General features: G+C 45.8%; 43 protein-coding genes (1 of these 43 running past the window's edge). 31 read left to right on the forward strand and 12 right to left on the reverse strand.

What is annotated here, in order from left to right:
• Positions 1-164 precede the first annotated feature (164 nt).
• From DWX43_RS23860 to DWX43_RS23870, 3 genes are all read right to left on the reverse strand, one after another.
• On the reverse strand, positions 165-1,439 hold the full coding sequence (locus DWX43_RS23860; RefSeq protein WP_118622353.1) for an ATP-binding protein: 1,275 nt from the start codon (positions 1,437-1,439) through the stop codon (positions 165-167).
• Between the two features lie 123 nt (positions 1,440-1,562).
• Positions 1,563-3,119: a response regulator gene (locus DWX43_RS23865; protein WP_118622355.1), complete on the reverse strand. Its 1,557-nt coding sequence runs from the start codon at positions 3,117-3,119 to the stop codon at positions 1,563-1,565.
• Complete coding sequence (locus tag DWX43_RS23870) at positions 3,116-4,903, reverse strand: histidine kinase (protein ID WP_182440808.1); 1,788 nt, start codon at positions 4,901-4,903, stop codon at positions 3,116-3,118. Before DWX43_RS23870 ends, DWX43_RS23865 begins: the two co-directional genes overlap by 4 nt.
• Positions 4,904-5,379: 476 nt before the next feature.
• Here DWX43_RS23870 and iolC point away from each other — a divergent pair, with 476 nt between their 5' ends.
• From iolC to DWX43_RS23915, 9 genes are all read left to right on the forward strand, one after another.
• Positions 5,380-6,414 (forward strand): 5-dehydro-2-deoxygluconokinase, encoded by a 1,035-nt coding sequence (gene iolC, locus DWX43_RS23875; protein WP_109730775.1) that lies wholly within the window; start codon positions 5,380-5,382, stop codon positions 6,412-6,414.
• A 76-nt stretch (positions 6,415-6,490) separates the two neighbouring features.
• Positions 6,491-8,422, forward strand: coding sequence for a 3D-(3,5/4)-trihydroxycyclohexane-1,2-dione acylhydrolase (decyclizing) (gene iolD / locus DWX43_RS23880; protein WP_118622359.1), 1,932 nt, complete (start codon positions 6,491-6,493; stop codon positions 8,420-8,422).
• 197 nt (positions 8,423-8,619) lie between these two features.
• A complete protein-coding gene (locus DWX43_RS23885) occupies positions 8,620-9,417 on the forward strand; it encodes a 5-deoxy-glucuronate isomerase (protein ID WP_118622361.1) in 798 nt (265 codons plus the stop codon).
• A 68-nt stretch (positions 9,418-9,485) separates the two neighbouring features.
• Positions 9,486-10,640 carry an iron-containing alcohol dehydrogenase gene (locus tag DWX43_RS23890; RefSeq protein WP_118622363.1) on the forward strand — a complete coding sequence of 385 codons (1,155 nt, stop codon included), beginning with the start codon at positions 9,486-9,488 and terminating at the stop codon, positions 10,638-10,640.
• Between the two features lie 283 nt (positions 10,641-10,923).
• Positions 10,924-11,889, forward strand: a complete 966-nt coding sequence (locus DWX43_RS23895; protein ID WP_118622365.1) for a CPBP family intramembrane glutamic endopeptidase — start codon at positions 10,924-10,926, stop codon at positions 11,887-11,889.
• A 98-nt stretch (positions 11,890-11,987) separates the two neighbouring features.
• On the forward strand, positions 11,988-12,272 hold the full coding sequence (yabP, locus tag DWX43_RS23900) for a sporulation protein YabP (protein ID WP_109730770.1): 285 nt from the start codon (positions 11,988-11,990) through the stop codon (positions 12,270-12,272).
• An 8-nt stretch (positions 12,273-12,280) separates the two neighbouring features.
• A complete protein-coding gene (yabQ, locus tag DWX43_RS23905; RefSeq protein WP_109730769.1) occupies positions 12,281-12,613 on the forward strand; it encodes a spore cortex biosynthesis protein YabQ in 333 nt (110 codons plus the stop codon).
• 99 nt (positions 12,614-12,712) lie between these two features.
• Entirely contained in the window at positions 12,713-13,051 is a 339-nt protein-coding gene (locus DWX43_RS23910; RefSeq protein WP_109730768.1) for a septum formation initiator family protein, read from the forward strand.
• Positions 13,052-13,210: 159 nt separating this feature from the next.
• Positions 13,211-14,608, forward strand: a complete 1,398-nt coding sequence (locus tag DWX43_RS23915; RefSeq protein WP_109730767.1) for a SpoIIE family protein phosphatase — start codon at positions 13,211-13,213, stop codon at positions 14,606-14,608.
• 63 nt (positions 14,609-14,671) lie between these two features.
• On the opposite strand, the gene DWX43_RS23920 is transcribed toward DWX43_RS23915, so the two are convergent.
• Entirely contained in the window at positions 14,672-15,781 is a 1,110-nt protein-coding gene (locus tag DWX43_RS23920; RefSeq protein ID WP_109730766.1) for an ROK family transcriptional regulator, read from the reverse strand.
• A 274-nt stretch (positions 15,782-16,055) separates the two neighbouring features.
• Here DWX43_RS23920 and DWX43_RS23925 point away from each other — a divergent pair, with 274 nt between their 5' ends.
• From DWX43_RS23925 to DWX43_RS23960, 8 genes are all read left to right on the forward strand, one after another.
• Entirely contained in the window at positions 16,056-17,600 is a 1,545-nt protein-coding gene (locus tag DWX43_RS23925) for a sugar ABC transporter ATP-binding protein (protein WP_330405311.1), read from the forward strand.
• Complete coding sequence (locus DWX43_RS23930) at positions 17,590-18,570, forward strand: ABC transporter permease (protein ID WP_118622367.1); 981 nt, start codon at positions 17,590-17,592, stop codon at positions 18,568-18,570. Before DWX43_RS23925 ends, DWX43_RS23930 begins: the two co-directional genes overlap by 11 nt.
• A gap of 79 nt (positions 18,571-18,649) precedes the next feature.
• Positions 18,650-19,729: a sugar ABC transporter substrate-binding protein gene (locus tag DWX43_RS23935; protein ID WP_109730764.1), complete on the forward strand. Its 1,080-nt coding sequence runs from the start codon at positions 18,650-18,652 to the stop codon at positions 19,727-19,729.
• Positions 19,730-19,745: 16 nt separating this feature from the next.
• A complete protein-coding gene (locus DWX43_RS23940) occupies positions 19,746-20,795 on the forward strand; it encodes an NAD(P)-dependent alcohol dehydrogenase (protein ID WP_118622369.1) in 1,050 nt (349 codons plus the stop codon).
• Positions 20,796-20,942: 147 nt separating this feature from the next.
• On the forward strand, positions 20,943-22,313 hold the full coding sequence (gene tilS / locus DWX43_RS23945; protein WP_243099459.1) for a tRNA lysidine(34) synthetase TilS: 1,371 nt from the start codon (positions 20,943-20,945) through the stop codon (positions 22,311-22,313).
• Entirely contained in the window at positions 22,297-22,824 is a 528-nt protein-coding gene (hpt, locus tag DWX43_RS23950) for a hypoxanthine phosphoribosyltransferase (RefSeq protein WP_109730762.1), read from the forward strand. Before tilS ends, hpt begins: the two co-directional genes overlap by 17 nt.
• A gap of 16 nt (positions 22,825-22,840) precedes the next feature.
• The gene (gene ftsH / locus DWX43_RS23955) at positions 22,841-24,688 is read left to right on the forward strand and encodes an ATP-dependent zinc metalloprotease FtsH (RefSeq protein ID WP_109730761.1); all 1,848 of its coding nucleotides are present in this window, start codon (positions 22,841-22,843) and stop codon (positions 24,686-24,688) included.
• 30 nt (positions 24,689-24,718) lie between these two features.
• The gene (locus tag DWX43_RS23960; RefSeq protein WP_118622371.1) at positions 24,719-26,770 is read left to right on the forward strand and encodes a glycoside hydrolase family 13 protein; all 2,052 of its coding nucleotides are present in this window, start codon (positions 24,719-24,721) and stop codon (positions 26,768-26,770) included.
• Positions 26,771-26,826: 56 nt separating this feature from the next.
• Here the strand turns inward: DWX43_RS23960 and DWX43_RS23965 are convergent, their stop codons facing one another.
• Positions 26,827-30,123, reverse strand: a complete 3,297-nt coding sequence (locus tag DWX43_RS23965) for a M64 family metallopeptidase (RefSeq protein WP_118622373.1) — start codon at positions 30,121-30,123, stop codon at positions 26,827-26,829.
• A gap of 191 nt (positions 30,124-30,314) precedes the next feature.
• Between DWX43_RS23965 and DWX43_RS23970 the strand changes: the two genes are divergently transcribed.
• The 10 genes from DWX43_RS23970 (at position 30,315) to DWX43_RS24015 (ending at position 41,151) form a co-directional block, all read left to right on the forward strand.
• Complete coding sequence (locus DWX43_RS23970; RefSeq protein WP_118622402.1) at positions 30,315-32,093, forward strand: sugar-binding domain-containing protein; 1,779 nt, start codon at positions 30,315-30,317, stop codon at positions 32,091-32,093.
• A gap of 156 nt (positions 32,094-32,249) precedes the next feature.
• Positions 32,250-34,298 (forward strand): BglG family transcription antiterminator, encoded by a 2,049-nt coding sequence (locus DWX43_RS23975; protein ID WP_118622375.1) that lies wholly within the window; start codon positions 32,250-32,252, stop codon positions 34,296-34,298.
• A 194-nt stretch (positions 34,299-34,492) separates the two neighbouring features.
• Positions 34,493-34,954: a PTS sugar transporter subunit IIA gene (locus DWX43_RS23980; RefSeq protein ID WP_109730756.1), complete on the forward strand. Its 462-nt coding sequence runs from the start codon at positions 34,493-34,495 to the stop codon at positions 34,952-34,954.
• Positions 34,955-34,965: 11 nt separating this feature from the next.
• Entirely contained in the window at positions 34,966-35,223 is a 258-nt protein-coding gene (locus tag DWX43_RS23985; protein WP_109730755.1) for an HPr family phosphocarrier protein, read from the forward strand.
• An 18-nt stretch (positions 35,224-35,241) separates the two neighbouring features.
• Positions 35,242-35,532 (forward strand): PTS sugar transporter subunit IIB, encoded by a 291-nt coding sequence (locus DWX43_RS23990; RefSeq protein ID WP_109730754.1) that lies wholly within the window; start codon positions 35,242-35,244, stop codon positions 35,530-35,532.
• A 33-nt stretch (positions 35,533-35,565) separates the two neighbouring features.
• Positions 35,566-36,858, forward strand: coding sequence for a PTS ascorbate transporter subunit IIC (locus DWX43_RS23995; RefSeq protein ID WP_118622377.1), 1,293 nt, complete (start codon positions 35,566-35,568; stop codon positions 36,856-36,858).
• 31 nt (positions 36,859-36,889) lie between these two features.
• Positions 36,890-37,273: a tetratricopeptide repeat protein gene (locus tag DWX43_RS24000; protein WP_109730752.1), complete on the forward strand. Its 384-nt coding sequence runs from the start codon at positions 36,890-36,892 to the stop codon at positions 37,271-37,273.
• Positions 37,274-37,330: 57 nt separating this feature from the next.
• Positions 37,331-38,179, forward strand: coding sequence for a class II fructose-bisphosphate aldolase (locus tag DWX43_RS24005; RefSeq protein ID WP_109730751.1), 849 nt, complete (start codon positions 37,331-37,333; stop codon positions 38,177-38,179).
• Positions 38,180-38,194: 15 nt separating this feature from the next.
• A complete protein-coding gene (locus tag DWX43_RS24010) occupies positions 38,195-38,803 on the forward strand; it encodes an AAA family ATPase (RefSeq protein WP_109730750.1) in 609 nt (202 codons plus the stop codon).
• A gap of 215 nt (positions 38,804-39,018) precedes the next feature.
• Positions 39,019-41,151 (forward strand): ATP-binding protein, encoded by a 2,133-nt coding sequence (locus DWX43_RS24015; protein WP_118622379.1) that lies wholly within the window; start codon positions 39,019-39,021, stop codon positions 41,149-41,151.
• Between the two features lie 17 nt (positions 41,152-41,168).
• Here the strand turns inward: DWX43_RS24015 and DWX43_RS24020 are convergent, their stop codons facing one another.
• From DWX43_RS24020 to DWX43_RS24050, 7 genes are all read right to left on the reverse strand, one after another.
• Entirely contained in the window at positions 41,169-41,840 is a 672-nt protein-coding gene (locus DWX43_RS24020; protein WP_182440809.1) for an HAD family phosphatase, read from the reverse strand.
• Positions 41,841-41,898: 58 nt separating this feature from the next.
• Positions 41,899-43,164 (reverse strand): zinc-binding dehydrogenase, encoded by a 1,266-nt coding sequence (locus tag DWX43_RS24025; RefSeq protein WP_118622404.1) that lies wholly within the window; start codon positions 43,162-43,164, stop codon positions 41,899-41,901.
• A 5-nt stretch (positions 43,165-43,169) separates the two neighbouring features.
• A complete protein-coding gene (gene pfkB / locus DWX43_RS24030; protein WP_109730747.1) occupies positions 43,170-44,105 on the reverse strand; it encodes a 1-phosphofructokinase in 936 nt (311 codons plus the stop codon).
• A complete protein-coding gene (locus DWX43_RS24035; protein ID WP_109730746.1) occupies positions 44,102-44,578 on the reverse strand; it encodes a PTS sugar transporter subunit IIA in 477 nt (158 codons plus the stop codon). Before DWX43_RS24035 ends, pfkB begins: the two co-directional genes overlap by 4 nt.
• A gap of 301 nt (positions 44,579-44,879) precedes the next feature.
• Positions 44,880-46,970: a BglG family transcription antiterminator gene (locus DWX43_RS24040; protein WP_118622382.1), complete on the reverse strand. Its 2,091-nt coding sequence runs from the start codon at positions 46,968-46,970 to the stop codon at positions 44,880-44,882.
• A 4-nt stretch (positions 46,971-46,974) separates the two neighbouring features.
• Positions 46,975-48,354 carry a PTS mannitol transporter subunit IICB gene (locus tag DWX43_RS24045; RefSeq protein ID WP_118622384.1) on the reverse strand — a complete coding sequence of 460 codons (1,380 nt, stop codon included), beginning with the start codon at positions 48,352-48,354 and terminating at the stop codon, positions 46,975-46,977.
• A 77-nt stretch (positions 48,355-48,431) separates the two neighbouring features.
• Positions 48,432-49,853 (reverse strand): PTS mannitol transporter subunit IICBA, encoded by a 1,422-nt coding sequence (locus DWX43_RS24050; protein WP_118622386.1) that lies wholly within the window; start codon positions 49,851-49,853, stop codon positions 48,432-48,434.
• 988 nt (positions 49,854-50,841) lie between these two features.
• Between DWX43_RS24050 and DWX43_RS24060 the strand changes: the two genes are divergently transcribed.
• The 4 genes from DWX43_RS24060 to DWX43_RS24075 all read left to right on the forward strand — a co-directional run.
• Entirely contained in the window at positions 50,842-53,322 is a 2,481-nt protein-coding gene (locus tag DWX43_RS24060; protein ID WP_118622388.1) for a N,N'-diacetylchitobiose phosphorylase, read from the forward strand.
• Entirely contained in the window at positions 53,319-54,743 is a 1,425-nt protein-coding gene (locus DWX43_RS24065; protein WP_118622390.1) for a phosphoglucomutase/phosphomannomutase family protein, read from the forward strand. Before DWX43_RS24060 ends, DWX43_RS24065 begins: the two co-directional genes overlap by 4 nt.
• Positions 54,744-54,769: 26 nt before the next feature.
• Positions 54,770-56,539, forward strand: coding sequence for a histidine kinase (locus DWX43_RS24070; protein ID WP_118622392.1), 1,770 nt, complete (start codon positions 54,770-54,772; stop codon positions 56,537-56,539).
• A gap of 78 nt (positions 56,540-56,617) precedes the next feature.
• Positions 56,618-57,671: the 5' portion of an extracellular solute-binding protein gene (locus DWX43_RS24075; protein ID WP_118622394.1), read on the forward strand. It continues 287 nt past the right edge of the window; the window shows 1,054 of its 1,341 coding nt (coding positions 1-1,054); the start codon lies at positions 56,618-56,620; its stop codon lies beyond the right edge, outside the window.

Here is a 57,671-nt window from a genome sequence, read left to right on the forward strand (position 1 = left end):
ATACCTTTCGAAGTTTCTGATGAGAGTATAGCATGGGATAATGGAAAGAGCAATTAGGAAATTTGACGAAATTAAATACCAGAAATTAAGACAGGGAGCGGGGAATAAAAGTGACTGCCGGATAATTTATTATAAAGCCCGCTGGTTATGGCGGGCTTTACAGGTTAGAACAGTTCTGCATCACCAAGCAGGAAGTCAATCAGATTGCAATGAAAAAATCCGTTATCGTCATAAAAGTTATGAGGTATATCCATGCGAATAACGGCTTTCTTGAAGAAATCACCTGTGAGTTTCAGGGACTGAAGCTCTGTGTTCTCCTTCAGCTCCGTGTCCATCTGATATGCAGACTGGATATAAATGCGCCGGTCGCCATCATTCACAACGAAGTCGATTTCACGCTGGATGCGCTTGTCTTTCTTTCGCTCTGTTACTACACCAACATCTACAGAATAGCCACGCTTTACAAGCTCGTTGTAAATGACGTTCTCCATAATGCGACCGGGATCGTACTGCCTGAAATTCAAACGAGCATTACGCAGCCCCAGGTCGGTGTAATAATACTTGTTCGGATAGTTGAAATAAGTCTTGCCCTTCACATCGTATCTCTTGGCGCGTTCAATCAGGAAAGAGTCCATAGTATGTGTAAGATAAGCGGAAACAAGCGTATTGTTGATCGGCTCATGACGCATGGAGGTCAAGGCATTGGCGATATTGGTTGGGTTGGTAAGAGAGCCAATCTGTGAGGCAATAAAGTCCAAAATCGCGTTGAGAATATCTTCCCTCTCAAGTTTATTACGCTCTACGATGTCTTTCACATAGAGTTCTTCATATAAGTTGGAGAGATAAGTTTTCTTTTCTTTCTCATCCGTAAGGGCGACAATGCGCGGCATACCGCCATAAAGCATATACTGTTCCAGTGCATTACGTTTTTCGCCGCCAATATGAGAATAGAACTCGTCAAAGGACAACGGATATACGTGAATTTGTGTTGCTCTGCCACGAAACTCTGTGGCAATATCTTTGGAAAGCATTTTAGAGTTACTGCCTGTTACATAGACATCCAGGTTTTTGTAGGCTTTCAGTTCGTTGAGCATATCGTAAATGGTTACCTCAATGCCGCCATTTTCTTCATCTTTGACTTTGATTGTGAACTGAACTTCATCTACAAACAAATAGAATTTTTGTTTCTTTTTGCTGTTTACGATGGAGTCTACATAGTCACAAAGAGTAATCGGGTTGCGGTACTTATAATACTTTCTCTGGTCAAGCTCCAGACGAATAATTTGTTCTTCCTTTATATCTTGGGAAAGCAGATACTCATAGAACAAGTCAAACAGAAGAACGGATTTTCCACAGCGGCGGATACCGGTAATCACCTTTATTTCGCCATTCCACATATTGTGAATTAGGCGGTTTAGATAATAATCTCGTTTAATCATAACATCACCTCTAACTTTTGCCGCATGCGGCATAACTTTAGTATATGAAGAACTTTGAAAGATTATGCAAAAACAAGTGCATCCTCCGCGGCTTCTGCAAGCCCGATTTTCGCAAACAAACGTCTATTTTTTCTCTCCCTCCAGTTTCTGATAAGCTTTCGGCGACATTCCCTCACTATTTTTAAACACCCTGCTGAAATACAGCTGGTCATCGTATCCAACCGCTTCCGCCACATCTTTAAGGAGCATATCAGGATGCTGACGCATCAGGTTTTTGGCAGCAGTCATTCTTAGTTTCAGGATGTATTTGCTCGGGGAAATAGAAAATTCCTCTTTGAAGATATAACTGATATATTTCTCGTTGTATCCGAATATTTCTGTAAAATTTTTATATGTGACTGTACAGGTATAATTCTGATCCAGATAATCGCGGACCTTCCATGCAAGGGCCTGCGTGTGCGGCACCTTATCTGCTGCCTTGCTGTGTCCTGTACAGAGCTTGGTGAACTCTAGTTTGAGGTTCTGGCAGAGTTCTTCGTAGGAGGATGAGGACGCGAGCAGTTCGGCCGGGTCCGTGCTTATTTCATGTCCGGAATCAGATTTTCTTGCGGCTGTATTGAGTGCATACCGCAGGTCAGTCTGGATCTGAAGCTGGGTGGCATCCTTTTCTGACCAGATGCCGGTGAGCCCCTGGCAGAGCGTTTCAATGTCAGCCGGCGTCATGGCAGGTTTCAGCATTTTGAGAAGTTCCTTTGTCTCCTCCGTAACCGTCATATTTTCTATATATACGGATTCAACCGGTGCCTTTTCATTTTGGCAGAAGAAACGGCTCTGGCCAAATATAATATGCGATGCAGCGCAGAGGTAACAGCTGCGCACATGGGATGGGATATCCAGTCCTTCATATATGGGATTTGAGAGAATACAGCTGACGAATACCTCTTCCGAAAAAAGCTGTTTATGTATTCTGCGTGCAGCTTCCTCTACTTCTTTTGCAGATACCGGGGAATCGGAGTCTGTCAGTATGGCAAAAACAGTTTCGTTCAGATAGTTTCCCCTAAGAGCCATGATGCGCATCCTGCAGGATTCGGATATGCCATCCAGAAAGCTGTAGTCACTGTCCCGCGCAATCAGGCTTCCGGTTGCAAGCTCGATATACATGCCGCTGGCAACGGTGCCGTAAAATACAAAGAGAAAGTAAAGGGTACTGCCTTCCAGAGGGTTATAGTCAACTGTATGTTCCGAGTCGCGGGAAAGATTCTGTGTAAGGTAATTGCGGATATCCTTTTCTGAATTTTGCAGGAGCTTCTCTTCGAGCCTGCCGAGCAGTTCTTCCAGAGCATCCGGATCTACGGGCTTCAGCAGATAGTCGACGACCTGGAGTTTCATGGCGCGTTTGGCATATTCGAATTCTGCATAACCGGTCAGAATGACAAAATAAGTGTCCGGGCAGAATTCCCGGGCGGCTTCGATCAGGTCAAGGCCGTCCATCATAGGCATGCGGATATCCGTAATTACGATATCCGGTTTTTGCGTGCGGATTGCCTCGAGGGCGTCGATTCCGTTGTAAGCGGTTCCGATAATTTCATAATCTTTCGAGCACTGCGTAATATTGGCGGACAGGCCTCTCAAAATAGCAGGCTCGTCTTCTACAAGCATGATCTGGATCTTGTGACTCATTTTAATGGACCTCCAATTTCAACTGTCGTTTCTTTTCCTTCTGTTTCATAAATCTGGAATGTTTCTCTGCCCTGATAGTAAATATACAGGCGGAGCACTGTATTCTCGAGGCCGAATCCCATCTTTTCTTTGCTGAACTCGGTGTCGGAGGATTCTTCTACATGTTCTTTAAAGTACTGCAGACGTTCCTTTAACTGCTTTATTTTTGTTTCTGCAAACGGTGTCCCGTTGTTGGTAACCGCGGCATACCAGTTTCCGTCCTTCTGCCCGAGTCTGATATGGATACGCCATACCGGAGGGGTGTCAGCGAATCCATGCTGGAAGCAGTTCTCGATAATAGGCTGCAGGATCAGCTTGGGTACCTGGATATCCAGGACTGACTCATCAATATCCCAGGAGTAATCCAGCATGTGTTCGTATCGGATTTTCATAATAAACAGATAACTTTTGACGTTTTCGAGTTCATTTTTCAGGAAAACATTTTTGTGTGTATAACTGATGGAATAGCGCAGTAAATTAGAAAGTTCGGTGCACATTTTAGGTACGGTGCGGCTGCCGGTCTCCATGCCGCAGGCTCCGATTACGGACAGGGTATTGTAAAGGAAATGGGGATTGAGCTGGGCTTCCATCGCCTCAAAATGTGCCTGCAGCGCCCGCTTCCGCGTGTTGATCAACTGGCTGTTCTGCAGTCTGAGTTTATTTAGTGTTTCTTCAATGGCCACGGTAAGGATTGTCACTTCGTCATTTCCGGATGACTTGGGAAGCTGAATATCCTGATCCATTTCCAGTGCAGAAAGATCGTCTTTCAGTGCACGCAGCGGCCGTGTCAGGTTGCGTGTCATGATATATAAAAACAAAAGGAGCAGGCAAAGGGCCATAAAATATGAGATAAATATGATGAATGCAAACTGTCTGATATTAGATAAAAGGGGGTCAATGTCACACTCAATAGCGAGTATCCAGCCTGTCAGCGGGGAGCGGACGAAACACAGCAGGGTGGTGTCATCCAGGTAATACATTCCCTTATCGCTGGAAGTGATTTTCTGCATCAGGCCCGGTACGGAGGTGTAATAATCCGAGGAGGAATCATACTGGTAATAGGTATAAGTATTTTCACCGATAATAGAAAATTGGCGGATATCCGTAATTGCGGCATTTTCCACCAGCTTATCTAAGTCGGAAACACTTTTCTGATACTCCAGAATCCCATATGTATGGAAGGTATCCCGGATTGGACGGACTACGGAATACACATAATCCTGTGTAGACCAGGCATCTATGTGGGGCGGGTAATACAGCTGGTATTGAGAAGTGGTAAGACCCTCTTTTACCTGGGGGAGCGCAGAAATACTTTCCTTTGACAGAATGTTTGTCCGGTAGCTGGAATTACTGATGCGTAAGGCGTCATAATACTGGCTTACATATACGAAAGTTGAATACTTGTCCCGGGTTGTCAGGTAAGAGACGAGGATGGAGTGTGCCGTATCGGTCTCAAAGGCATGCTGGGAAAAATAATTTAGCGGGGATTCCGGTATGGAGAATGCAAGGTCCTTAAAATCAGACGAAGCATGAGCAGCTTTGAGCATCTGGTCCATTCCCATGAGGTCGTCATCCAGTTGGTTCTGTATGGAAATCAGGGAATCCATGCTGGAAGTCTCCACATTTTCTTTGAGCAGGGATGTATTGTAGTTCACAAAAATATATGCGCTGGAGAACAGTATAAGCAAAATGATGAGTGAAAAGCTGATAAATATTTTTTTCTGAAAATCTAATTTTTTAAACATATTCTGAAAGCTCCTGTCCGGGAAATTCAAAAGGTTTCCTGCTCCTTGATGCCTGTGGATTTCGCCGCATTTCGTGCTCCCGAAATCCTGACATCTTTTAATTATATTATAGTACATTTTGCGTACAAAGTGTGCAGAAAAGAATAATGCACTCATAAAATGTGCATGATATTACAAAGAAAAATAAAGCACACAAAAGCACACACCTAATATGTGTGTTGAAAGAATGGTGAAATTGCTAAAAATACGACGGTGAATTTTGGTAAATATGTAGAAAAGCAGGAAAAACAACAAAAGTGCTTGCACGCATAGTGCGTGCGTGATATTATAAAAGCACAAAGAAAAGAAAATAAAGCACGCATTGAGACGGAGCATATGCATTACAGACACACGGCAAGCTGCACGGAAACATTTAGCAAAGAGGACAACGAATATCCGCTTTGACGATTCAAGAAAATTATGATGAGGTGAAAGTTATGAAGTATGTAACATTTGATGAAACAAGACCGTTAGACCTGATTCTTCTGGGAAGAGTTGCAATTGATTTTAACCCTGCATATAACGAACAGGTGAAAGAAGAATTCAAACCGCTGAAGGATGTACATATGTTTGAAAAGTACGTGGGCGGTTCTCCTGCGAATATTGCTGTGGGTGTTACAAGACACGGTATGAAAGCCGGATTTATCGGAAAAGTTTCTGACGACCAGTTCGGCGATTTTGTTACAGAGTATTTTGACAAAGCGGGGATCGATACCTCACATATTACAAGATGTGTAAACGGCGAAAAGCTTGGGCTTACATTTACCGAAATGCTTTCACCAAAGGAAAGCAGCATTCTGATGTACCGCAACTGCATAGCAGACCTTCAGCTTTCTGTAGATGATATCGACGAAGATTACATAAAGAGTGCAAAGGCCATCCTGATCTCAGGAACGGCACTGGCAGAAAGCCCGTCCAGAGAAGCAGCGATTAAAGCGGTAATGCTGGCTAAGAAAAATGATACAAAGATTATCTTTGATATTGATTACAGGGAATATAACTGGAAAAATGCTGACGAGATTTCAATCTACTATTCCATCGTAGCAAAAGAGTCTGACATCATCATGGGATCAAGAGAAGAATTCGACCTGACAGAAGCACTGATCCAGCCGGGACGCAGTGACGAGGAATCCGCTGCAGCATGGCAGTCATACAATGCAAAGATCGTAGTAATCAAGCATGGAATGAAGGGCTCCACCGCATATACCTGTGACGGAGAAAAGTACAGCATCAAGCCATTCCCTGTAGAAGCAAGGAAAGGTTTTGGCGGCGGCGACGGATACGGCTCAGGCTTCTTATATGGATTGTACCAGGGCTGGGAAGTCATCGACTGTCTGGAATTCGGATCAGCAGAAGCATCCATGATGGTACGCAGTAACAACTGTTCCGATTCCCTTCCGGGACCGGATGCAGTACACGCATTCATCAAAGAAGAAAAAGAAAAATTCGGCGAAATGATCGCACGTGTGTAGATAGAATTTTGAGAATATTCAGAAAACGGAGCGCAAAAGGGTCTGACCCCTTTGAAAATGAAAGGAGATTAGGATAATGGCAAGTACAACAAGAATGACAGTTGCACAGGCACTGGTGAAGTTTTTAGATAATCAGTATGTAGAGTTTGACGGAGTGGAGACGAAGTTTGTAGAGGGATTCTTTACGATATTCGGACATGGTATTGCGGTAGGTCTTGGGGAGGCGCTGGATACGAATCCGGGACAGCTGAATGTATACCAGGGGAGAAATGAGCAGGGGATGTGCCATGTGGCTACAGCATTTGCGAAGCAGAATAACAGGAGAAGAATTATTCCCTGTGCTTCGTCTGTAGGACCTGGAGCTGCAAATATGGTAACGGCCTGTGCTACGGCGACAGTAAATAATATCCCGTTGCTTGTGTTCCCGGCGGATACGTTTGCATCACGCCAGCCGGACCCTGTGCTTCAGCAGTTAGAGCAGAGTTCAAGCCTTGCAGTTACAACGAATGATGCATTTAAGCCGGTCTGCAAGTACTGGGACAGAATTGTTCGTCCGGAACAGCTCATGTCAGCAATGATTAATGCAATGCGTGTCCTGACGGACCCGGCAGAGACAGGGGCAGTGTGCATTGGGCTTTGCCAGGATGTTGAGGGTGAGTCTTACGATTACCCGGATTATTTCTTTAAAAAGAGGGTGCACAGAATTACAAGACAGGCAGCGGCTGAGGAAGAGATTAATGATATCGCCGAGATTATCGCAGAAGCGAAGAAGCCTTTGATCGTTGTAGGCGGCGGTGTGAAATACTCAGAGGCAGGCGAGACGGTTGAGAAATTCTGTGAAGAATTTAAGATTCCGTTTGGCGAGAGTCAGGCCGGAAAGAGTGCCTGCAGGTCAAGCCACCCATACTGCCTTGGCGGTATCGGGGTGACAGGGACTCTGGCGGCAAATGATATTGCAGAGGACGCAGATGTTGTCATTGCAATCGGAAGCAGGATGTCTGACTTTACGACAGGCTCAAAGAGACAGTATAAGAATGAAGATGTCAAATTTGTTACGATTAATAATTCCAGATTCCATGCATATAAGATGGATGCCGTAAAAGCAGTAGGCGATGCAAAAGCAACTGTAGAAGCGCTTGCAGAAAAGCTGCGTGCAAAAGGCTACCAGTCATCTTATAACGGAGAAATCGAAGTAGAAAAAGCAAAATGGGATGCGGAGATGGAGCGTCTTGCAAATTACAGATATCAGGAAGAAAATTTCGAACCAATGATTCAGGCAAGAGACCCACGTACGATTCCTGAATTTGTAAAACTGACAGACGGACGCATCACACAGACAGCGGCATTGTGTGCGATCCGCAGAGTGATCGATGAGGATGCGACGATCATCACAGCAGGCGGAAGTCTTCCTAGCTGTATGCAGAGAATCTGGACCACTGACAAGAGAGGCGGATATCATGCAGAGTACGGATATTCCTGCATGGGTTATGAAGTGGCGGCAGCGCTCGGTGTAAAAATCGCTGAGCCTGATAATGAAGTATATACGGTAGTAGGAGATTCTTCTTTCCAGATGCTGCACAGTGAGATTATGACAGCAATGCAGCAGAGAAAGAAAATCAATATTCTTGTATTTGACAACTGTGGATTCGGATGTATTAATAATCTGGAAATGAACCACGGTATCGGAAGCATTGCAACAGAGTTCCGCTATCAGGAAGGCAATAAGCCAACCGGTGACCTGATTCCTGTAGACTACGCTAAGATTGCAGAAGGATATGGACTGAAATCTTATACGGTCAGGACCATCGAAGAGCTGGAAGCAGCTCTGAGAGATGCGAAGAACCAGGATAATGCAGTGCTGATCGACCTGAAGGTAATTCCGAAGACGATGACAGACGGATACAATTCATGGTGGAATGTAGGAATTGCTACTACATCTGAAAAGGAAAGTGTCAGAGAAGCATGCGAGGGTGTAATGGAAGGCAGACGAGAAGCAAGAGCGTACTAGTGCTCCATCCGGCAAGTAATTATACTCCTGCCGTGCCTGCTTCGCGCCATTGCGTCGTTAAAATTCCTAGACGATGGCACCCCATCGCCGTCGGAATTTTGCCTAGCACTGGCACGAACCATGCACAGCAAAAGTATAATTACTCACTGGACGGAACACTAGAATATATTGCAATGCTAAAAGGAGGCAGTATTGTCATGGAAGAAAAAGTATTTGGTTATCCGGAATATAATGAGTCCGGTGAAAAGATTTTAACAACCTATGAAAATGAATACAGGGCAATGTTGATGGATATCCGTGTATATCGTATGAAAGCAGGAGAAACACGCAGTTTTGTGAAGGCGGCAGAAGAGATGGCCGTGCTTCTTCTAAAGGGGTCTTTGGTATACCGCTGGGAAGGACACGAAGCGCGTGCAGGGAGAAAAAATGTCTTTACAGAAGGCCCCTGGTGCCTGCATGTAAGCAGGGGAACAGAAGTCAGTGTTCAGTCTGATATGGACGATACAGAAATTCTTGTACAGTGTACAAAGAATGAAAATACATTTGCGGCAAAATTATATGAGCCAAAGGATGCACCGTGGGCATATGCAGGATCAAGCAAGGGAAAATTCGGCAACGTGGCAAACAGGCGTGTCAATACGATTTTTGACCATGATATCCAGCCTGCATCCAACATGGTGCTCGGCGAAGTGCTCAATGATGTAGGAAACTGGTCGGGCTACCTGCCCCACAGACATCCGCAGCCGGAGACCTATTACTTCCTGTTCGACAGACCGGAAGGTTTCGGGGCAAGCTTCGTAGGAGACAGGGTGTTTAAGAGCACAGACGGAAGCTTTTCCGCAATCCTGGGAGGAGAACTGCATCCGCAGGCAGTCGCACCGGGATATCAGATGTACACATGCTGGATGATCCGCCACCTCGAAGGCAATCCGTGGCTGCAGACGGACAGATGTGAAGATGAAAGATATACATGGCTGCATGATGCAGAATTTTAGATAACTGTTCGGAATACTGATTTGAACAGATATCATTAAAAAATAATTCGTACAGGAGGATATAAAAGATGGCAAGAGAATTTATCGTTCCCGGACAGATCGTTACGGGAGAAGGCGCATTAACGCTGGCAGAAAGCCAGTTAAAAGGATTAGGAACAAAAGCTCTGCTTGTGACAGACCAGGTTATGATCCAGCTCGGCAATGCGGCAAAAGTAGAAGAAGCCCTGAAGAATCAGGGGATTGATTATGCAATTTACGCTGATATTGCAGGAGAGCCTACAGACACAATGATCGAAAATGGTTTGAAAGTATATCAGGAAGAAGGCTGTGATTTCCTTGTAGCGTTAGGCGGGGGAAGCCCGATTGATTCCATGAAGGCGATTGCTGCACTTGCTGCAAACGGCGGAAATATTTCTGATTACATGGGAAAAGTTATCGACGGAAATATCCCCGGCATGGCAGCGATCCCGACAACGGCGGGAACCGGCTCAGAGGCAACACAGTTTACGATCATCACAGATACAAAAAATGATATCAAAATGCTGCTCAAGGGAAAAGTACTGATGCCTGCACTGGCAATCATCGACCCGCAGTTTACAATGACAGCACCGCCCAAAATTACGGCTGCTACAGGTCTGGATGCACTGACACACGCGATTGAAGCATATACTTCAAGAAAAGCACAGTCTTTGTCAGACAGCTTTGCATTATCAGCAGTAAAGAAGATTTTCAAATTCCTTCCAATCGCATTCAGCGAAGGAAGCAACGTGGAAGCAAGAGAGCAGATGGCTGTTGCAGCTTTAGAAGCAGGAATCGCATTTAACAACGCATCTGTAACTGTCGTTCATGGCATGAGCCGCCCGATCGGTGCGCTGTTCCATGTACCTCACGGCATCTCTAATGCAATGCTTTTGAAGGAATGCCTGACATTCGCACTGGACGGGGCAGAGGCTAAGTTTGCTGACCTTGGCAGGGCAATCAACGTTGCAGGTGAGACCTGTTCAGATACACTGGCAAGTCAGAAATTCTTAAGCGCTGTAGAAAATATCTGCAGAGAACTGGAGATCCCTTCATTAGAGGGTTACGGAATTGAAAAAGAAAAGTTCTTCAGCGTAATCGATAAAATGGCGAAAGATGCTATGGACAGCGGAAGTCCGCAGAACACACAGAAAGACATTACCGAGGAAGACGTAAAACAGATTTACAGAAACCTCTGGGACTAAGACAAACTTTAGATACAACATTTTCTTCATAAACTTCTCAAAAAGGAAAAGGCTGGTGGACACTTGACATGTGATATGCTCAATGTGTCCGTCGGCCTTTTTCGTTATCTTTTTCTGGGAAAGTATGGAATTAAAGCAGGAAATCACTGCATTCACGCAACATATATTGTATTACCTGAAAGTGGGGGGTACTATACAATTAACTTGAGCTCCGTTTCGAAACAACTTGTTTGTATTTTTAAAAGAGTTCAGAGAAACTGAAATGGGAAAGTGAGGGAGAACTATGGAGACGCAGAGGAAACGAGATACAAGGGAGCTGATGATTTATGTTTTTATCACGTATGGTCTTACATATCTGGTTGGTTTTATATTCCTTTTTGATAGAGCGAAGGACACAAACATGCAGATTTACCTGTCAACGATGTTCCCTGCGATGGGGGCGGCTATAGCTATGCATGACAGGGGCGGGAATAAGAAGAATACAAGATATTTGAATGATATTATATTCGTATATTTTGGTATAAACGTACTCGTGTTTATCTTGATGATGGCAGGCTTCTTTAAAAATGTGGGGGCAGATAATATTATGCTTGTGCCGACAATACTTGCCAGTATGGGTGTCTTTTTCTATACATGGATATCATGCCCCAGATTGAGCCCGTCCCGGAATTTTAAAATGGCATCGCTGCCGGTCGCTCTGGCGCTGCTGTTGGAGCTGGTTAAAAATATCGCAGTATCCTGGGAAAATTTTAGTTTTATAGCAACATTTTTTGCAATAGTATCGATATTTCCGGCCATCTTTTTGAGCAGTATCGCTTACCTCGGAGAAGAGTACGGATGGCGGGGGTTTTTGCAGGAAAAGCTCCAGACAAGATTTGGACTTTGCAAAGGTGTGATCATTCTGGGTGTCCTGTGGGAATTGTGGCATATTCCATTTTATCCCGGATGGTTTGGAACTTATACACCATCACAGCTTGCTGCCGTTGTCCTTGTTCGAATAACTTCAGTAGTGAGTATGGCAATTTTCATTGGCTGGGCTTACTTGAGGACGAATAATATATGGGTATGCATTATTATCCATATGATTCACAACAGTATGGCCGGAGTTTCCAGAGGGAAAATGAACCCGCGTACGGTGATCCTGATGGTTCTGTTTGGCCTTCTGCCTGCACTGGCGATTTTTACAAAAGAATTCAAAAAGAAACCTGAACTTCCCGGTGGTTATAAAAACACGGCCTGCGGCGAATAGCCGTTTCCGGCCGAATTGTTTTTACTGTCCAGATTCCGTACATATTTTGAAACAACCTCTCATATATATAGAAAAGCACAGTTGAAGGGGGAAAGTGTATGGAAGAACGACAAATGCCCAAAGCGCATAAACTGGTTGTGAATAATAGAAAGACAAGTATGGTCACCGGAGTCCTGGATGTTCTTTCTTTCGATTTAAATGAGATCCTGTTGGAAACGGAGCAGGGAATGCTGATGGTGAAAGGGACGGATCTGCATGTAAACCGGCTCAGTGTGGAAAAGGGTGAGGTGGACTTGTCGGGAAATATAGACAGTATTGCCTATTCCAATGTCAACCAGGCGGCGAGGTCGAATGAAAACTTCTTTGCAAAATTATTTAAGTAGGCACGCCTATGATGCTGGGAATCGGAAAAGAGGCAATTATTTTTCTTTATGCCGGACTGTCCGGGATTGTGGTGTTATTCAGCTATCAGATACTCCGGCTCTTCAGAAGGCTGATCAGACACCATATTGTTGTGGTCAATTTGGAAGATCTCATCTATTGGCTGGGGGTAAGTGTATATCTGTTCCGGCAGATGTATATGACGACATATGGTAGTATACGATGGTTCTTTGTACTAGGTGTAGTGTGCGGGATAATTGCTGCGAATTTTGTCATTTCTTTGGCGAAAAAAATGTATGAAAAAATGAAGAAAAGCCTTGAAAGAAAAGGTAAAAACCGATAGAATAAATTCATATAGCAGAAAGGGGACCTGCTGTATCATTCCGGAACGATAACGGGACTGGAATGTGGATTGCAATGATGATGAATTGGGTGAGTATGAATGACGAATAGGAAAAGAACGGCGGCAGGCCGGCGCAGAAGCCGGAGACGTAGTTCTGCTTTTGGCTACCATCGCAGGAGCGTTGCAGTGATTACTTTTGTGTTAGTCCTGCTGATATGTGTGCTGACGGTGAATGCAGTGACACTGCAGGCGAAGAACAAGGACTACAAGCAGCAGGAGGCGGAACTGAAGGCTCAGATCAGCGAGCAGAAGGAGCGCGCAAAGGAAGTAAAAGAATACGAAGAATATGTCAAGACTGACGAATACATAAAAGAAGTTGCCGAGGAGAAGCTGGGACTTGTAGACCCTGACGAGATCATTTTTAAGGCGGCAAAATAGAGAATATTACGAAAGATAAGCTCCGGGAGAAATTCCCGGAGCTTTTGTTGTTCTATAGAAAGTTCTTTTTTATATCATTCGCCAGGAAATGACAGGTATTGCACGCTGAATGCTGTATGGTTGCTATAAAGGAATATACAAAGAATAGGAGGGGTAAACATGGACGATGGACAAGTTCTGCACGCCAGTCCTTATGTGGCCCAGATTGAGAAGTTTGCTGACTCGTTAAAGCAGTTATCACATACATTTTTAGCACTCGAAGAAAAGAAGAAATCCTTCAGCAATGAAGAGATCGAGGAAATGTTTGAAAGGGTAAAAGGCAAGGTATGCACAAATTGTGAGAAATGCCCGTGGTGCTGGGGGGAGAATTTTGTACATACATATCAGATGGGGTACGAGATTTTGTCCGCGGTGGATAACTATGGAAATGAGCTCAATACGGAGACGAAGAGGAAACTGCAGCAGCGGTGTATCATGGCACCGAGGTTTTTGCGTGAGATGCTGGAGGCGTTTCATGATGCGAGGCAGAATATGATGTGGATCAACAGGATTGCACAGAGCCGGGAAGGGTGCGCCGTGCAGATGGATACATTTGCCGATATGATCCGCAGCACTGCCAAGGAACTGGAAGACAGTATGTTTACGGATGAGCGGCTGGAAAAAAAGATCAGCGCTCACTTGAAGCGAAGAGGAATCCGGATTCTGTATACGAATTTTTTTATGAACAGGGAAGGAAAATATGAAGTCCACATTACAGCAAGGGCGATGCAGAATGAGTGCGTGACAACAAAAGAACTGGTGCGCGGTGTTTCGGAAATCATGGGGCGCAGATTTGTACTGGACGGGGCGCACTGCCAGATGCTTGGGAAAGAGTATACGACGGTAGTGTGCATGGAAGGCCCTTCATATTATACGCTGCAGGGGGTTGCCAGAATCGGGAAGGGATGCAGCCAGATATCCGGGGATAACTTCATGATGCTGGAACTTCCGGGCGGCAGGCAGGGCGTTGCACTGTCCGACGGGATGGGGTCGGGCGAGAAGGCATGCAAAGAGAGCACGCTCGTTATAGAATTGCTGGAAGAACTGCTGGAGGCCGGATTCCCGGAGAAGACTGCGATTCAGATGATTAATACGACACTTGTCATGGGGAGGGAAGAGATACATTTCTCCACCATTGACATGAGCGTATTCGACCTGTACTCAGGAATATGCGAGATCATCAAGGCAGGAGCCTCCTCTACATTTATAAAAAAGAAGGACAAGGTAGAACACTTAAGTTCAACAAGTCTTCCGATCGGGGTCCTGCACACGATAGAAATAGACTCCGTAAAACGCCAGCTTGAGGACGGGGACTTTGTAATCATGGTAACCGACGGCATCATGGATGCACTTCCGGTAGGGGAACAGGATATCGTCCTTGAGACAATAATACAGGGGACGGTAATGAATAATCCGAAAGAAATGGCGCATCACATCCTCGAACAGGTACTGAACTGGAACGATACACCACCATTAGATGATATGACCGTGCTGGTAGTCGGGATCTGGGAATGTTGAATTTTAAGAATATTCTGAAAACGGACCGCAAAGGGGTCAGACCCCTTTACGGCTTTTGTTGCATTAAAAATCTTGTATAAACTGGTTGATATAGTGAATGGCTGCCCCGACGGCGGATGCTTCGGTGCGGTAATGGCAGACCCGGATGAAGGAGCCGTCCTGTTCAAACGGGTTGAGGTCCACGGCCTTTTTCCTGAAGGTGTCGATATATTCGGCCATGTAGGCCCCTACGTAACCGCCAAGGACGATGTTACAGTCGTAGCACATTCTGAGGTTATTGACGGCGATGGCGAGATGGTCCATGTACTGATTGAATACGTTCTGCAGTCCTTTGTTCGTTTCCAGTTCTGTAAAGAATCTTTTTAAGTCCCCACCCGTGAAATCGGACAGTACGTTGGAAGAACAGTATGCGTCGAGGCATCCGTATCTTCCGCAGTAACAGCGCTTTCCGTGGGGGACGATTGTCATGTGCCCGAATTCGCATCCGCGCCAGTTGTCTCCAGTGTAGATATTCTGGTTGTTCATGTTGGCGCCGCCGACACTGCTGCTCAGTGAAAGGTAGACCATCGGCTGTGTGTAGTGGGCACGCCAGCTTTCGGCAAGACCGGCGGAGTTGGAATCGTTGAACATTAGGATCGGGACATCAATATAGGATGCGAGTTTTTCGTAAATGTTGGGCGATGCATTGATCACGGTGGCGTAAGTGACAGATTTCTGGTCAGAGCCAATGATAACGGGCATGGAAAGTCCGGCTCCGAGCAGTCTGGAGCGGTCAGGTACGTTATTTCGTATCATTTCCTCTGTCTCCCGGCTGATTGTGTTGAAATATTCGGTTGTTTCCTCGTAAGGCACCCGGATTCTTTTGCCTGCAATAATATTCAAATCTAAATCAATTAATACAATAGAAAGATGGTTTCTTGTAATATCGATTCCCATTGCACATCTTGCATCAGGAACACAGCGCAGGATCGTAGGTTTGCGTCCGCCTGTAGATTGAAAATTCCCTGCATTATATATATAGCCCAGACTGCGCAGTTTGTTCAGGTTCTGCGTAACAGTCGGAAGGCTGATTCCCAGCTGGTTCGCTATCTCTTGTCTGGAACATTCTTTATACTGGTAGATCATCCGGTAAATATCACCTAAACTTCTGGAATTCACATTGTTTTCATCCATAATATGCCCCCTTGCGTAGATAAATTGGAGTGACTGAGTCTGTACTTATGATAACCTATTTTTAAAAGTTGGTCAAGAAATTAACGAGATAAAGAAAGAAGTTTACTTTAGATATTGTGAAATAATTATCTAAACACAATATAAAACGTCTATTTTAGTGTAATATGCACAAAATAAGCTGATTAAATTAATACACTAATTACAAACTTAAGAAAAAAGATTGACAAAAGTAAAGCGCGGGATTATACTTTAGAAAACAAAGGAAAGAAGTTTTATGAAAGTGGGTGAAGTGATGGACGAAATCAAGATGCGCGTCAGCGGAGTTGAAAAATCATTCCCTGGAGTAAAGGCGCTGAGCGGGATTGATTTTGCGGTGCGCAAGGGAACTGTGCATGCACTCTGTGGGGAAAACGGAGCAGGTAAGTCAACGCTGATGAAGATTATTATGGGCCTTTATCAGGCCGATAAAGGTCAGATATTTCTGGATGAAAAGCCTGTGGAAGTGAAGAACCCAATACAGGCAAGAGAGCTGGGGATTTCTATGATTGCACAGGAACTGAATTATGTCCCGGAGCTGTCCGTAGAAGAGAATCTCTTTTTAGGACGTCTTCCAATCAGCAGGTTTGGGAAGGTTGACTGGAAAAAGGTGAGGAGCGACGCAAAGAAGTTTCTGGAAGAGGAACATCTTCCGTATTCTCCGGAACAGAAGTTAAAGACACTGACCGTTTCAGATATACAGATGCTGGAGATCATAAAGGCAATTACGAATAATGCACAGGTAATTATCATGGACGAACCCACTTCATCTATCACACAGAAAGAAGTAGAACAGCTGTTTGAAAAGATTGGGCAGCTGAAAGCGCAGGGCGTTTCTATTATATATATATCACATAAGATGGAAGAAGTATTCCGGATTGCGGATGACATCACGGTCCTCAGGGATGGGGCGGTCGTATCGACAGACCGGGCAGAGGATCTGGATCTGGATACCGTGATTGCACGCATGGTCGGACGTAAGCTGGATAATGTATATCCGAAGGAAGAAGTGTCAATCGGTGAAAAAGCGCTGGAAGTCGAACACTTTACACAGAAAGACATTTTTGAAGATATCAGTTTTTATGTAAGAAAGGGCGAGATCGTAGGGTTTGCAGGGCTTGTCGGAGCCGGGAGGACAGAGACCATGAGGTCCGTGTTCGGGCTGGACCCGCATGATTCCGGTAACGTCAGGATTGATGGAAAAGAAGTGAAGATCAAAAGTCCCAGCGACAGCATTTCCCATAAGCTCGTCATGCTTTCCGAAAGCAGGCGTGACGACGGAATCGTTCCGGTCAGGAGCGTAGCCGAAAATGCCAGTCTGGCCAGCCTGAAAAAATTTATTTACAGCGGCTATACGCACAGGTCGAAAGAACGTGATGAGGTGAAAAAGAGTTTTGCAAAGATGAATGTAAAAACTCCTTCTCTGGACACAGCTATCTCTGCCCTGTCGGGCGGAAACCAGCAGAAGGTCCTATTATCAAGATGGATGCTCTGCGACCCTGATGTCATGATACTCGATGAGCCAACCCGCGGAATAGACGTCGGAGCCAAGTTTGAGATCTATAAACTTATCACAGACATTGTAAAGGATAACAGGGCAGTTGTCATGGTTTCCTCAGAACTGCCGGAGCTGATCGGCATGTGTGACAGGATCTATATTATGTGCCAGGGAAGGATCAGTGGCTGTATATCAAGGGATGCGTTTACGCAGGAGACCATTATGAAACATGCGGCTGGGTTAGTGAATGAGGAATCGCAGGGAGGAGCTAAAAATGAAGTCTAAAACATCGCACTATATGCAAAAGTTAAGTATTTTTATTGTACTGATCGTGTTATTTATTATCTGCAGTATTATCAGTCCTTATTTTCTTCAGTACAGCAACCTGATCAATGTAACAAGACAGCTTTGTGTCGGCATTCTGATTGCCTATGGTGAAATGCTGCTGATTATCAGTGGTTTTCTGGATCTGTCAGTTGGTTCGGTACTGGCGCTGGCAGGCGTTTTCTCAGTTTCCGTATATAAATCAACCGGGTCTATGGCGATGGCACTGATTGCGGCACTTTTGACAGGCATTGTCTGTAACCTGATCAATGCCGTGTTTGTCGGACATTTTAATGTCCCTGCTTTTATCGCAACACTCGGAATGCAGCAGGCTGCCAGAGGTCTTGCTCTTTATTTTACAGGCGGCCAGAACATACTGCAGCTTGGTAAATTCGTGAAGATCGGTCAGGGAATGGTTGGACCAGTCCCGGTTCCCGTCATTATTATTATCGGTGTCACCGTTGTCGTGTGGTATCTGGTCAATAACACGAGGTACGGACGAAGCCTGTATGCGATCGGTGGAAGCAGGCCGGCGGCAGAGGCAAGCGGAATCAATGCAAAGAAGAGTATTTACATATCTTATATTTTAAATGGAATCATGGTCGGCCTCGCAGGAATGATCTTCATGGCACGTAATAACGCCGGTCTTCCGAATGGTGCAGTCGGATACGAGATGACCGGGCTTACGGCGGCTATCGTCGGAGGAACATCCTTTACAGGCGGTATCGGTACAGTAAGCGGTACTATTGCCGGTGCGTTTATCATCGGGTTCCTTGAAAATGTTATGAACCTGCTCGGAGTCAACTCTTATATCCAGCAGATCATAGAAGGAGCAATCATTGTTCTTGCAGTTGCATTTGATGTTGTAAGCAAATCAAAAAAATCACGCAAAGTGATTATAGTGAAGGAAACCACAGAAAATAAGAAATAATGCAGTTATTCAAACGGATTGTAACTGTTCAAGGAGTGAACAGACACAATAAATTCATATTTCAAGGAGGAAATATATTATGAAAGCAAAGAAAATCGGAGCATTGTTGTTGGCAGCAGTTATGACATTCTCACTTGCGGCATGTGGGGGCGGCGGAAAAGATGATTCAAAGGGAGATTCATCCTCAGCAGGATCTTCCTCAGACAAGAAACGCGTATGTTTTGTGGCGCGTGCCAGCGCAGATACATTTGCGGCATGGCTGACAACGGAAATGAAAAAAGAAGCGAAAAACTACGATAATATTGAACTCACCTGTGTCAGCGGTGAAGGCGATGATAATAAGGAAAATGGCCTGTTAGAGGACTGTGTGACAAAGGCTTACGATCTTGTTATCGTTCAGTCCAATAATAATGGAGCACAGGCACCTTATGTACAGCAGCTGGTCGATGCAGGCATTCCGGTTATCACGACAAACCCGACGACCCACCAGAGTGATCTGGACGGCAGCGATGACGATTCTGTTATGGAAGGAACAGGAACCGTGGATGCGGACCCGGTTGCACAGGCAAAAGTGAGTGCAGACAGGGCGGTAGAGGAAGTTCCTAAAGATGCAAATGTCGTTGTTTTAAACGGACCTTCAGGAAACTTCCACGCAGATAAGAGAAGAGAAGCCTGGACAGAGTATTTCTTCGACAAACGCCCTGACGTTAAGATTCTCTATGAAGATTATGCAAACTGGAACAGTGACGAGGCTCTGACATTAATGGAATCCTGGGTACAGTCAGGTACACACATCGACGCGATCATCTCCATGAACGATAACATGGCAGCAGGCGCGATTGAGGCAATCAGGGATGACAAAGAATATGTCGGCGCAGACGGAACACCGAGCTTCCTTGCATACGGCGTTGACGGTACTGCACAGGGATGCCTGCTCATCAAAGAAGGAATGCTTACATCTACAGCACTGCAGTCCGCAGCGGATCTTGCAAAGAAAAATATGGAATATGCCGATAAAGTGGTAAATGGAGAAATGAAGGTTACAGAGGTTAACGATTATGTTGATGCGCCGGAAATCAATAAGGATAACGTCCAGGAATATATCCAGATGTATATTGATAATGGTGAAATTACGGATGATGGTTCACTCAGCGAATAAATAGGAGATTATGACAATGAAAATGCAAAAAGGTGCTTTTATGAGAGGGACGGACAATATGATTTTAAAAGAAATCCCGGTCCCGGAAGTCGGCGAAAAGGAGGTGCTCGTCTCTCTTGAATACGTAGGAATCTGCGGGTCAGACGTTCATTATTTCCACAGCGGCTGCTGTGGGGCATATAAAGTAGATCTGGCCGAGGATTTTATGCTGGGACATGAGTGTGCCGGTACGGTCGTAAAAGTCGGCGCAGGCGTGGAGGACTTAAAAATTGGAGACAGGGTAGCGCTGGAGCCGGGCATCACCTGTGGAAAGTGTGAGGCATGCAAGTCCGGCCATTACAACCTCTGCCCGGATGTGGTTTTTCTGGCAACGCCTCCTGTGCAGGGATGCAATGAAGAATATATTGCGTTCCCGGCGGATATGTGTTTCAAACTTCCGGAAAATGTCTCTACGAAAGAGGGGGCCCTGATTGAACCTCTGTCGGTTGGTTTTTATGCGGCGGAGCAGGGAACTGTGAATACCGGCGATACAGTGATTATCCTTGGCGCGGGATGCATTGGACTTGTAACACTTTTAGCATGCAAGGCACATGGTGCGGGCCAGATCATTGTGGCGGACCTTGTGGAGGCGCGTCTGAATAAGGCTCTTGATCTCGGAGCGACAGCTGTCGTGAACAGTGGAAAAGAAGACATTTTTGAAAAAGTAAAGGAACTGACGGGCGGGCGCGGCTTTGATGTTGTATTCGAAACAGCAGGTTCAGCAGTAACAATCGCGCAGACACCGTTTTTGGTAAGGCGGGGCGGTACCATCACACTGGTAGGCATTTCCGCACAGGAAGAAATTTCCTATAATTTTGCCCAGATCATGGATAAAGAAGCTACGATTAAATCTGTCTTCCGTTATAAAAACATTTATCCGAAAGCCATCGCAGCCGTTTCCAGCGGGGCGATAGAGGTAAAGGATATTGTAACCCATGAATTTGATCTGGAGCATATTCAGGAGGCATACGAAGAGGCTGTGAATAACAAGACAGATCTTGTGAAGGCAGTCATTAAGGTGAAATGATAATTTTGAGAATATTCTGAAAACGGACCGCAAAAGGGTCTGACCCCTTTGCGGTCCCCTTTACGAAACCCCCTTGCAATATAGGGGGTTTTTGTTTATAGTTTATTTATGATGGAAAAAGTATGCAAGTTTATTGAAAAGTATCATATGATAGTAAATGGGGACAAGGTTATCGCAGGTATATCGGGCGGGGCGGATTCGGTATGCCTGCTTTTTGTGCTTCTGGAATTGAGGAAGTCGCTTGATATTGATATTGTTGCCGTCCATGTAAACCACGGGATCCGGGGGGATTCTGCCCGGGCGGATGAAGAGTTTACTGTTAAGCTGTGCCGCGGGCACGGGATAAAATGTGTAGTTTATCATGAAAATGTAGAATCAATTGCCAAAAAACGGAAACAATCTGTTGAGGAGGCCGGACGCAATGTCCGCAGGGAGGCTTTTGAAAAGACTTTTCGGGAAGAGCAGGGCACTAAAATTGCGATGGCGCACCACCAGAATGATAATGCTGAGACGCTCCTTATGAATCTTGCGAGAGGCGCAGGATTGAAGGGACTGGGGGGCATCCGCCCTGTCAATGGGAATGTCATCCGTCCTCTGTTGTGCCTGACCCGCGGGGAGATTGAGAACTATATGGAAAAAAATGGATATGGCTGGTGTCATGATGAGACGAATGATGAGGATGACTATACGAGGAACCGGCTCCGTCATCTTGTGATTCCGGTACTGGAACAGCAGGTAAATGCAGGTGCTGTGCAGCATATGAATGAGGCAATGGAACAGATCCGCATGGCATGGGAATATATGGAGGAACAGACAACGCGCGTCTGGAACCGCTGTGTGGCAGAGATGCCTGACAAAGTGATCCAGATCCGGAAGGAAGGGTATGCCGGACAGCCGGAAGCCATCCAGAAGATTCTGGTCAGGAAGTGTCTGATAAAAGCAGCGGGAGCGGAAAAGAATCTCTCTATCGTACACGTGGAAGCTGTCATGGACCTTATGGAAAAACAAAGTGGCAGAAGCCGCAATCTTCCTTATTCGGTGAAAGCGGTGCGCAACTATGACGGCGTGATGCTGAAGAGAGAGGCAGAAAAGTCAGATTCCGGACAGTATATTCTGAAAGTTCCCGGAATTACAGAAATTAAGGAACTGAATCTGACGATTTGCAGTAGGATTCTGGAAAAATCTAAGGATTTTTCGGTAAATCAGATACCGCAAAAGAGCTACACGAAATGGTTTGATTATGATATAATAAAAGGTAACCTGACCGTCAGAACGAGACGGCCCGGAGATTTCCTTGTGATTGATTCAGCCGGAAACCGGCAGAAACTGAAGTCCTATTTTATAAATGAAAAAATACCGGCTGATAAGCGGGACATTTGCCCGCTGGTCACAGATGAGGAACAGATATTGTGGGTATTGGGGTATCGTATAAGCAGTGCCTGTATGGTCTCGGATAAGACGAACAGAGTACTGGAGATAAAAGTAACGGAGGAAAAAAGAGATGTCAGAGAAGATTAGAGTTTTAGTATCAGAAAAAGAAGTCGATGAAAGAATTGAAGCACTGGGGAAACAGATCAGTAAGGATTATGAAGGAAAACAGGTGCATTTGATCTGTGTATTAAAAGGCGGTGCATTTTTCATGTGCGAACTGGCAAAGAGAATTACCGTACCGGTTTCTTTGGATTTCATGAGCGTATCAAGCTATGGGGATGGAACAGCCTCCAGCGGTGTTGTGCGTATCGCAAAGGATCTGGACGAATCAATAGAGGGCAAGGATGTCCTGATTGTGGAGGATATCATTGATTCCGGAAGAACATTATATTATCTGATGGATATCTTAAGGAAACGCAATCCTGAAAGCCTGCACCTGTGCACGCTTCTGGATAAGCCCGAGAGAAGGGAAAAGGACGTGACCGTGGATTACGTCGGATTTGAAATACCGGATGAGTTCGTAGTAGGCTATGGCCTTGACTATGCTCAAAAATATAGGAATCTGCCATATATCGGTGTGGTGGAAGGAGTAGAATAGGAAGGAGTACACACCATTGAACAACAAAAAGTATAGAAGCGCGGGCGGTGCGACATTTCTTACATTTATAGTAATTGTTTTCCTCGCACTCTGGCTGACGAACCGCATGCAGGTCAGAGAACAGGATATGACATACACAAGTTTTGTGCAGGAAGTAAAGGATAAGAATGTACAGGATGTCACGATCAAACAGAACAAGACAGTACCGACAGGGGTTGTGACGGTGACACTGAAGGACAGTGATACAACGAAGCAGGTCAATGTATCGGATGTAAATTCGGTTCAGGCACTTCTGGAAAAGTATAATATAGACTACCAGATGCCGAATGTGCAGGAGGATTCCTGGCTGACGACCATATTGATGCCGCTCTTATTTACATTCTTAGGAATCACGCTGATCTTTATGTTTATGAACCGTCAGGGGGGCGGTGCCAATGCAAAGGCAATGAATTTCGGCAAGAGCCGTGCGAAGATGTCGACAGATACAGATAAGAAGGTGACCTTCGCAGATGTTGCCGGTCTGAAGGAAGAAAAAGAAGCGCTTGAGGAGATCGTAGATTTTCTCAAATCGCCTAAGAAATATATCCAGGTAGGGGCGAGGATTCCGAAGGGTGTGCTGCTCGAGGGACCTCCGGGAACCGGTAAGACACTGCTTGCCAAGGCTGTTGCAGGCGAAGCAGGAGTGCCCTTCTTCAGTATTTCAGGTTCAGACTTTGTGGAGATGTTCGTCGGAGTCGGCGCATCACGTGTTCGCGATCTGTTTCAGGATGCGAAGAAGAATGCCCCGTGTATCGTGTTTATCGATGAGATCGATGCAGTTGCAAGACGCAGGGGAAGCGGTCTTGGCGGCGGCCATGATGAGAGGGAGCAGACACTGAACCAGCTGCTTGTGGAGATGGATGGTTTCGGAGTGAACGAGGGCATCATCGTTATGGCAGCCACGAACAGAAAAGATATACTCGATCCGGCTATCTTAAGGCCAGGACGTTTTGACCGGAATGTCATTGTCGGCAGGCCGGATGTTGGCGGAAGAGAAGAGATTCTAAAAGTTCACGCAAAGAATAAGCCACTGGGTGACGACGTGGACTTAAAACAGATTGCACAGACTACATCAGGCTTTACAGGGGCGGATCTTGAGAACCTCCTGAATGAAGCGGCAATTCTGTCGGCAAAAGAGGGCAGGGTATACCTTCAGCAGTCTGACATACGCCATGCATTTATAAAAGTCGGGATCGGGCCGGAGAAGAAGAGCCGCATTGTTTCTGAAAAAGACCGCCGGATTACGGCTTATCATGAGGCAGGCCATGCAATCCTGTTCCATGTACTTCCAGATGTGGGACCTGTTTACAGCGTATCTATTATACCGACAGGAGGAGCAGGCGGATATACGATGCCGCTTCCTGAGAATGATGACATGTTCAATACAAAAGGAAAGATGCTTCAGGAGATTACCGTTTCCCTCGGGGGACGTGTCGCCGAGGAAGAGATATTTGATGATATCACAACAGGGGCATCCCAGGATATCAAACAGGCTACTGCAATCGCTAAATCTATGATCACAAAGTTTGGTATGTCTGAGCGTCTTGGACTGATCAACTATGATAATGACAGTGACGAAGTATTCATCGGGCGTGATTTCGGCCATACATCAAGGGGATATGGTGAAAAAGTGGCAAGTACGATCGATGAAGAAGTAAAGAGAATTATTGATGAATGCTACCTGAAGGCAAGATCTATTTTAAAAGAATATGATTCTGTCCTTCAGAACTGTGCTGAATTACTTCTCAAAAAAGAAAAAATCACGAGGAGTGAGTTCGAAGCACTGTTCGAGGAGTATGAGAAATGGGGCAAGAGCTTCCAGTAATGGAGGCCCTTGCCCTTAAGGAGGTTTTTTATGAATAAGGACGCACTATTTAGTGATGGAACGTCCAGCTATGTGTTTCCCGCTGAGCCAAAGGAAAATGAAAGGGTAAAGATCCGGTTCCGCACAGCTAAGGATGACGTGGAAGAAGTGCGGATTTCCACGAAGATCGGCGGATATAAAATGAAAAAAGTATTATCCGGGGATGTTTTTGATTATTATGAGATAGAGTGGCAGCTGAGTGATGAGCCGTTTTCCTACTGCTTCGAGATCAGGAACGGCGATGAAGTCTGTTACTACAACCGCTGCGGAGTGGCAAGAGAGATCGTGGATTTTTACGCATTTGTCATTGTTCCGGGATTTTCAACACCCGAGTGGGCAAAAGGCGCCGTGATGTACCAGATTTTTGTAGACCGTTTTTATAACGGGGACCCGTCCAATGATGTGGAGGACTGGGAATACATTTACATCGGTGAACCATGCCAGAAGGTGAAGGACTGGAACCAGCTTCCACAGGCAATGGATATCCGCAGGTTTTACGGCGGAGACTTGCAGGGAGTGATGGAAAAACTGGATTATCTGGAAGAACTGGGAGTGGAGGTCATTTACTTTAATCCTCTGTTTGTATCTCCGTCTAATCATAAGTATGATATTCAGGATTACGATTACATTGACCCACATTACGGGAAGATCGCAGAAGACGGGGGGCTGGTGCTTCCGGAATGGGCCGCAGATAATATTGAAGCGACCAAATATCAGAAGCGTACAGGCAGCCTTGCCAATCTGGAAGCAAGTAATGAATTATTTGCCCGTCTTGTGGAGGAGATGCATAAGCGGGGGATGCGTGTGATACTGGACGGCGTATTCAACCACTGTGGTTCCTTTAATAAATGGATGGACAGAGAACGGATTTATGAGCAGCAGGAGAATTATGCGAGAGGTGCATTCGTCAGCAGCCGCAGCCCATACCGGTCTTTCTTCCATTTCTTTAACGAGAGTGATTCTGCATGGCCGTATAATTATGAATATGATGGATGGTGGGGACACGATACACTGCCGAAATTAAATTATGAAGATTCACCGGTACTTGAACAGTACATTATGAATGTCGGCAGAAAATGGGTTTCACCGCCGTACAATGTGGACGGCTGGCGTCTGGATGTTGCGGCCGATTTAGGCTACAGCAACGAATACAATCACATGTTCTGGAAACGCTTCCGCAGGGAAGTGAAAAACGCAAGACCCGATGCACTGATTCTTGCAGAGCATTACGGTGACCCGGCAGAATGGCTGCAGGGGGATGAGTGGGACAGTGTGATGAACTATGATGCCTTTATGGAACCAGTTACATGGTTTTTGACAGGGATGGAAAAACACAGTGACGAGCGCCGCACAGACCTGTGGGGAAATGCAGACAACTTTGTGAATACAATGAATCACTTTATGTCCACGATGCTGACGCCATCGCTTCAGGTTGCAATGAACGAGTTATCGAACCATGACCACTCCCGTTTCCTGACGAGGACGAACCACATCACAGGACGCGTGGAACAGCTGGGCTCCAAGGCTGCAGAAGAGGGTGTAAATCCGGCGGTCATGAGAGAAGCGGTTGTGATGCAGATGACATGGGTGGGAGCACCGACCGTTTATTATGGAGATGAAGTCGGGGTATGCGGATTTACAGACCCCGATAACCGCAGGACGTTCCCGTGGGGAAACGAAGACCGGCTGATGCTCGAATTCCACAAGGAGATTATCCGTATCCATAAGAATGAAAAACCATTGAGACAGGGCTCACTGCGTATGCTGTCGTGGGAAGATAATGTTCTAGCCTATGCGAGATTCCAGGATGGGGAGCAGATTGTCGTAGTACTTAATAACAGTAAAGACCTGAAGGAGGTCACCGTTCCTGTATGGATGGCAGAAGTCCCGCTGAAGGGGCGGATGCAGAGACTGATATATACTTATGAAGAGGGATATACGACAGAACCGGATGAATTTATTGTTGAGGGCGGGGAAGTTGTTCTTAATATGGGGCGGCATTCTGCTGTTGTAATGAAGACCAAAAAAGAAGAATGTAAATAAAGAAAAGCCCCTTCTGGCCTGATGCCAAAAGGGGCTTTTATTAAGTCATTCAATTTTTAAGACCATTTCTTTTTCTTAACTGTAAATACAACAGCTCCTCCGGCCAGTATGCAGACTAACAGCATAGGGATAACCGGGGCATGATCGCCCGTCTTTGCAGCGGTCTTTGCTGTACCGGACTTCTCTGAAACGGTAACCATAAACGGAGACAGTGAATCAACCGTAATGACAACCTTACCATCTTTTACAACGGTTTCTTTGGATTCAATCTCACCGTTATCCAGCATATGATATACAATGGCTTTTCTTCCGTTATAATCTTTTCCTACATCGAAAGTGATCGTAAACGGCCCTTTCGCCTCACCGGATATGGTCAGATCATATGCCCCCAGTATCTTCATGCCGCTTGCGACTTTTGCTTTCAACTTCTTATAAGTATCATCCGAAGCCGGAATCTTCTTGACATTTAAAGCAGCATTGTCGCTGAAAATACCTTCAACTGTAATATGCGGCACATTCTTGTCACCATTACTTGTAATCGTAGAAGTTGCTTTATCGGGTGTTTTTTCTTTTAGTCCCTGAATTGCTTTTTTCAGGTTGCTAAGTGCATTATCAACTTCTTCCTGTGTGGCATCATCCTGTGCGGATACTTTCTCGGCGGCAGCTAAAGCTTTCTTCAATGCATCTGCCGTATCCTGTGTATACTTACTTTCATCAGCCAGTTTTGTCTTGGCATTTGTAATCTCATTATTCAAAGCAGTTTTATCAACAGCCTTAGTCTGGATCGTGTATGGGGTAATACCTCTGGCAATCGGGAGTGTATGTGTCTGCCCGTCTAAGGTGACTTTTTTCGTCTTCTTTCCTTCATCCGGTACCAGATCTGCCTTGGCGAAATAGCTGCCCGCTTTGGAAGGCGCGCCTGTCAGTTCTTCTCCTAAATTACCATCCTTATTTTCAAAATAGGTCATATTGTAGGAAACATCTTTTACCTCAATTCCATTTATATATGTATGGAAATATGGTGCAAGGTCAATCGGGCTGCCATTCTCAATAAAGGTTTCGTTATAGGCACGACTCATGACCGGTGCGTAGGAATATCCGGACCAGAAATAATAAACTTTCTTTAACATCTGTGTTCTTGCAGCATCTTTTGAAGCGTCGTCCTTCATCCAGTCTGTTCCTTCCGGGCTGCCTGCGTAATAGTTCATGAATTCTGTCGCAGCATATTTCATGCCCTCTTCATTTGGGCCGGCATAAAGTGTGACACGTTTGTTATCGACTCTCGCACCGCCTTTGACCGAATCGTCGTTGACGATTACGATTGCGCCTTTATAATAGGAGGTAATCTGGTTATTCCCGAGATACATTGCTGCACCCGTGCTTAAGTCTGTAGGCTGGATCTTTCCATTTGCATTCACGGAAAGCCCGAAGTAGGTATCCTTTGTGGCTCCTGGTTTGGATATGCCGGAGTCATTGGATATTACCTCTACAGTGTGATAATTAAAGTAAAGATTTGCTTCTTTATAAGGCTCTGTATTCCTGAAGTAATCATAATACTTTTTCGCAATGGCTTCGAATTTATCCTGTTCTGCTGCTGTAAAGCCTTCACCGACAAACACGATATTCTGGTTATTATAATAGGACTGTGCCCCCAGATAGTTTCCTGTGTTGTTGTCTGCCAGGGCCGTTGTCTTAAACTTGATTGTATACTCTACCGAAGCCTGTCCTATTATTTCATTTGATGATTTATCGTAAGCCGTTACCGCTGCCGTGTAGGTTCCGGGAGTAATCGGTGCAGTGTCGCTGTCATATGTATTCGTCTGTTCCGGTGTTGTTGAATAAGGAATCTGACCGGTATAATGTATTTTGGTCAGGTACTCCTTGGCGTAATCTACGGTACATTTGATATCAACCGGTTTTCCGTCATAGACTTTCGAATCGGCCTGTAGGGAAATGATATCCGGATAATCCAGTGTATATGAGGTGGTAAGCTCACAACTGTCATATGTATTATTTCCGGCAAAGGAGGCCTTCACCTGATAGGAACCTCTTTTGGTCGGGGTATCGGAAGTTGAATTATTTCCATCCGCATCGTAAAATGTCAAAGTCAGATCATTCGCTACGTCCGGATCACTTCCTATGGTTTCTGCACTGCCTTTCCGCAGGATGAAGTATTGCTTCATATCAAGGGGATCTTCTGATTCCCGCAGTACTTCGGCATATGTCTGGAACTGCATGTGTGTCACGTTGGAGTTCTTGCAGAATGCGCGTCTTAAGGAGTCCTTGCACACTTCACAGAATTCGTACCGTTTACCAAGAAAACGCATTTTGCAGTTCTCGTGAGGTCTGTACCAGCCGTCTCCGCCATTGTCATACTCATACACGCCCACGCCGTTCTTACCGATATATTTTGCCCATTTTACTTTGGCGGGGTCTGACTCTGCTGTCATGTTGTCGAATTCTCCTGCATAGCTGTCTCCGGCATAATACTCGTCTGAAAGACCTGCGATGGTGTGGCCAAGCTCATGCAGCATCATCTCCAGTGATTCGTTATTCAGGGAAGCCACACAGACAGAACCGCCGCTTCCGCCGTATGTTGTTGCGTTTACAATGATAACGTTGAAGTCGGCTGCCGGCAGATATTTGTTTTTTAAAGTATTAGCCTTTTCCCTGCCTTCGTTTCCGATACTGAGCAGTCTCTGCATCCCACTGGTATAATAGCTGCTGCTGAAATAAGTATCCCTTTTATCAGCCTGTGCCTCCTCATAAGTCAGTGCAGAGTCCCCTTTTGCACCGGATTCATTGGAAACAACGCTCAGTGCGTAGATCTTGACGGTATCCTGGAATTCGTCATAAGGTGATGTGGCCATCACATACTCAGAAGTATTTTTGGATTCCGTAAAGAACTTCTCCTGTTCGTCAGCCTTGAAACCATCTCCCATTATGAGAAGAATAAAGGCATCCTCATCGGCGAGTGCAGAATCTCCGTATACCAGCCTCAATTCATGCTGTTCATTCTGCGCAGATACAGCAGCAGGGGCTGCATTTCTCTGGGCTGCTGCGGGCTGTTCTTCCTGATTCTGAACCTCATCAGAAGAAGGCTGTTCTTCCTGGCCTTCAATGTCATTAGAAGGCAGGTTTTCCGGAATTTCGGCATCATCTGTAGAAGAAGTATCCGCATCCGGCGTTGGAGTCTGGGTTTCTTCCTGTACAGGTGCCTGTGTGCTGTTTTCCGTTCCGTCAGCTTCCTCTGCCAGGACTGTAAACCCCGTGCTTGACAGTGCCAGAGAAGCGGCAAGGATAGTTGTAAATACGGCTCTGGCACATCTGTGTTTTAAGTTTCTTTCTCTCATTTCATTCCCTCCTTGCGTTGATAAAATCAGAATATCACTTTCGATTTAAAAATTCAATGAAAAGAAATAAAATCGGGAATTTGACGGTTAAAAAGTTGGATTTGAATATATTGTATTTACAATGAAGAAGGATTATACTAATAGCATGCCTTAATTTCGGTATGGCAGGAGTACAGAAGGGAGTATTTTTTATGAAGCAACTTTTAACCAGATGGGGAAAAACACTTGACGAGGAACATGTACTTGAGGAATATCCGAGGCCTCTGCTTGTCAGGAAAAGTTATATAAATCTGAACGGGGCCTGGGAATATGGTTTTACTAAAGAATTCAAAAGGCCCGCTCAGTTCGAGGGAAAAATCGTGGTGCCTTTTTCTCCGGAAAGCACATTGTCAGGTGTGGAAAGACAATTGAAGCCGGATGAATATCTGTGGTACCGGAAGACTTTTTTAGTTTCTTTTGATATGTTTCAAAAAGAAAAGCTGAGGAGGCTGCTTCACTTCGGGGCTGTGGACCAATCCTGTGTCGTTTATATCAATGGCAGGGAGGCCGTCCGGCATACAGGAGGATACCTTCCTTTTGAGACGGATATTACAGATTATCTCACGGAGGGGGAAAATGAGATACTGGTTTCGGTTAAGGATTTGAGTGACACATCCTACCATTCCAGAGGCAAACAGAAACTGAAACGCGGCGGAATGTTCTATACGGCTCAGAGCGGCATCTGGCAGACGGTATGGATGGAAGACGTCCCGGGGGAATACATTCAGAAAATCACGGCCCGGCCGGACTTGGATGCGGGAAAAGTACGGATTACCGTAACGTCAGAGAAAAGCTGTGCAGTGGAGATCGAGGTCAGAAAGCCGGGGATTTATGAGGAACCCTTAAGAAAACCGGAGGATGTCTTTGGAGAGGTGGAGACACTGGAAGACTGGGGGCATGGAACGGGAAGGACGAATGAGGAGATTGTGATTCATCTTCCTTATATTTACCCGTGGACCTGTGAAACCCCGTATTTATACTATTTTACGGTGAAGATGGGGGATGACACCGCAGACAGTTACTTTGCTATGAGGACATTCACAATTGAGGCTGACAAGGCCGGCCTCCCGAGAATATGTCTGAATCATAAAGTGCAGTATCAAAAAGGGGTGCTGGACCAGGGATACTGGCCGGACGGGCTTTATACAGCGCCGAGTGATGAGGCACTGATCTTCGATATACAGTCTATGAAGAACATGGGCTTTAACATGCTTAGAAAACATCTTAAAATTGAACCCCAGCGGTGGTATTATCATTGTGACAGACTTGGCATGGTTGTATGGCAGGACATGGTAAACGGAGGCAGGATGTATAAACACTGGTTTGTGACTTACGGGGCAACCGCGCTGTCATGGAGGAACCTGAAGATAAAGGACGGTTATACAAGGCTTTTATCCCGTGAGGATAAGGCAGGCCGTCTGGAATTTGTAAAAGAAATGAAGGAGACGATTGCACTATTAAAAGGACACCCGAGCATCGCGGCATGGGTAATCTTTAATGAAGGATGGGGGCAGTTCCAGACTGCAGATATGACGGATATTGCAAGGAAGGAGGATCCGGACCGGCTGATTGATCAGGCAAGCGGGTGGTTTGATCAGGAAGGGGGCGACTTCCAGAGCATCCATAATTATTTTTTCCGGTTAAGAATCAGGCCCGAGGAGCGCAGGGCAACTGTGCTCTCTGAATTCGGCGGATATTCGATGCGGTCGGAGGGTCACAGTGCATGCCTGACCCAGTACGGATATGGAATATATACAGATGTGAGCCAGTTAAACCGGGCTTACGTGAAGCTTCAGGAGGACGTGGAAAAACTGATTCCAGAAGGACTCTGTGCGAGTGTCTATACACAGCTTTCCGATGTGGAAGAGGAAGTGAACGGAATATTTACCTACGACCGGGAGGTGCTAAAGATCAGAGGGACCTGCATATGAAAAGCTATCCATTTTGCTTTCAGAATGATATAATAATTTATATCATTCAAAAGTGCTAATATTAATTGTGGTTTCTAAAATCTTGCAAAGTTTTTTGCAAAATTTTATACTCCGCCATTATCACAATCAAAAGTGGACTGTAGAAGGAGATGTGAAATGAATACAACGTATTTAAACGCAAGATGTCAGTCAATGCTGCAGTTGCTTTTAGACACGGGTTCTTATTTATCTATGCAGCAGATTGCAGCAGATTTGCAGGTCTCCCAGCGCAGCATTTATTATGACCTTTGCCGGATTAATGAATGGCTTGCAGACAATGGGATACAGGAATTGGAAGTAGTAAGGGGCAAGGGACTGCTTTTAACCGATGAGATGCGGGAGCAGATAGAGGCCTGTACGGAAACGGTGGAACAGGAGGATTCCTATATTTACTCACCTACTGAGCGTGCGCAGATTATTATTTGTGCCATTATCTATTCTGCGGCACCGGTTCATATTGATAAGCTTACCGAATATTGCAGAGTCAGCCGGAATACTATTTTTAATGATTTGCAGGTTGTAATCAACCAGCTGCAAAAAGATGATTTGACTTTGGAATACCGCTCCAAGAAGGGATATATTATTACCGGGGATGCGATTAAGATCAGGACTGTTTTTTTATTGAATTTTCAGGGCCTTGAGAACCTATTTGCCAGCCGCGGGTTAAGCTTTATCGATCAGGGTAAGATTGATGAAGCTGAAGAGACTTTGAAAAAGGTCGAGCAGGAGCTGGGCGTGGAGTATATACCGGAGAGCCGGAAAGCGCTTGCAGTGCTGATTCCAATGATGGAACGGGGAGATGGCGGCATCTACTTTGCAGATCTGAAAAAAGAAGAGATGAAAAAGCACAGAGAATATGATTTGGTGGAAAAGTATTTCCCGAATCTGTGCGAGAAGGAGAAAACGTATCTGTGCCTGCATTTACTGGGCGGGCGGGTTGCGATGGTTTCCGAGAATATCTTTGAAAGTACTTCTAATGAGCGTGCATATGAGATTGCAAAGGCACTGGTTTCCGAATTCGAGAAGGTGGCCTGTGTTACATTTGAGCGGAGGGAAGAACTGGAACGGCAGCTTTTCATCCATATTAATGCATCCCTTTACCGCTACCAGTATGGAATCCAGAGTCTGGACTCACTGAATGTCGACATTATCCGGGAATATCCGGATTTGTTTGAAATTACGAAGATTGTCAGCCGGTATCTGGAAAAGCAGATAGGAGTGTCTGTGCCGGACACAGAAGTCGCTTATCTGGCACTGCATTTTGGGGCATATCTTCCGATTTCCAACAATAAAAGTGAACGCCTCAGGGTGCTGATTGTGTGTGCTAATGGCATTTCCACAGGAAATATGCTGAAGCGGGAGCTGACTAAGATGTTCCCCGAAGTGGAAGTCGTAGGAGTGGAATCGACGTCAACGGTGCGAAATGCTCAGGCCCGCTGTGAGATCATTGTCAGCACAGTGAAGATCAAAAGCGTGATACCGGTCATTCAGGTACATCCGATTCTGACCGGAAGGGATAAGGCCCTGCTTGCACGGCATTTCAAGATGATGAATAACGGGTCTTACGTGAATGCTAACGAATTGTTTTCCGTGGTGAAACCATACATTATAGAAGAGAAGCAGGAACAGGCTAAAAAGAAGATTGAGGAATACTTATACCAAAGCAGGAATAATGCTTATGCTGACTTGCAGCAGCACCAAAAAGACCTGCTCAGTATTTTAGATGAGCCGAGAATAGAGGTTCATGAAGATGAATATAAATGGACGCTGGCACTGCGGACTGCCGGCGAATACTTAATGGAAGCAGGAAGTATCCAGGCGCCATACATTGACAGCATTATTTCACAGCTGCAGTATTATGGGCCTTATATGTTCATTGCGCCAAGAGTCATCCTTGCCCATTCCAAACCGGAAATCGGAGTCAATAAGCTGGACTGTTCCATTCATTTATTTAAAAAGCCGGTTGCTTTTTCAGAAAAGGACCACGCGAATGTGGTAATTGTCCTGGCAGCGGAAGATCAGGAAAGCCATATGAAAGTACTTCGCGATATCATGACGCTGTTCGAAAAGGATGAGGCAGTGGATGAATTAACAGGGATGGATACGCCACAGGAGATACTGGCCTATTTTGAAAGAAGGCTGGCAGAGGCATACGAAAAAGAATAGCATATATAAAGGAATCATGATTATTTTAGAGAGAGCTCTAAATCCAATTGCGGGTTTAGAGCTCTTTCTTTTAGGAAAATATACGTGAAATTCTGTCTACAGATTTGCAAAATTCATTGCAAATACTTGGACTTCTTTTTGCAAAATTTACTTGCTACAATAACATCATCAAATCGAGAAAGGGGAAAACAAAAATGATATCGGATATGTTGAAACCGGAAAACATACATATCACTGAGCGGGTAAGCAATTGGAAAGAAGCAATCCATTTGAGTCTCGAACCATTGATAAAAGGCGGTTTTGTTACAGATAATTATGAAAAAGCGATTCTCGAAAGTACGGCGGAATATGGACCCTATTATGTGCTGGCAGAAGATTTTGCACTGATTCATGGAAGACCGACAGATGGCGTGATTAAAAAGCAGCTTGCAATTACATTACTCCGGGAACCAATTCAGTTTTCAGAAGACAGTTTTCAGGTAAGGGTATTGATTGCACTGGCAGCCAGTGACTCGAATTCCCATATAGATACGATGAAAGTTTTATCGAATATCTTTATGGATGAGAGTAAGGTCAGTGAAATGGTACATGCCAAAAAACCTCAGCAGATTTATGATATGTTGATTCAAATGGAAAATGAAATCCGGGAAAATTAAGGGAGGGGAAGATGCAGAAATTTACATATGTAATTACAGCAGTTCAGGGGATTCATGCAAGGCCTGCGGGGCAGCTCGTAAATGTCGCCAAGAAATACGAAAGCCAGATCATGATTTCCGCAAAAGAAAAAACAGCGGACCTGAAGAAGATTCTTGCCTTAATGTCACTGGGTGTAAAACAAAACGAAGAAGTAACGGTGTCAGTAACCGGAACGGATGAAGCGGTGGCTGTAAAAGAGTTGAAACAATTCTTTGCAAATAATTTATAAAGAAGGAGGATATAAAACATGTTAAAGATTTTAGCAGTATGTGGGAACGGACTTGGGAGTAGTTTTGCCTGTCAGATGACAACAGAGGCGGTATTGAGGGAAATGGGTGTGGAAGCAAAAATGGATCACATTGATATCTCAAGCGCGGCAGGAATGGATGCAGACCTGATTATTTCAGGGAAAAATTTTGAAAAACAATTTGAACGTATTTCCTTAAAATGCCCGGCAATTTTTCTGGAGCGTCTTGTAGACAAAAATGAAATCCGTGAAAAGCTTACACCAGTTTTAAAGGACATGGGAGTTATTTAATCAGTAATACATTTAAGAGAAGGAGAGGGAATTATGGCAGTATTAAATTTTATTATTAATAATATTCTGACTCAGGCTGCAATTATTATCGGTTTGATTGCATTATTAGGTCTTGCTCTGCAGAAAAAGCCTGCAGGACAGATTGTATCAGGAACAATGAAAACAATTCTTGGATTTATGGTATTATCGGCCGGTTCAACCGTCATGCAGGGCGCGTTATCCTATTTTGGGGCGATATTTAATCAGGGTTTTGGTTTAAATGGCCTTGAGAGTGTTGTTGCTTCTATTGAAGCTATTAACGGACAGGCTATGGGAGAACTGGGACTGGGTGCAGAGATTGCAATTTCATTAGCAGGTATCTTTATTGTAAATATTATCCTGGCAAGAATTACACCTTTTAAATATATTTTCCTTACCGGACAGGCTCTGTTGTGGGAATCTACATTATGTGTAGTATTTGCTTGGTTCTGCGGACTTCGCGGTATACCTCTGATTTTAATTTCCAGTTTAGTAGGTGGTGCATTCGCTACACTAATGCCTGCAATTGCACAGCCAATCGTGCGTAAAATCACGGGCAGTGATGATATTGCCCTCGGTCATTTCTGTACAATCGGATACATGTTTTCAGCGTTAATCGCAAAACTTGTTGGAGATGACTCTAAATCCTGTGAAGACTTGAAGCTTCCAAAGAGCCTTGAATTTCTTCAGGATACCTACCTCTCCATTATGGTAGTTATGATTCCGTTCTACTTAATTGTAGCGGCAATTGCCGGACCGGAAGCCAGCGCAGAGTTTGCCGGAGACACAAACTACATGGTATACGCATTCTTACAGGCAATGCAGTTCGTAGTAGGTTTGTATGTACTGTTAGCAGGAGTACGTCTGTTATTAGCAGAAATCGTACCGGCTTTCCAGGGAATTTCCCAGAAATTAGTTCCAAATGCAAAACCGGCACTGGACTGCCCTGTATTGTTTCCATACGCACCAAATTCAGTCATCATGGGATTTATTTTCACAACAATCGGTTCTTTGATTGGTATGTTCATCACAGGTATTCCGGCTCTTGGTGTTCCGCTTGTTATTCCGGGTGTCATGAGTAACTTTTTTGCCGGTGGTACAGCAGGTATTTTTGCAAACAAAGTCGGTGGGCGCCGCGGCGTTATTATAGGATGTATTGCTCATGGTATTTTTATCATGATGCTTCCGGCATTCTTATCACCAATGTTATCACAGATCGGCTTCCAGAATATCACATGTACAGATGTAGATACCGTAGTAACGGCATTCTTCTTCATGATTTTTAAAGGGATTGGCGGAATATTCTAAGTATTGTTAAATCGCAAAGGGAGGCAGCGAAATGTTCTTATTTGGAAAGAAAGATAAAAAAGAAAAAAAGGCAGAGGAAGTACCTGTTATCAATCAGGAAGAATTAATGAAACAGGCAGAAGAAAAAGTTCAGCAGCTGGAGGGAACACAGGGAGACGCACGAATTGAACTCTTAAACGAAGCTGGCTCCCTATATATGCAGGCCGGAGAATATGACGAGGCAATCAGGTATTATGAAGAAAGCTTTGAAATGAAAAAAGTAATGGGCAAATCCTATACAGATCTGATGTCGCTGTATAACAAAAAGCGTCAGCAGGCCGCCGAAGCAAAGGATGATGAAAAGATCACCTATTATTTCGGAAAAGTACAGGAAATGATGCAGATATCAAAAGATATGATTCGCGGGAAAATATAAAACCGGATATATCTGTTAAAGACTAAAAAATTATATTCAGAAAGAGAAGGTAATATCATGTATAAGAATTTAATAGAAATGTTTAAGGAAAACGAGGGAAAAGGGGCTGTCGGAGCGTTTAACGTACATTGTTTTGAAATGGTGCCGGCTATGGTAAAAGCAGCGGCAGATCTCAACGTGCCGATCATCCTCCAGACATCACTTGGAACAGCAGAATATATTGGTTTTGAGCCATTGATTGCGGCTGTGAAAGCGCTCGCAGAAAATGTGCCGGTAAACGTTGCATTACATATGGACCACTGTAAAGATATTGATGCATTGAAAAGAGCAATCGATTTAGGTTATTCTTCAGTTATGTACGATGGTTCTTCTCTTCCAATCGAAGAAAATATAAAGAATACAAAAGAAGTTGTAGCTTATGCACACGCTCATGGCGTATCTGTTGAAGGAGAAGTTGGTTCTATCGGCGGTGCAGAAGACGGGGTCGTGGTTGACAAAGATGCGGCTATGTATACGAAGCCTGAAGATGCCCTGCATTTTGCATCTGAAGCAGGGGTTGATGCATTGGCTGTTTCCATTGGAACTACACACGGCCAGTATAAATCAAAGGCAAAGATTAACTATGAACTGTTAGAGGAATTAAAAGAAAAACTTGGAGATACAGGGCTTGTACTTCATGGAGGCACAGGTGTTTCTGATGAAGATATGAGGAAATGTGTAAGAGAAGGAATGAAGAAAATTAACGTTGGGACGGAGTTAAATAAATCTTATATTGAAGTAGTAAGTAAAACATTTACGGCAGAAGGTGTTACACCGTTAACATCCTTAAGGGGGCTGCTTGGGCCTGCAAATGACAGAATTGCGGCTATTGTAACAGAAAAGGCTTCATTATTTAAATTAGATTAATCAATGGGGTTTATCATGAAAAAATGTATGATTCTGCTGGCAGGATATCCGGCCACGGGAAAGAGCAGTATGTGTGCCCTTATTTTGAAAAAGTATCCCCGGTTCCAGACTGTAAATCAGGATGAAATGAAAGAGCAGATGTGGGATGAGTATGGATTCAATAATCAGGAAGAAAAAACGAAAGTCGAGAATATGGCGTGGGCCAGGTACTATGCTGTTATTGAAGAAAAAATGAAGCAGGGTGAATGTATCATCTCAGATTATCCTTTCAGTGATAAGCAAAAGGGCCGTCTTACAGATTTGTCCCGGAAATATGGTTATGAAGTCATTACAATCCGTTCCTTAGGAAATATTGAACATCTTTATGAGGTTTCAAGAAAGAGAGATTTGGCTCAGGACCGTCATCTGGGTCATCTGGTAAGCTGTTACCATAAGGGCGATGTTCTGGAAGACCGTACCCAGGCGGACAGTCTGGTAACTTATGAGATTTTTCAGGACCGCTGCCTTCATAAAGGATACGATAAATTCCAGATGGGGCACTTGATTGAGGTGGATGCATCAGACTTTTCGAAGATTGATTATGCACAGATTCTGGAAGAGATCGGAAAACTTTGTTCAGAATAGACGGCCACGCTATGGGCTTGGAATATATCTGATATAAAATATGCAAAAATGGAAGGAATCCCATAGACAAGGGAGCCTTCCATTTTTTACTGTATACAAGCTTTTTCTCCACCATTTTGATTACCGAAGAAGGGGCATAACAGGATGGACGAAAATGCCGGGGTATGGTAGAATAACATAAATGTACAGATAAACGAAGTTCTGGAGAGGTTGCTATGAAACAGGAAAAAAGTATGGAATGCCCCGGAGAATTGAAGGCACAAAAAGACTGCGTGGGAGAGGTAAATATAGAGGATTGTGCAATAGCCGGACACGCAGATATGAATATGGCTGCGGAAAGGACAGATTATGCCGGGCTGTATCAGGAATATTTCCGCCTCATGATGGATGCTTATGAAGGCAATATTTATATCAGCGATCTGGACAGCTATGAGTTGCTGTATCTGAATAATACTTCCTGTGATACTCTGGGCAGTCCCCCAGAGAAATTACTGGGACACAAATGTTATGAAGTGATTCAGGGGAGAAGTACCCCATGTCCTTTCTGTACTAATGATAAACTGCGGGAGGACGAATACTACGAGTGGGAATTTGATAATCCGGTATTGGAACGGAAGTTTTTAATCAAGAACCGGCTTATTAACTGGGAGGGGCACCGTGCGCGGCTTGAGCTGTCCCACGATATGTATACCAGTGAATTCAAGCTGGAGAAAAAGAACCGTGAGCAGGATGCCCTTCTCCGTTCCGTCCCTGGCGGATTTGCCCGGCTGGATGCCAGAGACTGCAGCACCGTTCTCTGGTATGGCGCCAACTTCCTTGATATGATCGGTTATACAGCGGAGCAATTTGAGAATGAACTGCACAGCCAGTGTACTTACCTCCATCAGGAAGATTTACAGCGTATTATACCTATGCTGCAGGAACTTATGGTTACCGGCGGGAATATGGTTACGGAGGCAAAGATCACGACCCGCAGCGGTCAGACGAAGATTCTTACAATTACCCTGTCTTATGCCAGGGGAGAAGAAAGCTGGGATGGAATACCATCCTTCTATACAATAGGGATAGACATTACGAAGCAGAGGGAGGAGCAGGAGCGGCAGAGGAAGATACTGGAAGAAGCATATAAAACAGCCCAGATCGCCAGTGAGGCAAAGACCAACTTCCTTTCGTCCATGTCCCACGACATACGCACGCCGATGAATGCCATCATGGGGATGACAGCTATTGCCGAAGCAAACATTGATTCGCAGGAAAAGATAAGGGACTGCCTTAACAAGATCAATACATCGACACATCATTTGTTAAACCTTATTAATGAGGTTTTGGATATGTCCAGAATTGAGAGCGGAAAGATCGACCTGATATCTGAAGAGGTGTCACTGCCTGAAATGTTCGAGGATATTGCAAACATGTTTCAGCCTCTGGTTGCTGAAAGGAATCAGAAGCTTCAATTATTCAGCGGTCATTTGCGGCATTGGAAGGTAAGAACTGACGGGGGAAGGCTTCAGCAGGTACTGATGAACCTGCTTACAAATGCGGTGAAATATACACCTGAGGGCGGAACCATCAGTCTGCGGGTACAGGAGCTTCCGGATAACAGTGGAAATAAAGGACAGTACGGATTTATCATTGAGGATAACGGGATTGGTATTGACGGGGAATTCCTGCCACATATTTTCGAACCCTTTACGAGGGCGGAGGATACGCGGATCAATAAGATTCAGGGGACGGGACTCGGACTTGCCATTACACAGAATATTGTCCGCATGATGAACGGTACAATAGAAGTTAAGAGCGAGCTGGGAAAAGGGAGCGAGTTTATCGTTGCCATTCCACTCGAACGGTGTGATGAGATTGTGATACCTGAAGCAGAACCAGATAACTTGGGAGCTTCGGATGCGAATGATAATGACAGCCAGGGAACCTCAGAGGCTTTGGATGAGAAAACGCAGGACTTTCTGACTTCCAAAAGAATTTTGCTGGTTGAAGATAATGAACTGAACAGGGAGATTGCGTCAGAGCTTTTGCAGATGCATGGATTTTCTATAGATAAGGCTGAGAATGGACAGCGTGCCGTAGAGAAATTTGTTACTTCTGCCCCGGGAACTTATGACTGCATCCTGATGGATATCCAGATGCCGGTCATGGACGGGTATCAGGCGACGAGGACGATCCGGTCTTTAGACCGGGAAGATGCACATACGATCCCCATACTTGCCCTGACGGCCAACGCCTTCGCAACTGATCTGGCAAAGGCGCACAGTGCAGGCATGAATGACCACATTGCAAAACCCATTGATATCAACCGTCTTTTAGAATCATTGCAGAGATGGATGAAAAAATAATGCATCTGTATTGAAATTCAGGCCAGTGTTTTTATCCATTCATCCAGCTCACTCAGACTGTCCAGTATCCGGAAACAGAGCCGTTTCATCTCCTCGTCCGGTGCAGTCATATCAGGTACCATGATTACCGTACAGCCGGCTGCAATGCCTGCGCGTACGCCATTGGGGCTGTCTTCGACAACGAGGCAGTGTTCCGGTTTTTCGCCGAGTATTTCGGCAGCAGTCAAAAATACATCGGGGGCGGGCTTGCTGTTTCTGATTTCGGTGCCGCAGACAGAGGCATCAAAATCGAATGGCAGGTCCGCACTTTTAAAGTATTCTTTCGCAGTCTCCCTTTGTGTTGAGGTAGCAAGTGCTTTCTTTATTCCGGCCTTCCTGAGGGTGGCAAACAGTTCCCTGACACCGGGTTTTAGAGGAGCACCGTTTCTGGCGATATAAGTATCCATATAGCCAGTCCTCAGCTTCCTTGCCTCATCAAAGGGAAAGTCTTCTCCGAACCATCCTTTAAACAGCATCCTGCCGGCCCGTATATCACAGCCGCGGTTTTTATTGATCTGCTCATCTGTAATAGGAAATCCCAGTAGTCTGCCGGACTCCATCCATCCCTGATAGGCAAGTCTTTCTGTGTCGAATATGACACCGTCCATGTCAAACAGTACAGCTCTGATTTCTTTTAGTCTTTGAATCATAATAACCCTCCTCATTCCTGTTTTATCTCTAAACCGGTTCAGAGGAGGGCAGTATCATTTAAGCTTCTACGCCAAAGTGGTCGAACAGGATTTTTTCCGCTTCTGAACTCCACAAACCTCTGTTTTTCCGGCATACTTCATCCAGTTTTTTAAACAGGGGATCAGTTTCCCCTAATTTCCCGAAGTCTTCGATGGCTGTAAGAGGCATGTCAAACTGGGTGTATGTCAGCTTCTTGCCGCCGGGGATTTTTGGCAGGTTCATGGTTGCCTCTGCGATGCTGTCGATCCCGCCGATGTGGGTAACCATGACGGCCGGTTCGATGATGCCTCTTGCCGCAAGATCGTTGGCCTCGATCAGGTCATCGTTATTGCCTCCGGTTGTCCCCATGATATGTGTACTTGTGTAGTGGCAGTTGTAGAGATTGATCTCTCCTTTGAACTGGTTATCCGTCGGGCCTGCGAAAAAGTTCAGGCATCCGTCGAATGCAAGCAGTTTGTCACCAAGTTCGGCTACTGCACGGTTTGGAATGTAGACGAATACGTCGTCATACCCCTTTCCGCCTGTGATATCTTTAAGCTCCTGAACAGGGTCTGCCATCTTAGCAGTATTTACATACAGAAGTTCCACGCCCTTTTCTGCCGCAAAGGATTCCGGGATGACTTCCCTTGCTCTTTCTATTTTAGCATCATCAATGTCAGTTACAACAATTCTTTTTGGTTTATTTTCAAACTGGATTCCGTAGCTGACTGCCCCGAGTCCCATTGGCCCGCAGCCGCCGAGGATGATGATATCGCCGTCAGCCTTTGTGCCGATTGCATGACTGTGGTCCCTCTTGTTGGTATGGTAGTTGCCGCGGTATCCGCCAATGATACAGCTCATAGGTTCTCCGAGTGACGCCTCAAAAAAGCTTTCTCCTTTATATTCCATCAGTGCCCCCAGCTCCATAACTTCATGAGGGATGATGCAGTAGGTACATGCACCGCCGAAGTATTCATAAGAGTATCCCGGGGATGCAAGGCTGCCCTTGTAGTTGAGGGCCGGCTGCTGTGCGAACTTCATACCCGGCTTAAACTGGTCTTTCCATTTATCCCCGACCTCCACGATCACACCGGCAAATTCATGGCCGACGATAACCGGGTTTGTATCGATGTTCTGCGGCGCTCTCTTGTGTTTCTTTCCCTGCTCGGCCAGCTTATAAGTCGACATACAGATGCTGTCACTGATTACTTTAACGAGGATTTCATCATCCTTGATTGCCGGTAATTCAAATTCTTCCAGTCTCAGATCCATTGTACCATACATTCTCACTGCTTTTGTTTTCATCATTTTTACTCTCCTATCTTTTCTATGATTACTTGTTCCATTAACTCGTCTACCAGTTCCCTTGCCGGCGGCTTTGTCCCGATTGTTGTAACAGCCCCTGCGGAAGCAGCCATACAGATGCGGGTAGTATTTTCATCGCCGTTTTTTGTGTCAAAGGAATAGGCAAGCGCCGCAACCATTGCATCTCCGGCCCCTACAGTAGAGTGTGCCTTTACGTTAAGCGCGGGGCATCTGACTTCATAACCGTCCCGGACAAACATGGCGCCGCTTTTTCCCATTGAAACAGCTACGGTATCCACACCCTTTCCAAGAAGCTGTCTTGCAGTCTTTAAAAGGTCCCGGTCAGAGGCACGATAGTCAATGCCCATGAATTCTTCTAACTCTGCCCGGTTCGGTTTGATAATATCGGGGCCAGCATCCAGCGCCTGACGGAACATACAGCCGTCGGCATCCAGCAGAACCTTTGCCCCTTTTTTGTGGAGCAGCCTGATGATCTTTTCATAGATATCGATGCTGATACCGCTCGGGATACTGCCTGCCAGTACGAATAAAACTCCGTCGCCTGCATACCCTTCGAGTCTGGCGAGCAGTTCATCCAACTGGTCCGGGGTGATTTCAGGACCGGGTTCATTCAGCTCGGTAACCTCTCCGTTATCTTCCAGTACCTTCGTGTTTGTCCTTGTTTCCCCATCTACCCAGACGAAATCTGATTGAATCCCCCTGTCTTTCAGTACGCTCTCAATCGTTCTGCCTGCATTTCCCGCGAGAAAGCCAGTTGCGATGCTCCCACCGCCCAGCTCACGGATGGTTTTTGAAACGTTAATACCTTTTCCACCTGCATCATATTCAACCTTGTGGATGCGGTTCAGCCCTCCCGGGATCAGGTGCCCGATCTCTACGGTTTTGTCAATGGCAGGGTTCATTGTTACTGTTACAATCATGATATCTGCTCCTTTCCTGTAAGAATCCTGTAAATGGTGTCTGCATCAGCCGTTCCGCTTGTCAGTTCTGCGGCTGCTTTTTCATCCATCATCTTGTCAGCGATGACTGACAGGATATCCAGATGTTCTTCCCCGACGCCGGCGATTCCGATGACAACCTTGGCCTGTTCATCCCCCCAGGGTGTGCCCTCAGGAAAAACCATAACTGCGATCCCGGACGAACGGATTTCTTTTTTTGCCTGCTCGACTCCGTGGGGCAGTGCAAGGCCGCTTCCCATATAGGTTGAGAGTGATCTTTCACGTTCGAGCATCGCATCGACATACGGCTGGTCTACATAACCGGAGTCTGCAAGCATCTGCCCGACCTTGCGGATGACATTTTCCTGAGTGTCGGGTCTGCAGTTCACCCGAATGTTTTCACGGTATAAAAGTTCCTTCTTTTCCTCCACTTTTTTTCTGCTTTTAAATAACATATTTATCCTCCTTTTTGGGATTGACTTTTGGTTTTCGTTCTTGTCTATGCCTTAATTATAGGGAGGTTGGGGGCTGTTTTTCAATTCAAAGAAGATGGGATTTGGCACCATCAGATAGTGCCAAAACTAGGCGGTGCGGGCATCTTTATGCCTTGACAGACAGGTTTTAGTTATAGGTAATATTGGGATTATGGGAAAGACATCATAACTCAGATTTAACCCCCTCGAATTCGAGAGGGTTAAAAAGATAGCATTGTTACGTTCATTTTGATATAAGGATTACGCTGGGGCTGACTCTGTATTACAGCCCCCCCAGATATTTGGTAAAGAATTTCTTCAGATATTTCGAAAGTACCCCTCTTATTTCTTCTTTATCCCCTTTCAGGACTACTTCCATAAAATCATACTCCTCGATCAGCAGTGTACTAATGTATCCGAGGATTTCATTGTTGATCCGCACATTTTCATCATCCGGCACGAGCATGACAAAGATGACGTTAATTCCCTTAAAGTAAGGGTCCATGAAGGCTGTGAGGTCTTTTGTCATGCACACACCAAAGCAGGGCCTTACAACGCCCTTTGTCCTCGTGTGAAAGAGTGCAAAACCAAATTCTGCAAAGACCTGCGTGGCGATCTTTTCCCTCCTCATGATGTCTTCCTGTATCAGTTCACTCCGGTCACTGTAGGGGGAGAGTTTTTCCCCGAAGGCAATCAGAAGCTCCTTAAAAGTGATCCAGTTGTCAACCTTGAAGAAGTCCATATATTTGATTACGGCATTGATCTGGGCGGCGGCCAGGTTGATTTCTTCGAGCTGTACGGTGAACTCATCCTCTGTTTTCAGCTTTTCGGGCATCCGCTCATACTGATAGACCATGCGCCGGCTTTTTTCAATATCGTCATCTCCGAGAAGCGGATTGACATAAATAACAGGGGCATCCTGCAGGTCCAGCGGAAGACTCGATATGAAAAAGTCCGTCTTACCGATGATATAAGGCGTAATGTCGTTTTTGCCATAGGCGGTGATATCCACCCGGTCACGAAATACTTTCTTAAGTTTGGAAGACATCAGGCGGGAGATGCCGATTCCGCTGGAACATACGACGCCGATATGCACCTGGCGGATCTGTTCGCTTTTGCCTTCCAGGCGGACAAGCGCCGCCCCAAAATGTACCGCGAGAAATCCAGTCTCTTCATCGGGGACGGCAGTCTGCGTCTTTTCACCTAGAACGAGTGCGACCTTGCTGCATTTTTCATAGATATCCGGATAGCTCTCCTGAATTTCCTTTAAGATGGGATTCTGGATCTTCATCCCGTGCAGGAGGCGGATCAGTGTAGGCTGCAGGTGGGCAAGAAGCCCTTGTATGAATTCATCATCCTGTTTCAGGTAATAGGCTTTTTCTGCGTCGAATGCATCGATCATCTCATTCAGCAGATCCTGAAGTTCACGGTTACCCATCTCAACCGTTTTTCCGTCGGCCCATGAAATCTTTTCGTGTTTGGCCCCTTTGATGTGAAGGCAGATATAAGAGATTTCTATCTCTGGTATCTCAATCTCGAATTCCTCTTCCAGTTTGAGGACAATCTCCTTTGCCAGCAGATAGTCCTCATCCTCATGGAGGTCCCCGCTCCAGCCGTCGGCGGTTTCCAGCATTTCATCCTTAAGAATCCGGTTGATGGCAATGGAAATATGGATAATCAGGCCAATATAAGAGTTCTCTGTCAATGTGAGGACACGGGTATGGTTCATCCCCATAATACAGCCGATGACACGTTTCAGGATATCATCGTTGAGTACCTTCCCCATGCTGCTTTTAGCAAATTCTTCGCAGTTTTCCCGACTGCTGTCGGATTCATAGGCATCCCGGATCAGGCGGGTATCGATGTTCTCATCAATAAATGCCCGGATTGCCCGGCGGTAGTTCTCTTCACTGCCTTCAACTGCAATACCGCTTCCGGGTTTGCGCACCACAAAAAGGCCGTACCGGTTCAGCCATTCCCCGACGGCTTCCAGATCCGTACTTATGGTTGCTTCGCTGACCTGAAACTGGCTGCTGTAATAAAACAGTTTCTTCAGCCCTTTTTCCTTCAGGACCTCTAAGATAAGCCGTTTCCTGCGTTCTTCCCGGTTGCTGACATCATAGGAGTCACCCTGGCTGATATCATCAAACAGGCGCCCTTTTTCTTCCGCGCTGCCCTCCAGCCACACGCCGACCCCTGTCTTAGACATGAAACGGATATCATAGGGCTTCAAAGAACTCTGGATATAACCCAGCTCACGCTGGACGGTCCGCTTGCTGACACCGACCTTCGCGGCCAGATCCTTTACGGAAATGCTCTCTTTTTCGGAAAGGAGCACGTGTAATATTTGCTTGATCCTTGGGGTAATATCCATACTGTTACCTTCCTCTCTCTCGAAGCAGACAAACCAGCCCATCGTAGGATGCGGCGGTAAGGAGGCTGCCGGCTGTATAAATCTCTCTCGACGGACCTATATCTGATTTGAGTTTCTCCGGCAGATGGTCATACAGATCCTTCTGGCATACAATCAGGTCGATGCCGTCAGGAATCAGGTCTGCTGCATATGCGTCCACCTGAATGCCGGTCAGTTTTTCCTGTGCCAGCCGTCTTCTTAAGATGGAGGCACCCATTGCGCTTGTACCGACTCCACCGTCACAGATCACGGCAATTCTTTGTATTTTCATATTTTTTTCCTCATTTATATTGTTCACGGGAGATTTATCATGACTACTTATTTCTTTTGAAACGGTATTGTTGCTCTTAGTGGTCATCTTTAACACAAGCAGGCTTCCGGCAAAGGATACTGCCGTGGAGACTGCCAGCCCGGCAAGAACGAAAAGCCATGTATTCTTTCCGGCCATCAAGAGGATCGTGACCACACTTCCGGGAGATACAGGCCCCTGCAGTCCGGCGTGCAGATACTGAAAAGTAAGGTTCCCGGTAAAACCTCCGGCCATCAGAGGAAGGAGGAGCCAGAGGTTGGACAGTACATAGGGAAAATAAACCTCGTGAAGCCCACCGACCGCCTGGGTAAACATAGCGGCGCCATATTCCTGCCGCTTTTCCTTATGGCAGAGGAACAGGGCCCCAAGCATACCGAATCCGGGGCCTGGATTTGCCTCGAGCAGAAAAAAAACTGAACTGCCATGTGCGGCGGCCTGACCCATTCCCAGTGGAACCAGAATGCTGTGGTTCATGAGGTTGTTCAGAAAAAATACCTTTGCGGGCTCAATGATAAAAGCGAGAGTCCCGAACATCCCGAATTCCACCAGCATGTCGGTAAAACGTGATAAAAGTGTGATAAACTGGTTCATAACCGGTGTGAGAACTGCATAAGCCATACCCGCCATAAGACCTGCCAGAACCGCGATCCAGAGGTTCTTGACAAGCATCTGCAGGGAAGCCTTGCATTTACAGGAAATCCACTGAAAACTGTACTTCCAGAGGAATCCGGCCGCGGGACCGATCAGAAGCGCGCCCCAGAGGCCAGACTCAGTACCACCCGCTGCAATGCCGCAGACCGCCAGGGCGGCTGTGAGCCCTCCGCTGTTCCCACCGATCTTCCTTCCGCCCTCGAAGCTGATTAGTACTGGCAGGGCGACGTGGTAAACCAACTGCGAAATGGCATACATATTTTCATTAGGAAACCATCCGTAATCATGAAAGATTACGGACAGAATTCCGATGAAAATAAATATGCCTATATTATTTATGATGATTTCTTTATAAAAACGTCCTGTCTTTCGTAACAGCTCCATCCTGTATCCACCTTTTGATTCTGGGATTATTATCTTTATTGTAGCATGAATCGGGAGCTCATGAAAGAGTATGCATATTACTGATTTCGCCCTTTAAGTTCAAGAACCAGTTCGTCGTATTCCGGGGCCGCAAGGAAATTCGTGATCAGAATCCGTTCTGCGTTCGGATTACTCCGGGCCGCGCGTTCGCCCAGTTCCCTGTGTGTTACAACAATCTGGACATCGGCAGGAATGGAAGATACCGGGGTATGAATAACCTCGATTCCCTGAAGTCCTGCGGCGGCTATCTTTTTCTTAAGAACCGTTGCACCCATTGCGCTGGACCCCATTCCGGCATCACAGGCAAAGGCAATCTTGTGTACTTTTCCCTGTGTGGCGCCGTCTTTTGCCGTATCGTTTCCGAGAGAGCCTTCTGCAGCGGCCGGCTCAGCGATTCCTTTTGCCTGTCTCTTCATGCTGTCTTTTTTCTGCTGTGCTTCTTCAAGGCTTGTGTCTTTCCCCATGAATTTGAGAAGCGGCAGTGCGACGATAAGGGCCACGGCGGCAGATACTGCGATTCCGAGCAGGAGCCCTGCATAGCTGTGCCGTTCAGCCATCATGAGCAGCGCAAAAATACTTCCCGGTGAAGCGGGGGCTGTCAGTCCTACACCCATGAGGTTAAAGATAAAGATTCCGCTTGCACCGCCTGCCATTACAGCGAGGAGCAGGAGCGGGTTCATGAGGATGTACGGGAAGTAAATCTCATGGATACCGCCAAAGAAGTGGATAATGACCGCGCCGGGTGCGGAACTTTTTGCACTTCCTTTTCCTGCGATACAGTATGCGAGCAGGATTCCAAGGCCTGGTCCCGGGTTTGCCTCCAGAAGGAAGAATAGGGATTTTCCGATTTCTTCTACCTGCTGGATTCCCATCGGCGACAGGATCCCGTGGTTGATTGCATTATTCAGGAACAGCACCTTTGCCGGCTCGATAAACACACTCGTGAGCGGCAGCAGGCCGTGGTCGACGAAGAAACCGACTCCTGCCTGCATAACACTGTTGAGGGCGCCTACAAGCGGCGTGATTCCTACCATTGCCAGCAGGGCCAGAACTGCGCCGAAGATACCAAGTGAAAAATTATTGACCAGCATTTCAAAACCGGCCGGAATCTTATTTTCCATGAACTTATCGAACTTCTTAATGATCCATGCGGACAGCGGTCCCACGATCATTGCGCCGATAAACATCGGAACATCGGAACCTACGATGACACCCATTGTAGCAATGGCCCCGATGACGCCTCCGCGCTGTCCCGCCACCACATTTCCGCCTGTATAGGCAATCAAAAGCGGGAGAAGCATTGTTGACATGGGAGTCACTAATTGTGCAAACCTTTCATTCGGACGCCAGCCTGTTTCTATAAACAGGGCGGTAATAATTCCCCATGCGATAAAGGCACCGATATTCGGCATTACCATGCCGCTTAAAAATCTGCCAAAAGTCTGGACTTTCTCTTTCATTGATTTCACACCTCTTTCATCTCAAAAACCTTGTTTTTACGGAGATAGCTAATACGTATCTCACAATTACTGCCCCTTCGGGCGGGCTTCAGCCTAAGCTGAAAATGAGGTATGACTGGCCAATCAATCTCTTGTGTTCTGAACTCATTATAACCTTTTAAATGAGCAGGTTTCAACAAATAGAAAAGGAGATTTGGCGCTATAAAATAGTGCCAAATCTCCGTATTTTTATGGTGTTAAGCGATAACGGGTAATATCTTTCCAATTTGGAGGAAAGCCCATTCGGTTAAGAAGTTCATCATTGTTTATATGGACAAGATTTTTGGAAGCATGGTCGATCAAAGCAGATAAATTTCTTTTGAAAATTCTAAAATCACTGATTGGAATCAGATAGCGAAAAGCAATTACCACAGCAAATAAATCGTTTTTTCCATATTGATATTGGATTCCGTTTATTGGTACTGATAATTTCTTATGTAATGGCAGATCAGAAATATTGTCTATTGTCCGGTAAGTAAATAAGCGTTCTCCATGAGCGCATACATTTTTTTGTTAATGGAATCCTGAACAAGTGCTTGTAACCGCCCATTAACGGAAAATAGCCAATATGTTTCAATACATCTTCTGCATACTGTTTATTTGAAATAATAAGGTGTTTTTCATTTTGGAGCCATTCGACTTGTTTTGAAAAAGTAGAAAATTTCTTTTGTGACAACATTTTTTCTCCTTAAAAACAAAAGAGGGAGAGACCCGCAGGTTCTCCCCCGGTTACGGGCTTCGCAAGTTTCCGTAACACGATCACTGAGTTCAATATAACAGAATTAACATAAGAAGTCAATACGCTTAATTTAACTCTGTATTAGTATATGATATATAATGGTTACTATTACACAATTTTATGCAAATAATCGCATTTCCCGCAGTTGGTTCTTTTGGACTGTAAGCTTATAATCAAATCAGATGATATCAGGCGGGAGGAGTTTCTATTATGGAATATGGTCATTTTGACAGTGAAAAAAGGGAATATGTGATCGACAGGGTCGATCTGCCGGCATCCTGGACGAATTATCTGGGTGTGCGGGATATGTGTGCGGTAGTCAATCATACTGCGGGAGGTTATCTGTTTTATAAGTCCCCGGAATACCACCGGATCACGCGTTTCCGTGGGAACAGTGTGCCGATGGACCGTCCGGGGCATTACGTGTATCTGAGGGACGATGAGAGCGGGGATTACTGGAGTATTTCCTGGCAGCCGGTCGGCAAGAGTCTGGATACTGCAAAGTATAGTTGTGTACACGGGCTATCCTATACAAGATATGAGTGTGAATATAACGGGATTAAAGCGAGCCAGACTCTGTCCATCCCGATCGAAGATACGGTAGAGCTGTGGGATGTGAAGGTGAAGAATACAGGTACAAAAGAGCGGTCTTTAAGCCTGTTTTCTTACTGTGAATTTTCCTTCCACCACATTGAATTTGACAACCAGAATTTCCAGATGAGTCTTTATTCTGCGGGTTCTTCATATGAAGATGGGATTATCGAGCATGACCTGTATTACGATGAATTCGGGTACCAGTATTTTACGGCCGATTTTGAACCGGACGGCTTTGACTGTCTGCGGGATGAGTTTATCGGTGCTTACCGCTCCGAGAGCAATCCTTTGGGGGTTGAACGCGGGACATTAAGTGGCTCTTATGAAAAGGGAAATAACCACTGCGGGGCACTTCATAAGAAGATAATACTGAAACCGGGAGAAGAGGTCCGGGCAATATTTATGCTTGGGGAGGGCAGCCGGGAAGCAGGAAGGAAAATGAGGGAAAAGTATCAGGTTTTCCACAATGTCGACCAGGTTTATGTGGATTTAAAAGCATTTTGGGAAGAGAAGTGTGGAAAACTTCAGATTCAGACGCCGAATGAGGGGATGAATACGCTGATCAACACATGGACGCTGTATCAGGCAGAGATCAATGTCATGTTTTCCCGGTTCGCTTCCTTTATTGAGGTAGGAGGAAGGACCGGCCTCGGTTACCGGGATACGGCGCAGGATGCCATGACAGTACCCCATTCCAATCCGGAAAAATGCCGCCAGCGCCTTGGGGAACTCTTAAGGGGGCTCGTATCAAAAGGGTATGGACTGCACCTGTTTGAACCGCGCTGGTTTGACCCCGAGGCGGAGGAAAAGCCCTTTAAGTCACCGACTGTAGTTCCCCAGCCGAAGCGTGAGGACATGATCCACGGGCTGGAGGATACCTGTTCCGACGATGCGCTCTGGCTGATCGCGGCAATCACAGAGTATGTGAAGGAAACAGGGGAATATGGGTTTATCGATGAAGTGCTGACTTATGCGGACGGCGGAAGTGGTACCGTGTATGAGCATATGATGAAGATTCTGGATTTCTCTTTCAAACAGGTCGGAGAGGACGGCGTATGCAAAGGCTTACGTGCGGACTGGAATGACTGCCTGAATCTGGGCGGTGGAGAGAGTGCGCTCGTATCCTTCCTTCATTACTGGGCAATTGAGAACTTTCTGGAGCTGGCAAGGTTCCGTCAGGATGCAGATAATGTAAAGAAATATGAGGCAATGCAGCAGACGGTCCGTGAAGTATGCGGCCGGGAACTGTGGGATCAGGAGTGGTTCATCCGCGGTATTACGAAGAACGGCAGGCGCATCGGTACGACGAAGGACAAGGAAGGGAAGATTCATCTGGAGTCCAATGCATGGGCGGTCCTGTCCGGGGCGGCGAGTTATGAGAAGGGAATCCAGGCAATGGACAGTGTGCAGAAATACCTGTCCACACCTTACGGGATTATGCTGAACGCACCGTCCTTTACCGTGCCGGATGATGATATCGGTTTTGTGACAAGGGTATATCCCGGAGTCAAGGAAAACGGTTCTGTCTTCAGCCACCCGAATCCGTGGGCATGGGCGGCAGAATGCCGTCTGGGAAGGGGAGACCGGGCAATGGAGTATTACAATGCCCTCTGCCCGTATTACCAGAACGACAAGATTGAGATCCGGCAGGCAGAGCCTTACTCCTACTGCCAGTTTATCATGGGGAAGGACCACAGCGCATATGGACGGGCGAGGCATCCGTTTATGACAGGAAGCGGCGGCTGGGCGTATTTTTCCGCGACAAGGTATATGCTGGGAATCCGTCCGCAGTTTGAATATCTGGAGATTGATCCGTGTATCCCGGCACAATGGGACGGCTTTGAAGTAAGCCGTGTCTGGAGGGGGATCCGGTATCAGATTATCGTTGAGAACCCGGAACACGTCATGTCAGGAGTGAAGGAATTGTATTTGGACGGGGAAACTTACGCACCGGCATTTTCCAGTGCAGGGCTCGTTAAAGAAGGAGATACATCAGGACAGTCAGCAAAGAGGTCTGTGGCACAGATCCCGCTTTTAACAGATCAGAAAGAACATACAGTCAGAATCATCATGGGAGAAAGGAAGGCACAGTTATGATAGCATTCGGTACAGGCGGCTGGAGAGCAATTATTGGAGATGAATTTACAAAGGCGAACATACAGATACTTGCAAAGGCGATGGCGAGGAAGATGAAGGCAGAAGGCGTGGAGGAAAAAGGGATTGTCATGGGATATGACAGGCGTTTCCTTTCGAAAGAAACGATTTACTGGTCATGTGAGATCTTCGCAGAGGAGGGGATCAAGGTCTGGTTTATTGATCGTTCCGTTCCGACCCCGCTTGTCATGTTCTATGTGATGAAACACAACATGCCATACGGCATGATGGTGACGGCCAGCCATAACCCGGCCATCTATAACGGGATCAAGGTGTTTACAGAGGGCGGAAGGGATGCAAATGAGATCCAGACGCAGGACATTGAATGTTACATTAAAGAAATAGAGGATGAGTTCCAAGGGAAACCACTGCCGTCAATGCCCTATGAGAAGGCTTTAAAAGCAGGGCTTGTAGAAGAGTTCAATCCCCTGAATGAATATCTGGATAATATTATCGACAATATTGATATGCAGAAGATCAGGGATGCGGGTCTTAACATTGCCCTCGATCCGATGTACGGGGTCAGCCAGACGTCATTGAAAACGATCCTGCTGACGGCGAGGTGCGATGTAAACCTTATCAACGAACGCCATGACACCTTGTTCGGAGGGCGGCTCCCGGCGCCAACGGACGGGACACTGCGGGCTCTCAAGACGTATGTGATTGATTACGGCTGTGACATCGGACTGGCAACAGACGGGGATGCGGACCGGATCGGTGTAATTGACGACAAAGGAAGATTTCTGCACGCCAATGACATTTTGGTGTTATTATATTACTATCTTGTAAAATATAAAGGTTGGAAGGGACCGGTTGTAAGAAATGTTGCAACCACACATATGCTGGATAAAGTGGCGGAAGGGTTCGGCGAAACCTGCTATGAAGTCCCGGTAGGATTTAAGCACATTTCCGCTAAAATGCAGGAAACAGGAGCAATCCTCGGCGGGGAATCTTCCGGAGGGCTGACCGTACGCGGGCACATCAACGGCAAGGACGGGGTGTATGCGGCAATGCTCCTTGTCGAGATGCTCGCCGTGACAGGAAAGAAGATGTCACAGATTATGGAAGACATCCAGAAGGAATATGGCACGATTCACATGGAAGAACGGGATTATAAGATGACGCAGGATCGCAAAGAAGAGATTTTCCATATGCTCATGGAAGAAAAGCTTTTGCCTAAAATCGATGTGCCGATGCGTGATGTGTCCTATCTGGACGGGTGCAAAGTATACTTCGAGAACGGCGGCTGGATTATAGCCAGATTCTCAGGAACAGAGCCACTTCTGCGTATCTTCTGCGAGATGCCGGATGAAATGCAGGCGAAAGCATTATGTGAAGAATTTGAAACATTTCTGGATCTCTGATCGCTGCTTCCGGGAAAAGGAAACATATGAAGACGAAAAGAAAGATTTCTATTAAGTCAAGGATCATTGCACTGATGGTCTTATGCTGGCTTCTGCCCCTAATCCTGATCACGGGGGTAAACGTGTATTACATCTCAAGCAATCAGTTTGAGAGCAAGATTTCGAAACAGATCGAACAGCTCAAGTTCAACGACCAGGTGAGCGCAGAGCGTCTGAATAAGGTAATAGAAGCGTCCCGTCAGGCATCTTATGACGGGACGCTTACTGACCTTTATGTAAGGTATAAGAAGGGGGCTATTCCGGAGCACGACCTGCTCGCATCCAGTATGTATTATCTGGGGGACAGGTACGGGCGGGACAGCCTCATTAAGGCCTCCATTCTGTGGTACAGGGATGATCCGGCCAGACTGAACAGCAGTGCTTACAATACCGGCGAGGGCGGGACCTACCAGCTGGTACAGAGATACTGGGACGAGGACCACGAGGCGGTCGAGGCGCTGGCCGGGAACCTTGATACAAAGGTGCAGTTTTACAGCAGCGGAAACAGGCTGTATCTGGTGCGTAATCTTTACAGCCCATCCTATGTAAATGCAGGTACACTTGTGCTGCTTATCAATAAAAATGAATGCTTTGAAAACTATTCTGTTTTCCCGTCCGGGACATCTGTGACACTTCATGTGGATGACTGTAACCTCCGCCTAATTGGGGATGAGGTTACTGCGAAGGAAACGGGAAAGGAGGAGATGGGGGGAGTCTCCGGATATACGTGGGACAACGGTATTCTCTGCATCTATCATGACATGCTGGCAGGGGATCACAGGATTACTTCGCTTGTCCGGTTCGATGACAGCTCCTCCTTCACGCTGTTTTACGGATATAAAACCATACTGATCGGGATGGTACTCTGCCTGATCCCATTGCTTTCCATCCTTCTGTGGGTGTTCTACAGGCATGTGACAAAGCCGGTTGAAAAGATGATGGACGGTGCCGTGGAGATTGAAAAAGGAAATCTCGGCTATCAGCTGGATTTTGAACCTGAGAGCAAGGAGTTCCATTATCTTGCGGATTCTTTTAATAAGATGTCAGAAAAGCTGAAATACCAGTTTGACCATATCTATGAGGAAGAATTGGCACTGAGGGATGCACGGATTATGGCGCTGCAGTCCCACATCAACCCACATTTTATGAATAACACACTGGAGATTATCAACTGGGAGGCGCGCCTGTCCGGGAATCAGAAGGTGTCGCAGATGATTGAGGCCCTGGCGACGCTGATGGATGCAGGAATAGACAGGAAAAAGCAGCCGGAGGTACTTTTGTCCGAAGAAATGATCTATGTGAATGCTTATCTCTATATCATTGCTGAAAGGCTCGGGAAACGTCTTACGATTAAGAAAGAGCTTCCCGATGAAATCATGCAGTACAAGGTTCCGAGGCTGATCCTGCAGCCTGTGATCGAGAACGCCATTGAACATGGCGTCGTGAAAAACGGTCAGGGGACGGTCGTCTTATCCGGCCGTAAAGAAGGCAGGTTCTTATATCTGGAAATTGTGAACGAGGCACATCTGACGAAGGAAGACGAGGCAAAGGTCGAGAGGCTTCTGGATGTGGATTATGATACAAGCAAAGAGGCTTCAGGCAGTCTGGGGATTGCAAATGTGAACCAGAGGCTTAAGATTCTGTACGGGGAGCCGTGCGGACTAAGCATGGAAAAACTGGATGAAAACCATGTCCGTGCCCGTTTGACTATCCTTGTCGGGGAAGATGGCAAGATAATGCAAGAAATCACAGATTGAGTTATTCACTTTTCCTAAAAAAACGTCATAATAAAAGTATAAATTATACAGAATGTATAAGCGATTGGAGGAGAAGTTATGAAGAAAAAAGTGGTTTCAATTTTACTTGTAACAGCAATGGTTGGAACAATGGCAGCAGGGTGTGGTTCCAAAAAAGGAAGCGACAGCAAGGACGAGGAGTTATCCTTAAGCGTCACAACAACATTTGCCGGTGAAGATGGAAATGCACCGAATTATAAAGAAGCCGTTTCCGCATTTGAGGAAGAGACTGGAATCAAGATTAACGATTCATCCGCGGTTTCAGACGAAACATTTAAGGCACGTATCGAGACAGATTTCCAGGCTGGTTCAGAACCGGACGTACTGTTCTTTTTTAACGGGGCAGATGCAAATTCATTTATCGAAGAAGGAAAAGTTATTTCTATAGACGATATCAGGGCTGAATATCCAGACTATGCATCTAATATGAATGACGACCTGATACCGGCATCACTGGTAGATGATGTGAAATATGCGGTTCCGGTAAACGGATACTGGGAAGGCCTCTTCTGTAATACAGAAGTTCTGGATGCAGCAGGCGTGGAAGTTCCGGGAGCAGATTACACATGGGCTGATTTCGAGGCAGACTGTGAGAAGATCAAAGCAGCAGGCTACACGCCGATCGCATCTGCACTGGGCGAGATCCCTCATTACTGGTGGGAATACAGTATCTTCAACCACACTTCACTTGACAGCCATCTCGAGGTTCCAAAGAGTGTAGATGAAGGCAACGGACCTGGCTGGGTAGAAGGTATGGAAGATATTAAGAAACTGTATGAAAAAGGATATTTCCCGGAAAACACATTATCAGCAAAAGATGATGAGACATTTGCACTGTTTACAAGCGGAAAAGCCGGATTCTTAATTGATGGTTCATGGAAAGTAGGCGGTATCGCTTCAGCATGCCAGTCAGACCCGGATGATGCATCCACACTTGATAAAGACAAACTGGATAAATTCACAGTTACTTATGTTCCGACTAACGGGGAAAGAAAAGCAACAGACCTGATCGGCGGACTTTCTGAAGGATATTACATCACAAAGAAAGCATGGGACGATGAAGCTAAGAGAGACGCAGCCGTTAAATTCGTAG

Source organism: Clostridium sp. AF19-22AC, assembly GCF_003479085.1.
Lineage (GTDB): Bacteria > Bacillota > Clostridia > Lachnospirales > Lachnospiraceae > Faecalicatena_A > Faecalicatena_A orotica.

Bases quoted from the DNA above. Each gene is read 5' to 3' on its own strand.
- DWX43_RS23860 (WP_118622353.1), bottom strand. From the start codon at position 1,439: ATGATTAAACGAGATTATTATCTAAACCGCCTAATTCACAATATGTGG.
- DWX43_RS23865 (WP_118622355.1), bottom strand. From the start codon at position 3,119: ATGAGTCACAAGATCCAGATCATGCTTGTAGAAGACGAGCCTGCTATT.
- DWX43_RS23870 (WP_182440808.1), bottom strand. From the start codon at position 4,903: ATGTTTAAAAAATTAGATTTTCAGAAAAAAATATTTATCAGCTTTTCA.
- iolC (WP_109730775.1), top strand. From the start codon at position 5,380: ATGAAGTATGTAACATTTGATGAAACAAGACCGTTAGACCTGATTCTT.
- iolD (WP_118622359.1), top strand. From the start codon at position 6,491: ATGGCAAGTACAACAAGAATGACAGTTGCACAGGCACTGGTGAAGTTT.
- DWX43_RS23885 (WP_118622361.1), top strand. From the start codon at position 8,620: ATGGAAGAAAAAGTATTTGGTTATCCGGAATATAATGAGTCCGGTGAA.
- DWX43_RS23890 (WP_118622363.1), top strand. From the start codon at position 9,486: ATGGCAAGAGAATTTATCGTTCCCGGACAGATCGTTACGGGAGAAGGC.
- DWX43_RS23895 (WP_118622365.1), top strand. From the start codon at position 10,924: ATGGAGACGCAGAGGAAACGAGATACAAGGGAGCTGATGATTTATGTT.
- yabP (WP_109730770.1), top strand. From the start codon at position 11,988: ATGGAAGAACGACAAATGCCCAAAGCGCATAAACTGGTTGTGAATAAT.
- yabQ (WP_109730769.1), top strand. From the start codon at position 12,281: ATGATGCTGGGAATCGGAAAAGAGGCAATTATTTTTCTTTATGCCGGA.
- DWX43_RS23910 (WP_109730768.1), top strand. From the start codon at position 12,713: ATGACGAATAGGAAAAGAACGGCGGCAGGCCGGCGCAGAAGCCGGAGA.
- DWX43_RS23915 (WP_109730767.1), top strand. From the start codon at position 13,211: ATGGACGATGGACAAGTTCTGCACGCCAGTCCTTATGTGGCCCAGATT.
- DWX43_RS23920 (WP_109730766.1), bottom strand. From the start codon at position 15,781: ATGGATGAAAACAATGTGAATTCCAGAAGTTTAGGTGATATTTACCGG.
- DWX43_RS23925 (WP_330405311.1), top strand. From the start codon at position 16,056: ATGAAAGTGGGTGAAGTGATGGACGAAATCAAGATGCGCGTCAGCGGA.
- DWX43_RS23930 (WP_118622367.1), top strand. From the start codon at position 17,590: ATGAAGTCTAAAACATCGCACTATATGCAAAAGTTAAGTATTTTTATT.
- DWX43_RS23935 (WP_109730764.1), top strand. From the start codon at position 18,650: ATGAAAGCAAAGAAAATCGGAGCATTGTTGTTGGCAGCAGTTATGACA.
- DWX43_RS23940 (WP_118622369.1), top strand. From the start codon at position 19,746: ATGAAAATGCAAAAAGGTGCTTTTATGAGAGGGACGGACAATATGATT.
- tilS (WP_243099459.1), top strand. From the start codon at position 20,943: ATGATAGTAAATGGGGACAAGGTTATCGCAGGTATATCGGGCGGGGCG.
- hpt (WP_109730762.1), top strand. From the start codon at position 22,297: ATGTCAGAGAAGATTAGAGTTTTAGTATCAGAAAAAGAAGTCGATGAA.
- DWX43_RS23960 (WP_118622371.1), top strand. From the start codon at position 24,719: ATGAATAAGGACGCACTATTTAGTGATGGAACGTCCAGCTATGTGTTT.
- DWX43_RS23965 (WP_118622373.1), bottom strand. From the start codon at position 30,123: ATGAGAGAAAGAAACTTAAAACACAGATGTGCCAGAGCCGTATTTACA.
- DWX43_RS23970 (WP_118622402.1), top strand. From the start codon at position 30,315: ATGAAGCAACTTTTAACCAGATGGGGAAAAACACTTGACGAGGAACAT.
- DWX43_RS23975 (WP_118622375.1), top strand. From the start codon at position 32,250: ATGAATACAACGTATTTAAACGCAAGATGTCAGTCAATGCTGCAGTTG.
- DWX43_RS23980 (WP_109730756.1), top strand. From the start codon at position 34,493: ATGATATCGGATATGTTGAAACCGGAAAACATACATATCACTGAGCGG.
- DWX43_RS23985 (WP_109730755.1), top strand. From the start codon at position 34,966: ATGCAGAAATTTACATATGTAATTACAGCAGTTCAGGGGATTCATGCA.
- DWX43_RS23990 (WP_109730754.1), top strand. From the start codon at position 35,242: ATGTTAAAGATTTTAGCAGTATGTGGGAACGGACTTGGGAGTAGTTTT.
- DWX43_RS23995 (WP_118622377.1), top strand. From the start codon at position 35,566: ATGGCAGTATTAAATTTTATTATTAATAATATTCTGACTCAGGCTGCA.
- DWX43_RS24000 (WP_109730752.1), top strand. From the start codon at position 36,890: ATGTTCTTATTTGGAAAGAAAGATAAAAAAGAAAAAAAGGCAGAGGAA.
- DWX43_RS24005 (WP_109730751.1), top strand. From the start codon at position 37,331: ATGTATAAGAATTTAATAGAAATGTTTAAGGAAAACGAGGGAAAAGGG.
- DWX43_RS24010 (WP_109730750.1), top strand. From the start codon at position 38,195: ATGAAAAAATGTATGATTCTGCTGGCAGGATATCCGGCCACGGGAAAG.
- DWX43_RS24015 (WP_118622379.1), top strand. From the start codon at position 39,019: ATGAAACAGGAAAAAAGTATGGAATGCCCCGGAGAATTGAAGGCACAA.
- DWX43_RS24020 (WP_182440809.1), bottom strand. From the start codon at position 41,840: ATGATTCAAAGACTAAAAGAAATCAGAGCTGTACTGTTTGACATGGAC.
- DWX43_RS24025 (WP_118622404.1), bottom strand. From the start codon at position 43,164: ATGAAAACAAAAGCAGTGAGAATGTATGGTACAATGGATCTGAGACTG.
- pfkB (WP_109730747.1), bottom strand. From the start codon at position 44,105: ATGATTGTAACAGTAACAATGAACCCTGCCATTGACAAAACCGTAGAG.
- DWX43_RS24035 (WP_109730746.1), bottom strand. From the start codon at position 44,578: ATGTTATTTAAAAGCAGAAAAAAAGTGGAGGAAAAGAAGGAACTTTTA.
- DWX43_RS24040 (WP_118622382.1), bottom strand. From the start codon at position 46,970: ATGGATATTACCCCAAGGATCAAGCAAATATTACACGTGCTCCTTTCC.
- DWX43_RS24045 (WP_118622384.1), bottom strand. From the start codon at position 48,354: ATGGAGCTGTTACGAAAGACAGGACGTTTTTATAAAGAAATCATCATA.
- DWX43_RS24050 (WP_118622386.1), bottom strand. From the start codon at position 49,853: ATGAAAGAGAAAGTCCAGACTTTTGGCAGATTTTTAAGCGGCATGGTA.
- DWX43_RS24060 (WP_118622388.1), top strand. From the start codon at position 50,842: ATGGAATATGGTCATTTTGACAGTGAAAAAAGGGAATATGTGATCGAC.
- DWX43_RS24065 (WP_118622390.1), top strand. From the start codon at position 53,319: ATGATAGCATTCGGTACAGGCGGCTGGAGAGCAATTATTGGAGATGAA.
- DWX43_RS24070 (WP_118622392.1), top strand. From the start codon at position 54,770: ATGAAGACGAAAAGAAAGATTTCTATTAAGTCAAGGATCATTGCACTG.